Raw genomic sequence first — 57,671 nt, forward strand, 5'->3', positions numbered from 1 at the left:
ATATAATAAGCTTTTTGCAGGATTGACTTTCTGAGCTTCAGTATTAAAGTTGCTGACCAGTCTGGCCTCATATAGACCAGGCTGGTCTTTCCAAATTCGTAACTAAGAATTTCATACTGATGGAAATTAACAGAAAGAAGATCCTGATCTCCTGTGACTCCCCGCGTTCACTACTTGACTTCCGGGGTAAATTAATTGAAGAGTTAATTGTAAATTATGATGTGAGTATTTATACTCCGAAAATAGATCAGTCAAGGATAAGGCATAAATTAGATGAAATGGGTGTTACTGTTTATGAAAATGAACTCAAACCCAGTAATGTGTCTATTTTATCAGATTTAAAATACATTTCGCATCTTCGGAGTTTACTATCGAAACTCCAGCCCGACATATTTTTTCCATATACTTTTAAACCTGTAATCTACGGTGTTATAGTCGCAAAACTTTGTGGTATAAAATGCATTACACCAATGCTGACCGGTTTGGGATATAACTTTTTAGATCTTGATAAAAAGAGGACTGCAGTTCAGAAAATAACAAGGATACTTCTGAAGTTTAGTTTGAAAGCCAGTAGTAATTTGAGGGTGATTTTTCAGAATAAAGACGATTACCATACACTAGTTTCAGCAAAAATCCTTACAACTAAAAATAAGGCCTATGTCGTAAATGGATCTGGAGTTGATCTTTCCCATTATGATTATTCTAAGCCTGATCTGAAGGTGATTAGCTTTTTAATGATTGCCCGTTTGATTAATGCTAAGGGTATTAAAGAGTATTATGAGTCCGCAAAGTTGTTAAAGCAGAAATTTCCAGAAGTTAGGTTTAGATTAATAGGCCCTTACGATGACAATATTGATGCTATCAATGATGAATTGTATTCTAAAATAAAATCAGATGGAACTATAGAGTATTTGGGGTTAGTTCAGGATGTTAGACCTCACATTACGGATTCATCGATTGTAGTATTGCCTTCTTATTATGGCGAGGGCGTGCCAAGGTGCATTTTAGAGGGAATGGCAATGGGCAGGGCGGTAATAACCAGTAATTCAGTTGGCTGCAAAGAGACTATTAACCCGTCGATAAAGGCCATCAACGGCTTTTTGGTTCCAGTTAAAAATGTGAATGAATTAGCCGCCAAAATGGAATATTATGTCAGGCACCTTGACGATATCATCCGATTTGGTGTAAATGGCAGAAAATACGCTGAAGAAAAATTCGATGTGAATAAAGTAAACAGGCAGATGGTCCAGATACTGGAAGGTAACATATAGTATAGCTCAACTTAACGAAAAATATATGTCTTATTGTAGTCACATAGTAAGGAATAAAATAGAGTGGATTCGTTACATCGAAAGAGCGCTTATATACGAAGCCTACCATACCTGGCATTACCATTCTTTAAATACCGAGGGAGAACCACTGCTTTTTGTCTTTGAAATGGCACATGTTTTTATAGCATTGCCGTTGATCAAAAGATGTGTTCCAAATACAAGCTATTTTGATTTAACTTCTGTTTATGGTTATACCGGGCCTGTTTCCAACGTAGATTTTTCACAGCTTGATGCATCAACTATTGCGCATTTTAAGTCAGAATTTATTGACTTTATGAATGAAGAGAAATGTATATGTGTCTTTTCCCGTTTACATCCTTTCCTCAATCAAAATGTCCTTTTAGACTATATCGGAGGTGTACGGGATAACGGAAATACAATTTATATGGATCTCAATCGATCTGTAGGTGAGCAAATCGCAAATTATCACCCTCGATTGGCACGTCAGATCAGACAGTTGAGGAATGCAGGCTATTTGATTAAGGAAGCCTCCAATAAAGAAGAAATAAGAGTATTTACCGACATGTACAATGAGAATATGGATAGGTTAAATGCTTCTTCTAATTATTATTTCACTGAAGAGTATTTCGAAGGGTTGCTTAGTTCTACAGAGTTTTCTGCAAAATTGATTCTTATTTATAAAGGCGATGAGATTACATCCGGTGCAATCATTTTCCTATCACAGCATATCGTAAGGAACCATCTCTCTGCAACTGCAATTGAATATTTGGGAGAATCTCCAAGTAAACTGCTTACTGATGAGATTAGCATTGTCGGCAGGGTAAACAAGTCTGCTTTTTTTCATCTAGGAGGTGGAGTCGGAGGGAAAGAGGACAGTTTATTCAAGTTTAAAAGCTACTTTTCGGATCTGAGAAAAAAAGACAGTATTTGGTGTTATGTAAATAATCCACAGGTGTACAACGAACTTGCTTTTCAAGTTGAAGGCGTCGTTGATTCTACTTCAAGTTTCTTCCCCGCTTATCGAAGAAACAAAGCTAAGGAAGCTGTCAAAGCCGTATAGCTTAGCCCTAAGCAAATTTTAATATTCTTAATAAATTAATTAAGTGATGGAAAATAAATTTGATTACTCTAAATCAGATTTGGTTTTGTTTGACCAAACGATCAATGATTACGGTTGGATAGTTTATGAAAATGCGCTGCCCGTCGATATTATTGACCAAATTAATGATGATTTGGCGCCGGCGTACAGTCTTAGAAGACAGATTCAGGTTGCGAATGGAATCTCAGCAAGCATGGACGGAACACTCCACCATCTTGTAGAATCTGAGAATTTTTCACTTAGATTTCTGGAACAGCAATGTTGCGATGAACAAATGAAGCGTTTCTTAGGAGGAAACTATATTCTCAATTCAATGGGAGCGGTAATTAATGTTAAAAATGCCCAGCCCTACGTTCAGAATGTTCATAGAGACATTAGAAGTTTTACGGGAGATTTAAAATTAATGGTTCAGATGATGGTTCTTCTGGATGATTTCACTTTAGATAACGGTGCTACACATATGCTCTCTAGATCCCACTTAAGAGATGTAAAACCTGACAATACTTATTTTTATGAACATGCGGATCGTCTATTAGCCAAAAAGGGGAGTGTTGTTTTGTTTGATGCCAATCTATGGCATGCTGCGGGTAAAAATAATACAGATTTTCCGAGAAGAACACTTACAATGGCTTTTACCCGGCCATTTTTTAAGCAGCAATTGGATTACCCTCGAATGTTGGGCTATGAGTTCGGAGAGGGCTTAAGTAAAGATTTAAGACAAGTTCTTGGTTACAATTCAAGGGTTCCTGCTGACCTGGAGGAATATTATCAGCCTGTTGAAAGAAGAATGTATCAACCTGGACAAGGATAATAGACATGAAACAAAATTACTCAAGTAAAATGAAGCCACTAGGAGGTTACCTGGAATTGCAATTGGAAAAAGGTCAGGATTATTATCCTTTATTATTAAAGTTAAATACCGGCCGTAACGCATTTGAATATATTTTAAAGGTCAAACGTTATACGTCGATCTACCTGCCTTATTTTACCTGCGAGGTTTTATTAGAACCCTTGAGAAAACTTGGGATTCAATATCAGTTTTATACGATTAACGAAAAAATGGATCCTGTGCTTGATTTTGAAGTTGGGCCAACAGAATGCTTTTTGTATACCAATTATTTTGGGCTCAAACAAGATACTATTTTGCGGCTAAGTAAACAGTTCAAAAATTTGATAGTGGATAACTCTCAGGCCTTTTTTTCGGAGCCTGTTGATGGACTCGACACATTTTACTCATGCAGGAAGTTCTTTGGTGTCCCTGATGGTGCCTATCTCAATACAGATAGTTTGGTAAGGCTAAAGTTGGAAAGAGATTTGTCCTGCGATCGTTTTTCTCATCTTATTAAAAATATAGATGTGGGGATTGAAAATGGTTATCAAGACTATATTGAAAACAATATTGTGCTTTCGAATAATCCTATTAAGAAAATGTCTGCACTTTCCCATCGGATTTTATCTGGGATTGACTACAAAGAGTGTAAGTATCGAAGGAATTCGAATTTTATGTATCTCCATGATTTTTTGGTGAATTATAATGATCACGCATTTGATGCATCATCTGTAAATGGGCCTATGGCTTATCCATTATTAATCTCATCTACTCAGGTTAGAAAGAAATTGTTGGAGAAGAGAATTTATGTAGCTACTTATTGGCCTAATGTATTAGAATGGACGACAAAAAAGATGTACGAAAATTATCTTACTACACATTTGCTTGCACTTCCAATAGATCATCGGTATACGCATGCAGATATGAAACGAATCCTTAATGTCTTAAAGCAATTGTTATGAGTTCAACTGTATTTCTACGGCCACTTGTATTGGAGGATGCAAACGTATCCTGTCATTGGCGTAATAATCCCGAAATCTGGAAATTTACCGGTTTTGTGCCTGATGTGCCGATTACAAAAGATATTGAACAGAAGTGGATTACTGATGTGCTAAAAAAAACGGATCAAAAACGTTTTGCTATTTGTTTAGTCGAAACTGGAAAGTACATTGGTAATGTTCAGCTACTAAAAATTACAAGGAAAAGTGCAGAGTTTCATCTTTTTATAGGTGAATCTGAATATTGGGGTAAGGGAATAGGTAAAGAGGCGACGCGATTGATGATGGATTTTGCCTTTCTCGAATTGGGTTTAGAAAATGTAATTCTTCAGGTAGATAAAGAAAATCTTGCGGCTATAGCCATTTATAGAAAGCATGGATTTGTAGAAGTAAAGATCGAAAATCAGCGCAACGTAATGCGTGTCACAAGGGAAAATTATTTAAATAACCACTCAAATCATTTAGTATGAAACATGTAATTACTTTAACTCAAAAGGACAGATGGATGGGATATGTTAAAAGGTCGGTAAACTTTGATTTTTACCATACCTGGACCTATCATGTCTTACATTCTGCAGAAGGAGATGCATTGTTATTTGTGTACGAGAAAGGATCAGATTTTATTGCTTTCCCATTGTTAAAACGACGAATTCCCTGCTCTGATTTCTTTGATATGAGTTCAGTATATGGATATAGTGGGCCTATATCCAGCCGGGAATTTGCTGCGCTGAGTTTAGAGTTTATCTTAGATTTCAAGAATGCCTTGCTTGAGTTTTTTCAAGAAGAAGGAATTGTATCTGTTTTCTCAAGATTACACCCCTTCTTTAATCAGGAACCACTAATGGAACATTTTGAAGGTGTGGTAGAAAATGGAAAAGTGGTTGCTTTAGATCTTACTATTTCTCTTGATGAACAGAGAAAGCAATATCAGGAAAGGGCGCATAGAAAAATCAAACAATTGAGAAAGCGGGGCTATTATGTCAAAGAGGCAGCGGCTTCAGAAGATATTCAAACTTTTTTATCTATTTATACCTCAAATATGATACGCCTCGGCGCATCAGATTATTATATGTTTAATGAAGAGTATTTTACCCAATTGCTTAAATCTGATGAGTATGATGCGAGGTTGTTATTTGTATATGACGATACTGGGTACCCGATTTGCGGGGCGATTATTGTATTAACTAATCAAATTATACAGGCACATTTGCTGGGCACCCGGAAGGAATATCTTTCAGATTCTCCTGCTAAACTTCTGATTGATGAGATTACCCTTCTAGGACGTGAACTGGGAATGAAATATTACAATCTTGGCGGGGGATTGGGCTTTAAAGAAGATTCTCTATATGATTGGAAAAGGAGTTTTTCTGATTTAACATTTAATTATCAAAGCTGGCGCTTTATTGTTAGTCGGGATAAATACAACGCTATTTTATCCGAAACCGGAATTGATAAGGAATCAAGTATTGATTTCTTTCCTTTATACCGTAGTCAGCCTCAAAAAGTATAAACCCCCTTTTTTTTAATTGCCGATGTTATGAAACAGATTCTTTTTTGTAAAAAAGTCTATTCAAGGTGGCTCATCCTATTAATTGATCAGTTAATAGTGACTTTTGCTCTTGTTATGTCCCTAATGATTATCAATAATGCTAAATATGATTGGTTGTTTAACAGTGATCTGTTGCTATATCTATTTGCATACAATCTGGTTACCGTGGCGGTATTCATTGCAATGCGCATTCATACAGGAATAATCAGGTATTCGAATATCGAGGATGTTTTCAGGGTGTTTAAAGCTGTGCTGCTTGCTGATGCTTTATTCGGTATGGTTACGTTTTTTGGTGCCAGTTCTTATTTGGGACTTGGTTGGCGTTGGTTCGCTGCTATGCTGGTTATTAACTTTTTTATTTCTGCAACTATACTAATTGTTCTGAGGATTGGAGTGAAATTATTGTTTCATCAATTAGAGGAACTTCAAAATAGCAAGAAGGAAGTGTTGTTGATATATGGTGCAGATGCAGCGTCTTTGCTTATAAAGCAGGGATTGGATTCATCTCCCGAGAGAAACTTCAATATTCTAGGCTTTATCGATGATAACCGTGATCGGATTAATAAGCATATCGAACAGAAAAAGGTATACCATTCATCATCAATTCCGTTGCTCAAGTCAAAGTGTGCCGTTGAAAAAATGATTGTAATGGAAGATTGTACAGATATTGAGGGTAGAAAAAAAGCAATAGAGAAATGTTTGGAATGTGGAATCCGTGTAATTTCTGTTCCAGCTTCTAATCATTGGCTAAAAGGTAAATTGAGATTGAGCCAGCTTCCGGATCTTAAAATAGAAGATCTGCTACAGCGAGATCCTATATTGCTTGATTCAGAAAATATTCTCAATGAACTCAGAGGCAAAAGAATATTGGTGACGGGAGCTGCTGGTTCTATAGGTTCTGAGATTGTAAGGCAAGTGCTAAAATGTAACCCTGAGTTAGTCGTTTTATGTGACCAGGCAGAAAGCCCATTACATGAAATGCAATTAGAAGTCGAAGATCATTTTGCTGCTGTTCAATGTAAAGTATTCATGGCTAATATTAGAAATTATGATCGTTTAAAGAGCCTTTTTGAAACCTATAGACCTCAGGTTGTTTTTCATGCTGCGGCGCTCAAGCATGTACCCATGATGGAAAATAATCCTTCTGAGGCAATTTTTACAAATGTGCTTGGGACAAAGCATCTTGCAGATCTTTCTATTGATTTTGGTGTGGAAAAATTTGTGATGATATCAACAGATAAGGCTGTGAGGCCTACCAATGTCATGGGGGCTTCTAAAAGAATTGCAGAAATGTATATTCAGGCACTGCACAATTATCAGACAGATCTTGTAAATCATACAAGGTTCATTACAACTCGATTCGGTAATGTCCTAGGTTCCAATGGTTCGGTTGTACCCAGATTTAAATCTCAAATAGAAAGTGGTGGCCCGGTAACGGTAACACATCCTGAGATCACCCGATACTTTATGACGATACCCGAGTCTGTACAGTTGGTACTGGAAGCGTCTACTATGGGTAAGGGTGGAGAAATATTTATTTTCGATATGGGAGAGCCTGTAAAGATAGTCGATCTTGCCTTAAACATGATCAAGTTGGCTGGTTTTACGCCTCACACGGATATCAAGATTGCATTTACAGGTTTAAGACCAGGAGAAAAACTTTATGAAGAGTTATTAAACCAAACAGAACTTGTGGTACCAACTTATAATGAGAAAATTAAAATATCTAAGGTCATATACTATCCCTATGTATATGTACATCGGTTGATAGAAGAATTGTTGGCCATCAATTGCGTAAGCGACGAAAGGGCCATAGTTAAGAAAATGAAGGAGATTATTCCAGATTATGTAAGCAATAATTCTCATTATAATGAATTAGATGTCGTATGTTGACACTCTGGGTTAATTGGCTTAAGTTTTACATAAATTTTATTGCAATTGTATGTTGTACTTTAATCCGTACTTGATTTTTAATATTTTTAGTTATATTGTTGAAATGTAAATCTCAAATATTGCATGGATAGTATAACTTTTTGAAAATGGCATCCAGATTTAATATGTTTTCAAGTGTACTAGAAACCGATAAGGTTAACTTGCTGTCTTATTGGGATAAGGATTTAATTTGCAGATTTGCAAATAAAGAATTCTTCAAACTAATCGATAAGCCTTCTGAAGAACTAATAGGGAAAACAGACCTAAAAACGCTGTTAGGCATAGCCTATGACCTGCATTATCCATATATAAAAAGTGTTTTAAATGGTCATTCACAAAACTATGAATCAGAAATTTACCTGCAATCTGGCGAGCGTTATAGCATTATTGCCACCTATTATCCAGATATAGAAGATGGTGAAGTAGTTGGTTTTTTTGCCCATATCACAAATTTTAAGCAATTCACATCACAGAATCAGGATACAGAGTTGAGAATTCCATATTTGAATGGTGAATCCAAGAATGTTCAGAATATGATCATTCAGAATAATAAAATTTATGAGGTCGCAGGATATCTGAAATCTCAAATTTTATCGGATTTCCCATCTATTGAACAGTTAGCTGATTTGCACTTCATATCCGTGTCAAAATTGATGCGTGATTTTAAACATACTTTTCATACAAGTCCTTATTTATATTATCGCAAACTACAAATGGAATTTGCTGAGCAATACATCGAGAAAACTGGATGTAGCAAGAAACAGATTTCTATGATGCTTGGATTTTCTAACCCGGCTAATTTTGGTGCTTGCTTTAAACGGTATATTAATGACCGTACTGTCGAGAAATTTGATTCTGATTTTGCAAAGGATATTAATGAAAAGAACAAAATTCTGATTACTCAATTTCCATTGGCTGTCGCAATGCTGGACAAGCAAATGAATTATTTAGTTTTCTCAAAGCAATGGGCTTTCGATTTTAGATTTACAAATGTTGAATTAATTGGACACAGTATTTTTGATTTCTTTCCGGGTACTACGGAAGATTTGGAAAAGGTTAGGGGCAAATATCTCAGTGGAGGTATTGCCCATTGTGGCGGTGAATACTATATTCATGGCGTTGCGGACAATCGGGTGCTTAAGTGTATTATCAAACAATGGTATACTGAGGCGGGAGATTTGGGCGGACTAATTGTTTATTCTATTTAAACTTCTGAGCACGTACAGCAAATTTTTGAGCATCAGTAGGTTTGATTGTTTTCTTTTAATAATTAGTTTTACTAAAGGTTCCGCATCTACCTAATGTGTTAGCTCTTTCCTGATTGTAATTAATATCTAAAAGAACGTCCCTAGCGTTTAACATTTTTTTTATCAATAGTGTATTAATTTTTAGTTGCAAAAACTATGGAAGTAATCAATGCTGGAGAGATAGTTGAACATGCGGTTCGTCGTCAAAACATTAACATCAGCGAATTATCAAGGCGGATGAAGGTAAACAGAAGGACATTGTATAATTGGTTTCAACAAAAAAAATTGCACCTCGATGTAATTTGTGCCATCGGTCAGGTAATTAACTACGATTTTTCAAAAGAATTTGAAGAAGAGTTTTATAATTCAGGAATTAAGCTTGCAGACAACGATTTAAGTGCGCGAGGAGGTCACCAGCACATCTCGCAGGAATCGATATATTATTGGATGGAAAAATACATTACTTTATTGGAAGACTATAAACGTCTTTTGCAGAATACTAAGGGCGAAGATTTTGGTCGTATGAGACCTAACGAACAAGAATGGTAATAAATGATCTCGAAAAAAAAAGAGGCCTGACAGTTAAGCGTCAGGCCTCTTTTTTTTATTTAAAATTGGCTTTCTTAATATCCAAAAATGTTTTCTAAGGTTAATTTCGTAACGGTTCCGAATTTTTGCATGTCTTCAAGCTTTACATTTTTCTCTGAAGCTACTATGCAGTAATTATATGGCTTATTTGCAACATTACTTAAATGAAACGCCTTAATGTCTGAGAAAGTCAGCGGTTTTAATCCATTATATTCCTTAATTCTGGAGTCTTGATCCAACCCTAATTTCTTGTCTGAAAAATAACTCTGGATGATATCATCCTTAGTGATTCGACTGGTTTCGATGGCATTTAATGCATTGTATTTTGATGCGTCAAATGATTTATCTGCTTCAGGCAGGTCGTTTAGCAATTCATTCATTCCTTTGACCGCATCATTCATTTTGTCTGCCTGACTGCCTACATAAGCAATCATCGCATAATCTTTAGTTTTGCTGTCAGGTGAAGAATAAACTGCAAAAGTCGAATAGGCAAGAGCTTTAGATTCACGGATAGTCTGAAAGACAATAGAACCCATTCCTCCGCCAAAATAACTATTAAACAAGGTGATTTTTGATGCGAGATCAGGATTGTAGATGCCACCATTTCTTACCCAGCGTATTTCCGATTGAACCATATCGTAGTCCGCAAAATATACATTATTCGTTGTGGTATTGGTGTAACTGAATTTTTTTGTTGGAGAGGCCATTTTAAACTCTTTTGGCAATGTATGCAATTTGCTTATGCTTGCACTAAGTTCGGTCAGTGTTTTAGGCCCGTAATAAGTAACCGTATGCTTATAGGTGTTAACATGGTGCAGAATATCTAATAATTGCTCCGAGGTAATATTCTTAATCTCCTCATTACTTAAAGTAAAGTTTACGGGGTTATCTGATCCATATTGAGCATAAGCCATCAGCCCGCCAAGGATGGCATTTTTATTTAATTTATTGTTCTCTCTTGATTTAAGAATCCGACTTTTAAGTTCTTCAAGTGCCTTCTCGTTGGGTTTGCAATTGGCGAAAATATGTTCTACTAAGGATACGGCTTTTTCAAAATTTTCCTGCAGCCCACTGATGTTAATTGTAGTAGTCTCATTGCCTACATTGAAGCTATAATTGCAGGCAATATTGTAAAACTCTTTGCTAATTTCTTCAGCAGTATATTTATCTGTGCCTAAAAATGCAAGGTATTGTGCTGCATATGGCTGTAACTTGTAATTCCATGAACCCATATCAAAACGGTAAGACAGGCGGAAGATACTATTTTCTGTGTTTTGTACAGTGATCACATCAGCTATTCCTGATTTGCCAAAATTGAGGTCTCTTTTATAGTCCAGAAATTTAGGAGCAATAGGCTTGCTAGGTGCAGATAGAAGAGCTTTAGTGAAATCGGATGTTAAAGATGCATTTGTATTTATTGGGGTGATAGTCGGTTTTTCGACCTTAATAATGCTCTTGTCTTCCCCCTTGTGTTTATAGGCGATTACATAATTATCAATAAAAAACTCTTTGGCAAAACTCACGATCTGTTGTTTAGTGATTTTTGCCATCTCATCGGGACCACTTAATGATTTATCCCATTTTGCGCCGCGATTCAATATAAATTCGGTTGTAATACTCTCTACGCGATAGCCATTGTTATCGAAAGCTTGCAGTAGTCCTAATTTACTATTGGCAACTGTTGCCTTAATCAGGCTTTCATCAAATTCCCCCTTTTTTAGAATCTCTAACTGATTCAGTAGCAATTCCTGTGCTTCCTGTAATGACTGCCCCTGTTTTGGCTGTGCAGTCACTTCAAAAACCCCATAGTCTTTCATTTGCTGATAGCCTGCGCTGGCACGCAATACCTTTTGCTGCTTGTTTAAATTAATGTCAAATAAACCCGCTTTTCCATTATTTAAGATACTTGATATGAGGTCGAGCAACATGCTTTGCCTGCTGTTTTCTGCATATCCTCTGTAGGCTATATTTACACTCTCTGCACTAGGACCATAAATGTCTACCTTTTGAATTTGCGTCAAAGGTTTTTCAGGAACAGGATTGTACAATTCTACAGGTTTAGGTTGCATATATGAGAATGATGCATCTACCTTTTTAATCATTTCATCAGGATTTAAGTCTCCTGCCATAGCAATGATCATGTTATTGGGAACATAATACTTATTGTAATATTTTCTTATCTCAACCAAAGACGGGTTCTTCAGATGTTCAATAGTTCCTATTGTGGTCTGTTGGCCATAGTTATGTGTTGGAAATAAAAGTGCAGAAGATTTTTCATTGACCTTCCAGGAATCCTCATCTAAGCCACGATTTTTTTCTTCGTAAACTGCTTCCAGCTCTGTATGGAAAATTCGAAATATAGGATTTCTAAAGCGTTCAGCTTGTAAGGCAAGGAATTTATCCGTAGCATTTGATGGGAAATCCTCATTGTAAACTGTTTCTTCATACCATGTATGGGCATTGGTGGATTGTCCTCCAATAGCTTTCATCATTTTATCATATTCATTCGCTATTGAATAATTAGAGGCCAAACCCGATGTCTTGTCTATTTCAGCATATATTTCCTTTCTTTTGGTTGGGTCTGTTGTTTTATTGTATTGTTCATACAGCGCATCTATTTTGTCAAGCAATGGTTTTTCTTTGGCAAAATCCATGGTACCAAATTTGTCAGTCCCTTTAAACAATAGATGTTCAAGATAATGAGCCAATCCGGTAGCTGTTCGAGGATCAGTATTGCTTCCAGCTCTAACGGCTAATCGGAATTCAATAATTGGTTCTTTCACATTTTGCGAAAGAACTACTGTTAAACCATTTTTCAAAGTATAAAACCTTGATTTCGTTGGGTCATTGGTCACATATTTGTAGGAGTAACCAGCTGACGTGGCCGTTTTCCACTGATATGTGTTTTGAGCCATCAAGCCTGATCCTGCAATTAGAAAACAGGCCAGTAGTAAAAGTTTGTTTTTCATTATAAGTTTTTTATGTTTATTAAGCTGTGATATAGATATATGACAGTTTAAACTTCAATAAGTTACTGCCAAATATAGTCGGAAAGGAGAAAATTCTAACTGAATTCTTGTATTTTTACAGATATGAAAACTATTATGGTTTTTTAATTACACAGTACGCATTTTCTTGATTTTTTTGAATAAAAAATGCACGAGGCGTAGCACGTATTGGAGTCATGGTAGTTGCTTCACTAAAGAAATATAAGATGAAAAAACAAGGTTCAAAACCAAATATCCTAGTTGTAAACGATGATGGTATTACAGCCCCCGGAATTAAAAACCTGATTGATGTAATGAAAGAATTGGGCAATGTTGTTGTTGTTGCGCCAGATGGGCCACAATCGGGTATGGGGCACGCCATCACTATTGGAAAGCCTTTGCGTTTTGATCGCGTAGATTTATACCCTGATGTGGAAATGTATAAATGTTCCGGTACTCCGGTCGACTGTGTAAAACTGGCTGTAAATAAAATATTTAAAGGTAAAAAGCCTGATTTATGCGTTTCAGGCATTAATCATGGGTTAAATAACTCCATTAACGTTATTTATTCTGGAACAATGTCCGCGGCTGTAGAAGGGGCCATTGAAGGAATTCCTTCTATTGGGTTTTCACTGGATGATTTCTCTCAACAGGCGGACTTTAGTCATTGTAAAAAATTCATTAAATCTATTGCTTTACAGGTTCTGGAACATGGACTGCCACAGGCAACTTTACTTAATGTTAATTTCCCTAATGGAAGTGGATTAAAAGGAATAAAAATATGTCGGCAGGCCAATGCAAAATGGGCAGAGGAATTTGACGAGCGTAAAGATCCATATGAACGACCTTATTATTGGCTTACCGGTGTTTTTCAAAACTACGATAAGGGTGAGGATACGGACGTATGGGCATTGGAAAATGGCTTCGTATCTGTCGTTCCAGTGCAGTTTGATTTAACGGCACATCATGCAATTCCAGTTTTAAATACCTGGACATTTGATGTTGAGGGAATGGAACAGAAGTCTGAATCCAAAATCAACAGACATATAACTCCCGGTGGTTCTTCCTTGGGATAATAAACAATAAGTTTGCTTTATGAAGAATTCTGTTTGGATTGGTTTGGGAATTGGGATTCTAATTCCAGGAGTGTTATTAGCAGTTGTTTGGTATTTTATGCATAAGTATGCTTTTTTGGCTAAAGCTGACCTGTTATTAATTGGCTGTATCGCGGTAAATGCCTTTTTTATGCATTACTTTTTTAAACAGGATAAAGATCAGCTGGGTCGCGGTATCATCAGTGCCACTTTTCTATGGGCTTTCATTTTCTTTTTTTATAAAATCAACCAATTATGAGGTACTATCTTGTTGCGGGAGAGGCGTCTGGAGATTTACATGGCGCAAATCTGATGAAAGCATTAAAAAAGAAAGATCTTAGTGCTGATTTTCAGTTTTACGGTGGCGATAAAATGCTTGCTGAAGGCGGTGTCCTGAAAAAACATTATGCGGAAATGGCATTTATGGGTTTTACAGAGGTAATACTTAATCTGTCCACTATCTTGAAGAATCTGAAGGCCTGTAAGGCTGACATAGTTGCTTATCGGCCCGACGTATTGATCCTCATCGATTTTCCAGGATTCAATCTTAAGATTGCGGATTTTGCTAAGGAGCATGGTATAAAAGTTTGTTATTATATTTCGCCAAAGGTCTGGGCCTGGAACCAGAAGCGGGTTTTGAAGATTAAAAAAATTGTAGATCGCTTATTTTGCATTTTACCATTTGAGGTCGACTTCTATAAGGAGTGGGGGATGGATGTTGACTACGTTGGAAATCCTTTATTGGATGAGATTGCATTATTTGAACCTGATCCTTTATTCAAAGAGAAATACAATTTGCAGCATAAAGAAGTAGTTGCTTTGCTTCCCGGTAGCCGTAAACAGGAGATTGAACGCTTGTTACCAGATATGCTCAGCATAAGAAATGCATTTCCGGATTATCATTTTGTGGTGGCTGCGGCGCCGAGTTTCGATGAAAGTTACTATCAGCAATTTATAAAATCAAGTGATGTTACTTTGGTTTTCGGCCAAACTTACAATCTGTTAAACATCGCAAAGGTCGCAGTTGTTGCCTCGGGAACTGCAACTCTCGAAACGGCCCTATTTCATATTCCACAGGTTGTTGTATATCGTGGTGGAAAGATTTCAGTAGCAATAGCCAGAATGCTGGTTAAAATCAGGTTTATTTCACTGGTAAATCTGATCATGGATCGTGAGGTAGTGAAAGAACTAATTCAAGAGGACTGCAATACCAAAAATATTACCTTATACTTAAAGGAGATCGGTGATGGTGAGGGCAGAGCTAAAATGCTAGCCGATTACCAGATCTTATCAGAAAAGATGGGTACTGCAGGTGCTTCCGAACGAACAGCCGACTTAATAATATCCTACCTTAAAGGGGATTCTAACTGAACACTACACTACTATAAAGAAAGATTGTCCAATGTTGGTGGAAAAAGGTGATTGTTAAAAATACAGTCACCTTTCTGTTTTATAAGTTATTTTAATTTCATATTATTGGGATACTAAAACGTTTTATAATAAACATAGTCCTTATTTTTAGGTAAATAAGGAAGAACCCACAAACTAATGAAACCGAGATTAATCTTAATTTTGCTGTCTTTTTTGATGAGTACAGCACTTGCGCAGGAAAAAGACCTCGTCGAGTATGTAAATACTTTACAGGGAACTAATTCTAAACATGAACTTACAAGAGGCAATACTTATCCTACCACCGCTTTACCTTTTGGAATGCATACCTGGACACCACAAACTGGTAGAAATGGGGATGGCTGGAAATACCAGTATTTCAAAAAAACAATCAGAGGGTTTCAACAGGCGCATCAATGCAGTTCGTGGACAAATGATTATTGCGTTTTTTCATTGATGCCCGGAACGATAAAATTGACAGTCAACGAAAATGATAGAGAAGTTGGTTTTGACCACAATAATGAGATCGCGAAGCCTCATTATTATAAAGTGAAGCTCGATAATAATGTGATCACAGAAATTTCACCTTCAGAACGAGGAGCACACTTACGTTTTACCTTCCCTAAAGGCCAACGTAGTTTTCTTGTGTTGGATGGATACACGGGCATGAGTGGAGTATCAATAAATCTTAAGGAAAGAAAAGTCACCGGTTATGTACATAACGGAAGAGGACTTACTGATAATTTAAAAAGCTATTTTGAAATCGTATTTGATAAACCATTCATCGCTTACGGTACGTGGGATAATACCAATAATAGTATTTTAAGTAACGAGTTGAATGCTGAGGGCAAAGGTAAAGGAGCATACCTTGAATTCAACAAGGGAGAAATTGTTCAGGTAAAAACAGCATCGTCATACATTAGTCAGGAACAAGCAGCATTGAATCTCAAAATTGAACTTGGTAATCACAAAACTTTGGAGCAATCGAAGTCAGCAGCAGCCAAAATATGGAATGCACATCTGGGTAAAATGCTTGTAGAGGGAGGAACTGAAGCCGATAAAGCAACTTTTTATTCATGTTATTTCCGCGCAAGCTTATTCTCCCGACAATTTTTTGAATACAACAAAGAAGGAAAGCCTTACTATTTCAGTCCTTATGATGGGAAGGTTCATCAGGGCTTTATGTTTACTGATACAGGCTTCTGGGATACCTTTCGTGCGCAGTTCCCTCTGAATACCATTATGCAGCCTACAATGCATGGCCGTTACATGCAAGCTCTATTGGCAGCCTATGAACAATGCGGCTGGCTGCCTTCCTGGTCTTTTCCTGGTGAAGGTGGAAGTATGATTGGTAATCACGCCATTTCCTTGTTCGCAGATGCCTGGGTTAAGGGCATCAGAACCTTTGATCCACAAGAGGCATTAAAAGCATATCTGCATGAAGCAACAAATAAAGGACCATGGGGACCCGCAAATGGAAGGCATGGTTGGAAAGAGTATTATCAGTTGGGATATGTACCTTATCCCGAATATAGGGAGGCGACAGCCAAAACCCTGGAATATGCCTATGATGATTTTTGTGGATATAACCTGGCTAAAATGACCAATAACGGTTTCTATGAAGATGTTTTTGGTAAGCAAATGTACAATTACAAAAATGTGTACGATAGCTCAAGTCGTTTTATGCGGGGGAGGCAGAAAGATGGTAGTTGGGTTCCAAATTTTGACCCTATAGAATGGGGCGGGCCTTTTACAGAGGGAAATGCCTGGCACTATCAATGGTCCGTATTCCAAGATCCCAAGGGTCTGATAGAATTGATGCAGGGAGAGCAAAACTTTACTGCTAAACTGGATTCTGTATTTTCCGTTCCCAACAAAGTGAAAGTTGGTACATATGGAGGACTTATACATGAAATGACAGAAATGGTGGTGGCAAATATGGGACAGTATGCACATGGGAATCAACCCATTCAACATATGATTTACTTATATAATTATGCAGGTCAGCCCTGGAAATCTCAATATCGTGCCAGAGAGGTAATGTATAAACTGTACGATGCTACAGAGAACGGTTATCCAGGCGATGAAGATCAGGGACAAACTTCATCTTGGTACGTGTTGAGCGCATTGGGGTTTTATAGTGTTTGTCCGGGAACTGACCAATATGTGATCGGCAGTCCAATGTTTAACAAGATTACCATTTCGCTGGAAAACAACAAAAAGTTTATCATAGAGGCACCCAACAATAGCAGAGAAAACTACTACATTAGTACAGCAACCTTAAATGGTAAGCTGTATACAAAGAATTTTATCACTCATAGCGATATCGTTAATGGTGGTGTTTTAAAATTTGAAATGAGCAATAAACCTAATTTACAAAGAGGTACTGGTATTGAAGACAGACCTTTTTCTTTAACCAAATAGCATTATGAAGAGACGAATCTTTTTACAAAACACAGGACTTTTAGCTGCAGGATTGATGGCTAATAAACTATCTTTTGCCGCCGCAGCACCCGATTTTCCTGTGGTGAGGGTACCAGCCTCAAAAAGACATTTTCAAAGCAAAGCTGTAGAAAGTGCCATTGCCGAATTCCAGAAAAATGTTAAAAATAAGGAACTTGGATGGTTGTTTGAAAATTGTTTTCCGAACACGCTCGATACCACTGTAACCTATACAGAAAAAAATGGTAAACCCGATACATATGTAATCACAGGTGATATAGACGCAATGTGGCTGCGCGACAGTACAGCACAGGTAACCCCATATCTACCTCTCGTAAAAGGCGATAAGCAGCTACATGATCTGATTGCAGGTGTAATCAATCATCAGGTAAAGTGTATACACAAAGATCCCTATGCTAATGCATTTTATGGTGATGAAACAAAAGAAGGCGAGTGGAAAACAGACATTACAGATATGAAGCCTGGTATACATGAACGTAAATGGGAGATAGATTCATTATGTTATCCTATTCGTTTAAGTTATCAATACTGGAAAATTACTGGTGATAAAACACCTTTCGATGCACAATGGAGAGATGCAATAGCATTAATTGTAAAAACATTTAAAGAACAGCAAAGGAAAAATGGCCCGGGGCCTTATCATTTTCAGCGTAAGACCTCATGGGCGACAGACGGTGTTCCTTTAAGCGGTTACGGGTATCCTGTAAAACCTGTTGGCTTGATCTGTTCTTCCTTCCGTCCAAGTGATGATGCAACAATATATAACTTTCTTGTGCCATCAAACTTTTTTGCAGTAGTCAGTCTGAAACAGGCTGCAGAAATACTTCAGGCTGTTCATAAAGATGCAGCATTAGTAGCAGAATGCCGTGCCTTGGCCGTAGAGGTAGAAAATGCTTTGCAAAAATATGCGATTGTAACCCATCCTCAGTTTGGAAAAGTATATGCATTTGAAGTTAATGGATACGGAAGTTTCAACATTATGGATGATGCCAATGTACCAAGTTTATTGGCTTTACCTTATTTGGGCGCAGTAAAACCAAACGACCCGGTATACATAAATACCCGTAAGCTGATCCTTTCTTTAGAAAATCCTTTCTTCTTTGAAGGCAAAGCAGGAAGAGGAATTGGGAGTCCACATACAGGCATTGACAGAATATGGCCGATTGCTGTGGTGATGCGTGGACTCACCAGCAGTAGTGATGCAGAAATCAAACAATGTTTGCAAACCTTGCAGGGTTGTCATGCCGGTACTGGATTTATGCATGAGTCATTTCATAAAGACAGTCCGAAAGATTTTACCAGATCCTGGTTCGCATGGGCGAATACAATTTTTGGAGAATTTTTATGGAAAGTCTATAAAGAAAGACCGCATTTATTAGTCTGAACCGATTATTTAGATAATACTTGTTTTATATACCTCCTTTGTAACTGAAGTTCAGTTGTAAAGGAGGTATTTTATGAGCTAAAAATTATACTACATTGTGAAATCTATATGAAATAAACGTTACATTCGTATAAGGGAATACTTAAGATGTCAGATTATAATACATTTTCAGACTGGGAACTTACTTCTTTATTGAAGGTGGGGGATAGAATGGCCTATACTGAAATCTACAAAAGGTATACGGGTGTATTGTACAGACATGCTTTTTCGAAGTTGCATGATAGAGAAGAAGCTAAGGATGCAGTTCAGGAACTTTTTGCTGTATTGTGGTCTAAACGGGCCGATATTTTTATCAGCACTACACTTTCAGGTTATTTATATTCTGCAATCCGGAATCGTGTATTGAATGCAATATCTCATAAAAAAGTTGCTTCAGATTATGTTGTATCCCTTCAGGAATTTGCTGGAAAAGAAGAGTCAATTACAGACCACCTTGTTCGCGAACGCGAACTCGCAAATTTGATTGAAAAGGAAATTTCAAATTTACCTGACAAAATGCGTGAGGTTTTTGAATTGAGCCGTAAGGCAAATCTGTCCCACAGAGAAATTGCTCAGAAGCTTGATCTTTCAGAAAAAACGGTCAAAAATCAGGTTAATAATGCTTTAAAAATTTTAAGAGTAAAATTAGGGTCCTTGTTTTTTCTCATTTTTCTGTTCTACAATTAATTATTCTTAATTTTTTTTAAAATATTTTCAATTTCATCTGGGCCCAGGGACTGCTTCACCTGTCTAGTATATAATTAGCGGGATCAAGAAACATGCAATCGGTAGAAGTGAAACATTTATTAAAGAAATACGAATCAGGGGAATGCACTGAGGCAGAAAAAGCTTTGGTAGAAAGCTGGTATTTAAAATACAGGGCTACGACAGTCAAAACGCTTTCTGAGGCTGAAGCTGAAGCGGATATATTGGAAATATGGAGTGCCCTTGAAAAGTCGGCTGGTGGATCTAAAAGAATTATCTTGTGGTCAAAGTTAGCAGTGGCTGCTTTAATTGTATTCACCCTTTCGGCGATGTTATATTTTACTTTTAATAGCGGAAAACATCAGAAGCCTAAAGATAATCTTAATAATATCTCTAAAGCTAAACAGATCATTCCGGGTACAGACAAGGCCATATTGATACTAGCTGATGGAACAAAGATTAGTCTTGATGATAAAGAGAATGGACAGATTGCTAATCAGTCCGGTATCAAAATTGTTAAAGCGGCAGATGGTCATTTACATTACACCGTTATAGAAACTGCTAAAACAAAAAAAACAGGAATATCATACAACACAATAGAAACACCTAAAGGCGGGAAATATCAAATTACATTACCGGACGGCAGTGAGGTTTGGCTTGATGCAGCATCTTCACTAAAGTATCCAACTAAATTTATAGCTAAAGAGCGTAAGGTAGAGCTGTCAGGACAAGCTTATTTTGAAATTGCAAAAGACAAAAGCAAACCATTTAGAGTAATTACCGATAAGCAACAAATCGAGGTCTTTGGAACCCATTTTAATGTAAATGCTTATAGTGATGAAAAAGAGGTGCTGACTACGCTTTTAGAAGGTAGTGTGAAGGTGGGATTGCTAAATAACGACAAGGGCAACTTTATCAAGCCAGGTGAGCAAGCGGTACTAAAAGGAAATAATTTTGAAGTCAAAGCTGTAGATGTTGAGACTGTCGTGGCCTGGAAGAATGGAGACTTTATATTTGAAGACGAAGATGCAGGCATTTTATTGAAAAAACTTGCGAGATGGTATGATGTGGAATTTGTCTGCGATGAAAAACTTCGCGACATTAAATTGGGCGGAAAAATATCCAGATCCAAGAACCTTTATGAAGTATTAAGGGTATTACAACTAACAAGAAAAATAAACTTTGAAGTTCAGGGAAGGAGGATTATAGCTATGCCATAACATTTACTTAGCATAATCTTACTAAAAAAACCGGCAGCGTTTGCTGCGCCACCGGTTCTGAAGTGTGGATTATTGGTTTTAATATATTGCAGTAAACAAAACTATCAACCAAACATGAATATGAAACGGCGTGGAATCTGTTTTCATTTTCATTGACCCAAACTTTTCAAATGTATGAAAATATACGATTTTAATTCGTGTAGGGCCTCCTATATGAAGAAGAAAATTTTACTGACCATGAAACTTTCAGCAGTATTAATTATGTTGACCATCTTACAAGTAAGTGCGTCAACCTCAGCACAAAACAAGGTCACCTTGTCTGAAAAGAATATTTCTCTGGAGAGAGTATTAAAATCAATCACAAGGCAAACAGGTTACGACCTTATATTTAATTCTACCGATATCAAAAAAGCAAAGCCTGTTAACATAAATGTTACAGATGCTACACTGGAACAAACACTAAAATTGTGCTTTGCAAACCAACCTTTTGAGTATTCACTGGATACCAAGACCATCATTGTACAAGAAAAGAGAAAACTTATTCTTAGCAGCTTTAAAACAACGGCTGAGTTTGCCGCAGTTGTCATTACCGGAAAGGTAGTTGATGAGACTGGACAGCCTTTACCCGGGGCATCCGTAAGGGAAGTTGGCGTTTCGGGCAACGTAGTCCAGACACAAGCTAACGGTGATTTTTCAATCACTGTGGCCAGCACAGAATCATCTATACTTATTTCTTATATAGGTTATGATGCACAGACGATTAAAGTTGGCACTCAGAAAAATTTTAGTGTTAAATTGCAGCCTACTCAGAATAACCTGAAAGAAGCTGTGATCATTGGTTACCAAACACAGTCAGTTCGTAAAACTACCAGTGCTGTACAGGTAATCAGCGGAAAGCAAATTGAAAACTTACCAGCGCCAAGTTTTGAGTCTCTATTACAAGGAAGGGTTGCAGGTGTAAATATTCAAAGCTTTACTGGAGAGCCAGGAGCAAGGAATACTTTTACAGTGAGGGGTAATACAACTATTTCTACAGACATTAACAGTGAGATCGATCTGGCCAATACCATGAGTTCTCCACTATATATTATAGACGGTATACCGTTGTCAATTGCGGATCTTGCAGGTTCCAATGCCACAGGAAGTAATGCGATTGCAGGTATCAATGTAAACGATATTGAAAGCATTGTGATTCAAAAAGATGCTGCAGCTACTGCAGTTTGGGGATCACGTGGTGCAAATGGTGTTATCGTTATCAAAACAAAAAAAGGGTTAGATGGCAAACCAGTTGTACGTTTGTCGTATTATACAGGTTTAACTCAGCGCCCTGAATTACAGCGTACAGTTGCCGGAGCAGAAGAGCGTCGTCAAAAAATGGGCTTGCTACAAGAATACGGTACTTTTAACCAATTGGCAAACATTCCTCAAATCCTGACAGACAGTTTAAATCCAAGTTATAATAATGCTACCGATTGGCAGGATCTGTTTTATAAATCCGGACAAGTAAGTAACTATGATGTGAATATCTCAGCGGGTACAGACATTATGAATTACAGACTATCTTTAAACTATTATGATGAAGATGGTATTGTAAGAAATACTGGTTTTAGCCGTTATTCTTTACGTGGTAATTTTGACTTTAAATTATCATCAATTGCTAAAACAAACTTAATTGTTTCTGCCGCCAGGATGAATAGGAAAAGAGGTTTGGGAAGAGGGATTAATCAGATTGTGCCAATCAGTGCAAGCTCTATGCCTGCTTCGTTTATAAAGCTGTCCGATGCGGATTATGATTTTTATTATGGTCAGTATGATAAGTTAAGAGATGATAACCAGACCGATCAGATCAGCTTATATTCACAAACAGATATCGATATCCTTAAAGGGTTTAAATATTCACTTCAGGCATCAGCTAGTGCAATATTAGATAACCGCGACCGTTTCCAACCCAGAGAATTAGATGCTAATGGGGTGTCATTTGCAGAAAGTGATCACAACATTAACAACTCCTATTATCTCGCGAATATATTGACCTATAATAAATCATTTGCTGATGGCAAACATAATTTTGCATTAGTAGGTATCCAATCGTATGACTACAATAACGTAAAACGTACGTATGCCTACGGTACAAATATTCCAACAGATGATATTCATGTAGTTCAAGGTGTTTCTCAACAAGATATCTTCGGATCTTCCGATCTTAGAAAATCAGCGATGCTTTCATTCACAGGCCAGTTTTCTTATGACTATCTTGGACGTTACCTTTTCAATGCCTCCTATCGTACAGATGCATCGTCTAGGTTCGGTAAGGACACTAAGTGGGGATCATTTCCAGCCGTATCATTAGGATGGATTGCTTCAGATGAATCTTTCTTAAAAGATGTGAAATGGCTTTCCAATTTGAAAATCAGGGGAAGTTTCGGTTTATCTGGTACGCAACCAAGCGATTTTTATGCGCCATTTAATGTGTGGGATACTCCTCGGACAACTTACGATGGAGAACCAGTTGCCATGCCGTCCTTTACAAAACCACTTACTTTACCAACCTTAACATGGAACAAATCCAGCCAAACTAATATTGGTGCTGATATTGCTTTATTTGGTAACCGTTTGAATATCACAGCCGATGTTTATCGTAAAGAAACCAAGAATCCGATATTCCAGTTTGATTTTCCATTCTTTACAGGGTACACAAAGTTGTCATATAACGTACCTATGAAGATTTTGAATGAGGGTATGGATCTTTCTATTCAAACAAGAAACTTAGGAAATGAGAGTCCTTTGAAATGGACGACTAACTTGAATATCAGTTACAATAAAAATAGGATTGCTGCCTTGCCTTATGGCAATCGTAGTTTCTCGATGAGTTCAAGGGACTATAACCAGAACCTATTGTTTACAGTAGGCGGACCAATCTACGGTTGGTCGCAGATGCTGTACCAAGGTGTTTATAATAGAGCAGGACAAATACCTGTAAATCCTATTACGGGTAAAGCATTGACTTATTTTAAAGGAAATAATCAGGTTTTTGCTGGTTATCCTAATTGGAAAGATGTGAATGGTGATTTTGATGTGTGGAGTGATGAAGATAAAGGAGCTCAGGATGGTGATTTAGTGCCTACAGGGGATCCAAATCCGCGTTTTACAGGTGGTTTATACAATGAGTTTACCTGGAAAAGATTCTCATTAGGTATTTTAGGTACGTTTACTTTCAAACGTGATATCATTAATACGTTCATGGCTAATCAATATGCAGGCGTATTTAATTTTGGAGGTATTGAAAATTTCGCTAACAGCAGATTGCCTGATTTAAGCCAGGTAAATTACTGGACACCAACAAAAGCTATGGATCCAAACTATAGTGCGGATTTCCCGTCGTTAAGTCCTTATTCAGCTAATTTTTATCAATTTTTACCTTTCAGCACCATGTGGAATGAAAAGGGAGATTACTTCAAGATCAAAACCATTACAATTGGTTACCAGCTTGAGCCAAGATGGGTAAATAAGTTTGGTGTTAAAGGGGTTAGAGTTTACGGAATTATGGACAATATAGCCACATTCCAGTCGTCAAGTGTACCTGATGCGGAGTTGGTTTCTCCTCAGGGTGAGTATTCCGGCGGATCATATCCATTGCCTAAGAAAGTAACATTAGGATTAGAAGTAACGTTTTAGGTTGAATCTTTTAATTAGAGAAAGTGATGAAAAAAATTATAAAACAAACATGGATACTTGGGTTAGTAGCTTTTGTACTAACCAGTATTTTACCCTCATGTAAAAAACAAATAAACATGGCACCCGAAAATGCCACCTATGATGAGGTATTCTGGGTCGACGGAAGGAACGTAAATAAAGCACTTACTGGAGCCTATTCTATGTTGCGTGATGCATTTAGAGTAGACAGAAGTTACTTTATATTTGGTGATCTTGCGGCTAATAATTTCCAACCAGGCAGTGACTACTGGAACTATATGGATATGTTACAGGCTAGGAATTTCAACTTTAATTATGTACCCTATCTAGAGGGTTCATTAAAAAACTGGAGTCGATTTTATGCCATTGTTAATCAATGCCATCTTATCATTGAAAATGCGCCAAACATTCCAGATTCAAAATATACTGGAGGAGCTGCTCAGAAGAAACGTCTGTTAGGTGAAGCTAAATTCCTGAGAGCTTATGTGTATTTTTACATGCAAAGGGTATGGGGAGATGTAATTTTAACGAAAGAGACTGTTAAAGATCCGACAAATGTTGCTCCTCTACCAAGAAGTCCGGAAAGTGAAACTATGAACTACTGTCTGGCTGATTTACAGTCTGCTTCAGCACTGCTAGACAATGATGCAAATAAAACTCATGCAAATAAAGTTTCAGCTTTAGCACTTCTTGCACAGGTTTATGCTTGGAAAAAAGACTATGTTAATTCTGAAAAGTATTGTGATAGCGTTATTAATAATAGCCCGGTTTCTTTAGAAGATCTTGCAGATTACAGAAATATATGGGAAGGAAATTCTAAGGAAAGTATACTCGAACTCAGTATGAAATTTGATGCTGTGAGCAATGAGGCTACCAGTGGTTTTTTCAATGCTTTTCTTAATAATGATTATATTACTAATAGGAATTTTCCAGCTTCCGGTTGGGCTTTAAGTCAAACTTCACTCGGAATTTTTGGATTACTAGGTACAAATATCCCTCCTGATGCAAGAAGAGATATGGTGATCGAACCAGCAGGGAACGGTCTTTATATGCTTTCTAAGTATACAGGTGTAGATTATTATGATCCTAATAATAAAAATACATATGTTGTTAGTAATAATTTAGTGTTGATACGCTTAGCTGATACTTATTTGCTTAGAGCTGAGGCGCGTGTTAAAAACGGTAATCAAACTGGAGCATTGCAGGATCTCAATGTTATCACGGCTCGCGCAGGATCAACTGAAGTTAAAGGATTGATTAGCCTTAATGCAATTGCAGATGAAAGACTCCGTGAATTTATAGGTGAAGGTAGTAATCAGTTTGATTTCATCAGGATGGAACAGCTTCCGAGATATTTTCCAATATATACACCTGAACGAATCGCTAAGAAAGGTTACTTCTGGCCGTTAGATATGAGAACCTTGCTTAAACAAGATGAGTTGCTTACTCAGAATGAGTGGTGGAATAATAATTAATTGGTTGAGAACATTAAATTGAATACAATGAAAAAAATATATAACATGTTATTTGTTCTTGTCATCGCAGGACTGTTTTTCTCAGCCTGTAAAAAGAACGATTACTTTGTAGGAGGAACAATTCACAATACAAAAGTGAACATGTCAACCTACGATTTTCTTAAGAGTAACAATAGGGGGCTTTTTGATACCCTAATATTACTGGTAGATAAAGCTGGGATTAAAGATCAAATCAACAAACAAAGCATGACATTCTTTGCGCCAACTGATTATTCTATCAGAGCATATTGCGACTATAGGAGCTTATTAGTTCAAAGAGTGGATCCGAATAAAAGATGGACAGTAGATTCAATCATTAAGTATGAACTGCCACGTTTTGCAGATTCACTTAACGTATATATGTTGCCATCTGTTGTTAGCTTTGATCAATCGACTGAAAATGGGAAAATTTACAGTACTCAAAAAACCAATGCGAAAGCAGTGGTATCTTATGAACCAACTGATGATCCTAAATTAGGTTATAATTCAAACAGTTCAATTTTTCCTCGTATCATGTATTATACCTATCTGTATAAACCTTTAGCTGAACCATTCGTGGCTTCAGAAATTCCTGCGACGGATGGTGCACGTACTTTGGTGCAAACGTCGGGAGTGGAATCGACGACTGGAATAGTTCATGTACTGAGCAATAACCATAGGTTGTTTTTTGCAAGATAACGGAGTATTTAATATTTGTTTACGTATAAAAAGTATTAGAAATGAAAAAATTAATTATAAAAGCATTTGCTCTGGTGATTCTTGTATCTGCAATTACCATAGCATGTAAAAAGGTGCCAGATGGCTTTTTGAGTCCAAATATCCGTTATGAGGAAATTCCAATTCTGGTTCCTCAAGGAATTGTAAAAGTCAGCACTGCACTAACTCTAGATGGATCGGCTATGCCTATAAAAGTAAAGCTACTTCACGTATATGACCGCGCTACCGGCAAAGTTGTTGATGATATCTTTAGTAAGAAGTATACCATTAAGGTTTGGACGGGATTATACGATCCAAAGGTTGATAACACATTAGAAAAAATCAATGCCAAACGCAAAGATTCGTTAGTACTGCCAATTTCTATCAACGAATTCAGTGGTCAGCTGGAAGCTAACTTCGCTACTTTAAATATTCCTTTGGGAGAATATGAATTTGATCTGGAAGTATCTAATTCAGCAGGGAGTAAAGTTTATCCAAAAATTGGTAGATTTAATTTAAATCCGGCAGCGCCGTTTGAAATACCAGGTACTGGAAGACAACAAGCTTTTAAAGTTGGTGCTGAAACCACTATTAAAGAGTTGGTTCCTACGGTAATTAGTGTAAAAAAACTCAGTGATACTCCGGATAAAATTGTTGTTCGAGTTCTTGATAAAAATGGTGTTGCGTTTAATGCAGCTAATGGAGAATTAGCACGCAGGCCAAATGCAGGTAATGCTCCGGGTTTCTTACAAACTCTGGATATTTACAGTTTAAGCGCAGCTAATTTTGCAGACAGAATGGAATTCGTTTATGGTACTGTTCCTTTCCCATTGGCTTCATTGGGTAATGGTTTCAATTACTACTACCGTATCCCAACACAGTTTGTTCACTTTGATGACCCTACTTTACCGGATGGGCAGTACACTTGTAATATCAGGTTCCCGTTCAGGATTTTTGTACCAGGAACTTATGAAGTTACAGTAACTGTTCCAGGAGTAACACGTCGCTAATACAACACAACAAATAAATCAATAAAGAGAGAAGGCTACCGATTGGTAGCCTTTTTTTATTTTCTCATTAGCTCTTTAAGTCTTGTTAACCTATATTCATTTTTGTTGAGGGAGTCGCCAATGTCACCTAAAAGATCTCTCAGTTGCATTTCATTTGAAATTTCTACCAGCGATTTAAAGATGTCCAGTATTTTCCCCTTTTCATTTTTGAACAAATTAAGCACACCTTTCGTAAATGCAAGTCGGTTATTGTTCTTAAGTGTGTTGTGTAATACTGTGTCAAATTTTAACGAGATGTTTCCAGATGTGATGATGTAAACAATATCTGAAATACCTATTGGCATTGAGCTTAAAACATAAGCTTCGTAAGTCACTTTATTCCTGGAAGAGTTGGCAAAAAAATCTTCTAAGTCACTATATTCCTTTAACACTGCTGTCGCCCTTGTCAATTCACCAAGAAGTGAATTGTAATACTCTTCATAATCCATAATTTATTTTTGCTGTAAGCTGTTAAAGATAGTCTATTTATTGTTCTAAATTTTTGATACTTTTTCTACTTCTCAGATTAACATTAACTGGATGAAGATTATTAGATAAAAAGTATATTTCAACGAAAGTGGGGAAGAACCACTTTCGTTGAAATATACACGCACAATGCTGTCAACGGATTTCGATCTATAATATTATCTTTAAAAGTTTGTTTTATTTAACTGAAATTTTTGATGTCCCTTTTAAAAGAAATTTTAAGTGTTTTAGTTTTATTGGGCTCGGTTCAGGGATTTATAGTATCCGGTTTGTTGTTTTTTTCTAAAACGAATAAATTGCCCAATAAAATCTTGTCTGTATTGATCTTTCTAATCGCACTGGCAGGATTTAACCTCTACGGATGGCAACACGATTGGTTTGGATCAGCCACTTTGAGGCTACTTTCAAATCTAATTCCATTTAACATAGTGATGCCAATCGGTCCACTTATTTTTTTATATGTAAAGTCTACGCTTAATGATGATTTTAGGTGGCAAAAAAAAGACAAGATTCCTTTTACTTTTGCAATTATAGACCTGGTGTCTCCAATCACAGCCATCATATTTGTATTAGGAGTATTATTTAATGTTATACAAAATAATCCTGGTCCGTGGGGGAGGGTTATAGATGCCTTTAATTTTTATGCAGATATCCCAAGGTGGATATCGATTAGCGTTTATACCCTTTTCTCTTTCAATTTTATTTCTGCTCAAAGAAAGAAAATAAACAATCCGTTGTATACAATACGCATAAAATGGCTTTGGCAGGTTGTGGTTGCTTTTTTAATTTTTCAAATCATTTGGTTAATCTACCTCATTCCCTATTATATACCCGGATTAGCTGATCAAATGCTCGCGTATTTTGGTTGGTATCCCATTTACATTCCACTCGCTGTAATGATTTATTGGCTGGGTCTAAAGGGCTATCTCACATCATTCCAATATCGAATGGTAAAAAAAGAAAAGCAAATTGGGCCAGTAACGGATCTTGATCCTGCCATTGAACAGATTGTATTGCTGTTACGGGAAGCGATGGAGAAAGATAAGATCTTTCTTAATCCCGACCTGGACCTAAAAATGCTATCAACTCATACCAATGTCCCACAGAAGATTATTTCAGAAATCCTTAACCAGTACCTGAATATAAGTTTTTCCGTATTTATCAACCAGTACAGGATCAACGAATTCAAGAGAAAGATACTTCAGCCAGATGCAAAGCGTTTAACATTGGCCGGCGTGGCCTTTGAATGCGGATTTAGTTCTCAAGCTACTTTCCAGCGTTTGTTTAAACAATACACAGGTGAATCCCCTTCTGCTTTTAAAGATAAAGCGCTTGATTCTTCCCTATAGATGGCAGTTAAATAGGGTTATCAAATCCGGATCTGATAACTATTAGAATACTTCTTTCATTCATTTTGATCGAAATTTGGCACCAGTTTATTAAAGTCAAAATTTATGCAGATCAGATCAACCACTATCTTTATTCTTTTGCTATTCATATTTATTGAAGCATTTGGTCAGGAACAATTCCAATCCCTTGAAAAATCCTTGGACAATCTTTTATCAGAGAACTTTAAGCCAGGAGAACCGGGTATTGCTGTCCTGATAGCAAAAAACAAAAAGATTATTTATGAACATACCTATGGCAGTGCAGATATGGAGCTGGATGTGCCTTTACAATCAGATATGGTGTTTAAGATCGGGTCGATCACCAAGCAATTTACTGCGGTTGGAATTTTAAAACTGGCAGAACAGGGTAAAATTTCTTTACAGGATAGTTTGCAGAAATATGTGAAGGAATTTCCTTCAAAAGGACATACAATTACCATTGAACATTTATTGACTCATACCTCCGGTATTAGAGAGTTCACGGCTATCGAGCATCCAACCCCCTATATTGAGAGATCTGAATTTAGTCCACAGATGCTGATTGATCATTTTAAGGGCCAGCCGCTGGAGTTTCAACCGGGTGCAAAATATGCGTACTCAAATTCAGGATATGTGCTGCTGGCCTTTATTATCGAAAAAGTTAGCGGACAGTCTTTCCATCAGTATATTCAAGAACATTTACTCGTCCCGGCAGGATTGCACCATACATATTTTGCAAATGAAAAACTGATTCTCCCAAAACGGGTAAAAGGTTATACAAGAGATAATGGTTTTTATCAAAATTGTGAATATCAGAGTATTTCCATGGCTTATGGATGCGGAGATCTGCTGTCAACAGTTTCTGACCTTTGTAACTGGAACAATGCATTGCTTGATGGAAAGATCATCAATAAGCAAAGTCTTAATATGGCATTTAAGCCCTATCAGCTAAAAAACGGAACACGGAGCAATTATGGATACGGCTGGTTTGTTGATCAAATGCTCGGAAAAAACTGCATTCATCATGAGGGACAGGTGAGTGGTTTTATCGGGCTTGAAAAATACTTTCCAGATGACGATTTATATGTTGCTATATTGACAAATGTTAAATCCGGAGAGGATAAAACAGATTTCAGCGATAACAGGTTTCGCTTGTTTCGCCAGATAGTTGCCATTGCACTTAGTGAACCCCTTAAAAAACAGGTTCAGTTAAGTCAAGAAACACTTGAAAGTTACATAGGTACCTATAAAGTTGACCGTATTTTTAAGAATGATAGCTTAACCTCAGCGGTAAAAGAAAAGGCTATAATCACTATCCGGTTGGGAGATGGGAAATTATATGCAGACCTTTCAAATGGGACAGGTAAAAATATGCTGCTAGTGCCCATTTCGCAGAGCAAATTTTTGTTGCCAGATGTAGAGAGAATAAGGACAACTATCGAATTTAGTACTACAGCTGACCTACATAAAGTACTTTATTGGATACAGGAAAAGAAAAGCATGTGGAAGAAGGTAGAGTAATCTTATTTGGTGATCCGGGTTATTAAAGCTGTTCATTGAATAACTAAATAAGCTTGATACGCACTATTTACACATTTAATTTGCAGGGCTTATAAAATTAGTTACTTTTGCCATCCTATAGCCAAAACGGGGGATTAGCTCAGCTGGCTAGAGCGCTTGCCTGGCAGGCAAGAGGTCAGCGGTTCGACTCCGCTATTCTCCACACTTAAAAGCCTTTCAGTTAATTCTGAAAGGCTTTTTTGTTGAATATGTTTTAATTTAAATCTACAAAAATTAAGTTAATCACCGGCTCTTTCCAGTTTTTCGTACTTATAAACTTGCATTTTGCCACTGGCTTTATAGATACTGTCTTGTTGTTTATCTTTACGATACTCAGTTAAAATAACAAAGTCGGAGCTTACAAAGATCCCGCTCAGGTTTGCTGCAATCTTCCCATCTCTCGAGTAAAACAGTGCAGGTTCATCCTTTTGCACTGGCGCCCTATACAAATCTCTTTTCCACTTATAAAAGTTAGTGTCGTCATCGCTAAATTTATTTTTTTTACAGCCCAGTGCTATAGTTAATAGTAATGCGATCAAAATGTTCTTTGTCATATGAGTTCGTTTCTTGAAATAAATAAATTAAAATGACGCCACCAAATTTGCTATTGTCATTTAACATTTATTAACTGATTAAATTGTTCTGCTTTTGGCTGATGCATATTTTGATGACTAGTGATGTCATGGAAATTGTCACTGAGATAAAAAATCCGTACATAAAGGTAATTTATGTTTACCTCTACTTTTTGCAAATAACGATATTTATGTCTTTCAAATACATCTAAACAAAAGCTAAGATATGAATAGGTTTCCTGCGCATCTTGAAATAAGAAAAAGCCCGATACTAATATTTACTTTTTTATCGCTCGTTCTTTTGATCTGTACATTTTCAGTCTTTGCTCAGTACACCCAGACCAAAAAGCCAAATATCCTTTTTTGCATTGCAGATGATGCTTCTCTTGAACACATCAGTGCATACGGGTTTAATCATACGGCTTGGGTAAAAACACCGACTTTTGATAAAATTGCCCAGCAGGGATTACTGTTTATGAATGCCTACACACCCAATGCTAAATGCTCTCCTTCCAGAGCCTGCATACTTACCGGACGAAATCCCTGGCAACTGGAAGCTGCGGCAAATCACAATTCTTATTTTCCTGCTAAGTTTACCACTTTTATGGAAGCCCTTGGTAAAAATGGATACGATGTCGGGTTTACCGGAAAAGGCTGGACTCCCGGTAATCCTGGTGCCGTTCAGGGTCAGCGCAGACAGTTGACAGGTAAGGAATACAAGGATGTTAAACTAACTCCACCAACTAAGCAAATGGGGGTTACCAACTATCCCGGCAACTTTGAGGCTTTTCTCAAAGAAAGAAATAATGAAAAACCATTTGCTTTTTGGTTTGGCTCATGGGAGCCGCACAGAGATTATGAATATGGCTCAGGAACAGAAAAAGGCAGGAAGAAAATCTCAGATATCAATAAGGTGCCGCCTTTCTGGATTGACAACGACAGCACAAGGAATGATATGCTGGACTATGCTTTTGAGCTGGAATATTTCGACCGCAACCTCCAGAAAATGTTGGATGTTTTAGAGAAAAATGGCGAACTGGAAAACACAATAATCGTTGTTACCTCAGATAACGGTATGCCATTTCCAAGAGTAAAAGGCCACGTGTACGCATATGACAATCATCTGCCGCTGGCGATCATGTGGAAAGGTCATATCGCCAATCCGGGGCGTAAAGTAAACGATTTAGTAAGCTTCATTGATTTCACTCCAACTTTTTTAGAAATAGCTGGATTGACAAATGCTTCTGCTAAGATGGAGCCCGTTCAAGGAAAATCCCTGCTACAACTTATCAAGGCTAAATCATCTGATAAAGCCTCCAGATCAAACGATCATGTGCTGCTGGGGAGAGAACGAACGGATGTCGGACGTCCTCATGACGAAGGCTATCCTGTCAGGGCAATTGTTAAGGGTAATTTCTTTTATGCCCGCAATTATGAGCCCGACCGCTGGCCTTGCGGCGATCCAGAAACGGGATATATGGACACCGATGGGAGCCCTACAAAAACGTCTATTCTAAATGCAAACCGTGCCGGGTTATTTCCAAATATATGGGGTTTGTCTTTTGGTAAGCATCCAGCCGAACTTTTATATGACCTTACAAATGATCCTTATTGCATAAATAACCTGGCTCAACTACCTAAATATCTTAAAATTAAAAATGCTTTGCGCACGCAGATGGAACGAGAGTTGAAACAGCAGCAGGATCCAAGAATGCTGGGAAATGGAAGTATTTTCGATAAATATCCCTACGCTCAACAGCCGGTTTTAAATTATTACGACCGGTTCATGAATGGCGAAAACATTCCCGCAGGCTGGATATTACCCACAGATTTCGAAAAGAAGGGTTTTGTACCTCCGAAATTCTAAGCCGAGCTTTGGTCATCAATCATAATAGGCACCGCTACTGTCTCTGATTATAGGTGATTATTTAATGCCAGCTGTACCGTTGCCTTATTTGGTTTGGAGACTGATATCTTATCTCCATTATTCAATAGCAGCATACCGCCGTCTTCTTTGATCCAGCTTTTAATAAAGAGCCTGTTCACCAGGTGGCTTTGGTGCGTTCTTAAAAAGCCAATAGGGGTTAGGATCTCTGAATATTCTTTCAGAGATCTGGAAACCAATATTTTTTCAGCATTGGAAAGATAGAAAAGCGTGTAGGAGTTGTCGGCTTCGCAACGGATGATATCGGCAACTGATACATACCTGATTTCATGCAGTTGAGGCAAAGCAATTTTAGTAGGTTCTGCTCCTGCGCTTTTTAAATGGTTCAATAAGAAATTCAACTGCTGTGCAGTTTGTTTTGTTGCGATTTTATCTTCGGCTTTGTTGATGGCCAAAACGAGTTCTGATATATCAACAGGCTTCAGTAAATAGTCGACGGCAGCAAACTTAATGGCATCTATTCCATATTCATCATATGCTGTAATGAAGATGACTTCAAAGTCTTTATTGGGGAGCAAACGCAGGAGGTCGAAACCTGTTTGTGCGCCCATCTGTATATCCAAAAGGAGTAAGTCGGGCTGATGTAATTCGATCTGTTGTATAGCCATTTCTACGTTGTTCGCAGAACCGACCAAAGCTAACCGGGGACAATACTTTTTTACAAGAGTACTGAGGTTGTCTATATTCGATTGTTCATCATCAATTATCAATGTCTTCATAGCTACAACCAGTTGTTCAATTTTATAATTACAGTCGTGCCATCAGGCCTGGAGCTTAAGTCCATCGTGATGGGGCATTCGTTGTAAACCTGGTTCAGTAAATCTATTCTTTTTTTGCAAAGTGATAGTCCTAAACCTTCATGAACCTTTTGCGTGTCAAATCCTTTACCGTTATCTTTAATGGATAAGATCAGGTCTTTATCCACAGACTTGAATTCAACCAGCAATGTTCCTTTCTCGCCCAATATCGCCATACTATGTTTAACAGCATTTTCTAAAAAAGGCTGTAATAGCATCGTAGGGATCATCACTTCCAGTGTGTCGGGTTCAAGGTTGGTCCTGATCTCATAGTTGAAATTAAAACGCAATCGTTCCATAGCCAGGTAATCCTCTAATAGCTTATGTTCGTCTTTCAGCGCAATAAGCTGTTTCCCGTCCAGGATGTTCCTGGTCAGCCGCGCAAACTTACTCAGGTAACCATTGGCTTTTTCTACTTCATTTTGATTCATGAGATTTTGTATTCCTGCAAGGGCATTGAATACAAAGTGCGGGTTTAGTTGTGACCGTACACTGCTTAATTCTGATTTGGCAAGTTCAGCCTGACGATTGGCAATCAGGAGTTTTTTCTTGTTGTTTTTCCGGATGATATAAAAAACCAGAGATAGGATAAGAACTAAGATCATAAAACCTGTCGCTACTTGTGCAGTGCTGAAAGTTACCGGCGGGGGTAAAACAGTAAATGTATATTTTACCGGATCTACATCAATAGCGGTCATGCCGTCAGCTCTACCAAGCATAGGGGCGACAATCAATTCATAATCTCCCGGTACATTGAAATGGCTTGCAGGAATAGAATTACGAAGATCACCTCCGGGACCATTATAGCTCCACTCGTTGGAAAAATAGACAATGTTTTCTTTGCCTTTTGATTTGTTTTTTAAGATAACATGGTAAACAAAATCCAAATCTGTTTTTTTCTTGATGAGGTTAATCGCTCGGGTCTTTGAATTTACTACGAACTTGACACCATTTTTTATGTCTATAGTACCATACTCATTTATGTATAACGGGTCGTATCCGTGCGATCGAAGCCGCTTATTGACACGCAGTACATACCATAGGCTTACGTTTGTAAACTTGACTGGTTTGATCTCCTTATTGTAAATGATCAGTGTAGTTACCTTATTTTCTTCAGGCAAGCGGTAGATTTTTATAGTGATTTTCTTATTTTGAATATTGGAAATTCCAAAGTTCATGGTCAGATATCCAGGGTAGTCGCTGCGGTCCGGCCATACAAAATCGACTTTGCTGAGTTTCGCATTAGACTGAACGACCGTCGTATCGTTTTCAAAAATAGAATAGCGATAGTAGCTTAGACTATCTTTTTTTACCTGAGTTGTTACATTAACTGTTGTAGCTTTCTCCAGATAAACCATGGTTCCCAATGAATCATGGGGTATTGGATTAAAGGGAATTATTGATTTAGTATACTTGTCAGTCTTAAGAGAAACGTTTATTTTCGACTGTAGAGAACTAACATAATAGCTCAAAGGCGATCCATACTGATCGACCATAGCATTTTTCTGCTGGGCTTTACTGAAATTTACTAGCAAAGAGAGTAATAAGAGCGTGAGTGTTATTTTCATGAGTTAAGGTTTAAATATAAGGCTAAACCTCCTAATATTTTCTCCCTTTAAAAATCTGCAATTTGCAGCCTAGCATTTTGAGCTAGCAAAGTGATCACTTGAACTTGAATCTGAAATAAAAAGCCCTTCATTTCTGAAGGGCTTTTTAATTTATTTATCTAAAAATCCCTTTAATCCTCTAAAGTAGAAAGATCTACTACAGGTTTAGGGAGATTCATTTTACTAATCGCCGCTTTACACTCATTCACCATTTCCTGTGTCATGGTATAAGTATAATTTCCGTAGTCATCATATTTAAATTCGCCTACATAAAAGAAACCATAGTTTTCAAAGAATGAAGTAAGGTCAACCTTTCCGATTTCACATACGGTTTTTACAAAATTAAGCTGGTGTACCGCCGGGTTTTGTGCATTCAAGCCGAAGTCACCACGACGAGGACCTCCTCTTCTTGCACCTCCTCTGTTTGCATTGGCGGCAGCAGCCTGCTTACGGAATGCTTCAAAAAGATCAGGATAGAATCCAGGATTATTGCCTTTGCCTGTGAAATACAGTTGCAATTGCCAGAATGGAACCAACCTGCTGAATACATCAGGGTCCTGTAAATAGCTCTTGCCTTTGCCATAAATGCTTTCACGCGCCTTTGCATAACCCTTTTGCTCTGAAAGTCTGCTTCGGTTGCCAAAAGATGTAGTTACATATAAAGAGAAGATGTTATTACTTACTTCACCTAAGCCGCCCCAGCTCAGGTAGGGTCTTGTTTGATGAACGTGGCCTACCTCATGACTAAAGCCCCAGCATGGATCTCCTTTAATTACACTTGCAGGATTCACAACCATTCCCATGGCATATCCTTCTTTAGCGCCCATATAAGCTACGCCATCGCCATCTCTAAACATGTAATAGTTATAATTTACCCTGGCCAGTATCCGGTTTTTAGGTACTTTATTGTATTTGATCAGACCTAAAATACGGTGCTGACGATATACTAGAGAATCGTAGTTGCTAATCAATTCTACGCCCTTACCATATGCATACTTTTTGATGGCCTCCACCGGATAAGCGATCTGAATGTGTTTTCCGATGGCATCCACAATAGGATAGACCGCATGATCAACCAGGTTATTCCAGTCTTTGTCGTTGTTTTTAGCAATGTCAAAATATCCATTTACAGCCGCTCCTATAAAATGTACATCTATAGGTTTTTCTTCCTCTGGCTTTTCAGAATAATATCCTATGTAAGCCAATCCGCCAAACTCTTTTACATCAATAATATTTACTCCATTCCGAAGCGCAAAATCCTGCTTTATAATCCCCCATCCCTTAGGATCTTTTGTCGGATCTGTTCCTTCAGGCGCTCTTCTATCCCAATTGGGGACCATCAGCTTTATGTCTTTTCCAGGTTGTATGCCATCTACCAGAACAATATGTTTTCCTATAGGGAGGTAAATGCCGGTAATGTTTTCATACTTGCTGTACCCATCACCTATAGATAGTTGTTCGCCTAAAGTAGTAGGGGATAAAACAGCGTTATAAGTGGCTAGTCTGTAATTTTTATCATATTGACCGGCATAGATTTGTTCTGCAACAGTCCTGATTTTCTCGTCATTTATCTTTTTAAGATCAGCCTTCTTTAAGCCTTTTTTCAATTGAGTGGCCAGAGGGTCTTCAAATACATTCAGCTCTTGATATGCTTGTTTTAATTCGCTGGCAGTCTGTGCTGTTGCATGTCCTAACCATGCGGTAAATAAGAGTAGTAAGTAAAAGTTTTTTTTCATAATTTCTTTTTGTGTTATCAGCCTAAAAATAGTGTAATAAAACGTGATCTAAATGGCCTCTGTGTAATATTCTGGAGACTAAATGATTTACAGAATAGTACCAGTCTACCATACGCCAGGTAATAGGCAGATGGTAGACTGGTGGCAGATTGTTACTTCCAACCCCCGCCTAAATCACGGTATACATGCGTTACCGCAGTCAGCTGGTCTTTTTTGGTTTCTATCAGTTCCAGCTTGGCTTCAAGTGCATCGCGCTGGGTCATCAAAACCTCAAAGTAGTCTGCTCTTGCCGACCTGAAAAGATCATTTGATGCCTCGATCGATTTATTGAGTGCATCCACCTGTTTGGTTTTCAGGTCATAGTTTTTTTCCAGATTGCTGATACTGGAAAGACCTGTTGACACCTCAAGATAAGCGTTGAGAATCGTGCGTTCATAATTGTACATGGCTTGCAGCTGCCTTGCATTCGCACTTTTAAACTCCGCTTTGATCGCATTTCTGTTGATCAGCGGTGCCGCAAGATCTCCTGCAATTGAATACAATAGTGATTCGGGGGTTCTGAACAAATAAGAGGGCTTGAAAGCCTGGAAACCCAGTCCTGCAGAAATGTCAAACGAAGGATAGAATTCTGCACGGGCAACTTTTACATCCAGTTTTGCCGCGGCAAGATCGAGTTCCGCTTGTTTAACGTCCGGACGGTTAGCGAGCAATTGTGAGGGTATACCAGTGTGGACAATCACAGGGCTCAGGCTTAGGAAACCGGTTTTGTCCCTGATTATTTCCTGAGGATAACGTCCCAGAAGCAGGTTGATCCTGTTTTCAGTTTCCCTTATCTTCTGCATGAGCTCAAATTCCAGACTTTGTGATTTGAAGACTTCTGCCTGAAATTTCTGTACAGCGAGTTCTGTAGTTCTGGCAGCTTCCTTCTGAACCTTGACAATATCCATCGCGCTTTTTTGCAGACCTATGTTTTCTTTGACGATGGCCAGCTGGTTGTCGAGTGCCTGTAATTCGTAGTAAGAGTTGGCGACTTCTGCAATCAGGTTGGTGAGCAGGAAGTTTTTACCCTCAACGGTCGAAAGGTACCTCGTCAACGCTGCTTTCTTCGCAGTCCGCAATTTTTTCCAGATGTCGACTTCCCAGTTGGCGTAGGCACCTATGGTAAAATCACCCAGAGGGTCGGGGGTTTCTTTGCCTGGTGCTATTTCTGTAGAAGCATCACCAGCGCCCTGACTGGTATAGCGTCCCACTTTTTCCAATCCTGCGCCGGCTCTTATTCCAACCGTAGGCAATAATGCTCCCTTTTTGATTTGAACCTCGTTTTTTGCGATTTCGAGTTCCTGTAATGTGATTTGCAGTTCCTGGTTGTTCTTTAAGGCTGTGTCGATCAAATTGACCAGGTTTTTGTCTGTAAAGAAGCTGTGCCATTCAACTGCTGAACTGTTTAGGGTGGCTGTACCGAAACCGTAAGATCCGGGTACTGCTTTATTTTGAGCCACAGGAATGATCTGAGGAATCTTGCAGCCTGTTACCGCCAGGCAAAGACCCAGCGGGATGACATATCGATTTATCTTGAATTTATACATTGTGATCGATTTCTTCTGTTAATGGATTTTCTTCTTCATTTTTAACGAGGATTTTTTTCTCTGCTATTTTGCCGAATATGTAGTAGAGTCCCGGGATGATCACTACACCGAATACGGTACCGATGAGCATACCCCCGGCTGCTGCGGACCCGATAGTACGGTTACCAGTTGCGCCTGGCCCTGATGCAAATACTAAGGGTATTAACCCTGCGATAAAGGCAAAGGAAGTCATCAGGATTGGTCTGAAACGTACTGCAGAACCTTCTATGGCCGCTTGAAGTACGGAGTCTCCTGCACGGTGCCGCTGAACAGCAAACTCTACGATCAGTACGGCATTTTTGCCCAGCAATCCGATGAGCATCACCATAGCCACCTGTGCGTAGATATTGTTCTCAAGTCCGCAAAGCTTCAGCAGCAAGAACGCGCCGAAGATACCCGCAGGCAGGGATAAGATCACAGGAAAAGGAAGGAGGAAGCTCTCATACTGAGCAGCCAGGATCAGGTAAACAAACCCCAAACAGATCAGGAAGATGTAAATGGCCTGATTGCCACGAGCCACTTCATCTGCTGAAATACCCGCCCAGTCTATGCCAAATCCGCGTGGCAGTGTGTTCTTGGCTACTTCTGCAACAGCCTGTATCGCTGATCCACTGCTATGTCCCGGTGCTGCGGCACCGCTGATTTCGGCTGCATTGTACATATTATGCCTGGTGATCTCTGAAAGCCCATATACTTTTTCTATTCTCATGAATGCAGAAAACGGCACCATTTCATCTCGATTGTTTTTTACGTATAATTTCAGGATGTCTTCAGGTAGTGCCCGGTATTGCGGGGATGCCTGTACCATCACTTTGTACTGGCGGTCGAACTTAATAAAACTGGTTTCATAATTACTGCCGACCAGGGTAGACAGGGTGTTCATGGCGTTTTCTATAGTGACCCCTTTTTGCTGCGCAATGTCGTTGTCAATTCTCAGCATGTATTGGGGAAAGCTGGCACTGTAAAAAGTAAATACAGACGACAGTTCGGGGCGCTTGCTCAGTTCTTTTACAAAGTCCTTGCTTACTGTCTCCATTTTTTTATAATCACCCGAACCAGCTTTGTCCAGTAATCGCAACTCGAAACCTCCTGCAGCTCCATATCCCGGCACAGCCGGTGGCTGGAAAAACTCGATGGTGGCACCTGTGATGTCTTTTGATTTTTCTTCGAGTTCAGTAATCACTTCCTGTACGGAGTGTTTCCGGTCTTCCCAACTTTTCAGGTTGATGAGACAGGTTCCGGTATTGGCTCCTGTTCCTTCGGTAAGTACTTCGTAACCTGCCAGTGAGGACACGGATTGTACGCCTTCGACGCCTTCAGCGATCTTTTGCAGTTTTTCGGCTACCTGATTTGTCCGTTCGAGCGATGAGCCCGGAGGAGTTTGGATGACTGCGTAAAACATACCCTGATCTTCATTTGGTATAAATCCTGAAGGCAGCGTACTGTTCAGTAATCCGATACCTGCACAAAATGCGAGGAGCATAATGAAGGTAATTGATCTTCTGTTGACAATAAGTTTTAGCAGACTCTGGTATCTGCCTGTCAGGTTGTTGAACCAGTTGTTAAACCCGTCGAGCAACCTGTTTAGCCAGGTTTTCTTTTTGGCTTTTCCATGGTTGTTTTTGAGCATCATGGCGCAAAGTGCGGGAGTGAGTGTCAGCGCTACAATACCTGAAAGCACAATTGAAGTGGCCATGGTAATGGAGAACTGCCTGTAGAAAATGCCTACGGGCCCGGACATGAAAGCTACAGGGATAAATACGGCAGCCATTACAAAGGTAATGGCGATGATGGCACCGCTGATCTCGTGCATCGCTTCTTCTGTTGCTTCAAGCGGAGCCAGGTTCTTTTCTTCCATTTTGGCATGCACGGCCTCAATGACTACAATGGCATTATCTACCACAATACCGATGGCAAGAACGAGTGCAAAGAGCGTGATGAGGTTGAGTGTAATGCCAAAATATTGCATGAACATAAATGTTCCAATCAGGGACACGGGTACGGCAATGGCGGGGATCAGTGTAGAACGCCAGTCACCCAAAAAGAGGAATACAACCAGTCCCACAAGAATAAAGGCTTCTACCAGCGTATGGATTACTTTTTCGATGGAGGCATCCAGGAATTTGGAAACGTCATAGCTGATCTCATAATCCATTCCTTTTGGAAACGAACTTTTTTTGATCTCTTCCATTTTGGTTTTGATGTCCTTAATTACCTGGCTGGCGTTACTTCCGTAGGACTGCTTCACAGTGATTGCTGCAGATGGTTTGCCGTTCAGATTAGAGTACAGGTCGTACATGGAGCTGCCAAATTCTACATCAGCAACGTCTTTCAGGCGAAGAATTTCACCGTTTGGACTTGATTTTACGACAATGTTTTCATAGCCTTCCTTGGTGGTATACCGACCTGGATATTTGAGTACGTATTCAAATGCCTGAGAGCGCTTTCCGGAGCTTTCGCCTGTTTTGCCGGGTGAGGCCTCAAGACTTTGCTGATTGAGCGATTCCAGAACTTCATCTGCGGAAATTTTGTAAGCCAGCATCCGGTCGGGCTTTAACCAGATGCGCATGGCATATTCCCGGTTACCCAGAATATCTGCAACACCAACTCCATCTACACGTTTCAACTCAGACAACACATTAATGTCTGCGAAATTGAAGAGGAATTTCTGATCCATCTTAGGGTCTTTACTGAAGAGGTTGATGTACATCAGCATATTGGATTCTTCCCTGGTGATCTTGACACCTTCACGTACCACAAGAGGCGGTAGTTTATTAACGACTGAGGCCACACGGTTTTGGATGTTGACCGATGCCTGATTCGGGTCCGTACCTAAGTTAAAGATGACTTGTATGGTAGCTTCCCCGTCATTACCGGCATCGGAAGCCATGTATTTCATTCCTGGTACTCCATTGATTGCCCTTTCCAGTGGAATGAGGACGGATTTGGTCATCAACTCGCCATTTGCTCCGGGATATTCCGCGGTGATGTTCACTTTTGGAGGAGAAATGGACGGAAATTGGGTGACTGGCAGCTGCATGATGGCCAGCAATCCCAGAAAAGTGATAATCAGGGAGATTACAATCGACAGGACGGGCCTGTGTATAAATTTATTAAACATTGTTTTTCTGCTTTAAGGATGGTAACACTTATTCTGCTTTTAGCTGCAGTTGGGAAATCACCTCTTTTGGTGCTACAAATTTGTATTCAATCTTGTCATCATCTTTTACTTTTTGAACGCCTTCGAGCAGGATTTTATCATGTTCGGAAATACCGCTCGAAACGATATATAGGTCCGGGATTTTGCTGCCTATCGTGATCTCTCTGGAGTGGACAACGTTGTCCTTCCCGATCACAAATGCATATATTTTATCCTGGATTTCATAGGTTGCTTTTTGAGGGATAATCATTGCATTTTTTAGTGGTACAGACATCCGCACTTTACCGGTTTCTCCATTTTTAAGTAGTTGATCAGGATTTGGAAACTTTGCCCGGAAGGCTATATTGCCGGTTTCACTGTCAAACTCACTTTCTATGGTTTCTACGTCACCTTTGGATTGAAACAACTGGTTGTTGGCCAGCAGGAGGTTTACCTTGTTGCTCCCACGACCGCTCACGTTGGTTTTATAGTCCAGGTATTCTGGTTCTGATACATTGAAATAGGCGAACATCTGGCCATTGTCTGACAGGCTGGTCAGTAGTTCTCCCTCGTCGATCAGACTGCCTAGCTTTTTGGGGATCCGGTCTATAGTTCCGTCAAATGGGGCTCTGATCTCTGTAGCCGACAAGTGAAATTTTGCCAGTGACAACTCTGCTTTAGCTTGATCGAGTTTTGCATTTGCCATAGCCAGCTCGTTTTTTGAGACTACGTTTTTGTCTGCAAGTAATCTGGTATTTTGCAATTCTATCTCTGAAGCTCTGACTTCAGCTGCTGATTTTTGCATTTCTGCTTCGTACATTTTTGGTACAATACGGAAAAGAAGCTGTCCGGCCTTTACGGTCTGGCCTTCGTCTACATAGATGTTTTGAAGAAAGCCTTTTTCCAGTGCCCGGATCTCTATATTTCGCACTGATTTGATCTGGGATACGTAATCTTTGGTGATGGAGGTGTCCAATACCATTGGGCTGGTCACCGTGAAGCTTCCTGCCTCTTCTTTTTCTTCTTTTTTCGATGTACAACTGCTGTGGCACAATACGGCGCACAAACCAGCGAGCATTACAATTCTCTTCATGATATTAAAAAATGTTATTAAATGGTATGAAATGGAATCAAAGATTCCCTTGAGTAAGAAATTCCTTTGAATAGTAATTAAAGGATATATCTTAAAGCGGTCGTCATCTCGAATAAAGAGAGAGATTTCTCATTGTTCGAAATGACGCTAATGATTAGCGTCTGATCACAGTCTAAGAACCCGTTGCAGGATATACTTGTACGAAGAGGTATAGGATAAATGCTTGCAGAATGGCAAGCGATTTTTAAATTGCTGATAGAAATAAACTAAAACAGATGCGTAGGCAAGTGTAATGAAGAACTTGGCTGCCAGCACATATTTTCTGCTAAAAACAAGGTCGTCATTTTCATCTTCCAGGGTTACAAATTCTTCCTTTTGTTCACTAAGATTAGTGTTCTTAACTACTGGAAAACCTGGATTCTCACTGCCCAGCCTCGCAGGCTGCTGTTTCTTAATTTGTTGTGCCGGCGAATATTTATTGCTGTTTTGATGAACTCCAGCACAGGCCGTGTCATTTCCTTTTAGGAGCTGGAAAGAAAGAAATAAAACAAATACAATGACGCCTCGCATATTCGGGCACAAAATTAGTATTAGACACGAAACTTACTAGGCCTTAACATATTTTAACAGTCAGAGTTTTGTCAATAATTTGGGCGTTCCGTCCCACCTGATCTCAAGAGCGCTGAAGGGATTCAGTAGTCATCCATTTTGAAAAGTCTTTCAATTGTTGTTCATGTTCCTTTATCCATTTTCCATTCTCCTCTTTATTCGCAGAAAATGAAATGATGCGTGCGACCAATGGCATAAATTCAGTTTGGGACAATTTATAGAAGTAATCGACATAGAATTACCAAAAAAAGTCTTTATCCTTTTTCTTCTCAGATATTTTCCCTGATTTCGGAAAAGATCATTTTACATGTTAATGAACTGCATTTGTGATGTTTTCGTTATCTGGTCGTAACACTACAATATAAACGAAACAGAAACACAACCCCTACGCAACTATTGAAACGGTTGTGGCCCTACCAACGCTTGAGTGACCCCTGTGTAAGGGTTGCGCAGGGGTTTTATAGAGACGAACGCAGACCGAAGGCAAGCCGTTAGCAGAACAGTCTACTGAGATTTATTAAATCAGGTGTTGGGAAAGCTTAACGATGCCATAACTAAAAGTTTATTTAGCCATGCTTACTTTGCGCCTAATTGTCGAATGCCTTTCCACTTGAGGTTCAGATCGGGGGATAACGAAATGGAACTCCAAAAGGCATAAGATTTTGCATTAAAATATGTAATTTGCAATACAATTCTAAACATGTCAGTTTATAAATCACATTCAGATCAGCAGCTTTTGGATTTGCTCCAGTTGAGCGATCGGACTGCGTTTGATGAAATTTATGACAGACATTGGCCTAAACTTTACCAAAGTACATTTAATGTTTGCAGGGATAGGGAAACTAGCATGGACGTATGTCAGGAGGTTTTCATTTGGTTTTGGGAACATCGTAGCTCTGTTAATATTGTCAGTTCTGTAAAGGGCTATTTGTTTGCCGCTGCCAAATATAAGCTCATCGGCTATATCCGTAAAGGAAAGGTCAAAGAAAATTTCTTCGCAAAAATAGAGACTCTGCCAGAGACTTATACCATTGAAGAAAATCTGGAAGTAAAGGAACTTCAGCACATAATCGAACGCATTACAGGTCAATTGCCGGAAAAATGCAAAGAGATTTTTAAACTGAGCAGAAATGAACACCTCAGTAACAGAGAGATTGCGGAAAAACTGGGGCTTTCTGAAAAGACCGTTGAAAATCAGATTACAATTGCTTTAAAACGCATCAGGAGCTCGCTCAGTCATATGAGCTGCTGGATATCCTTGCTTTAAAAAATATTTACATTTCTTTTGGGGGATAGCCCTTTGTTAAGCGCCTTACTTATAAATAGGGATACTGTTATATGACTAAGGAATCATTTCTTGAACTGTTAGAGAAAGTTGAATCAGGTACTGCTACTTTGGAAGAGGTATCGGCCTACAACCAATTTTACAAACATTTTCAAACGGATAACAATTGGAATTGCGACGAAATGGGGGAGCAGCAGGAGATCGGAAGACTTATGCATGAGCACATATCAAAAGCTATTGCTGCACCCGTGAAGAAGATCAATGTATTTTACTTCGCAAAATATGCAGCTGCGGCAGTTGCTGTAATTACCGTTGCCATAGCCATTTACTTTTTTAATTTAAGAAAGCAGACATTACCTGTTGAATCCAGTACCTCTTTAAGTGCTGTAAAAGATGTTCCGGCGGGAGGAAATAAAGCGATACTGACTTTAGCTAATGGTAAAAAGATATCTCTTACTGATGCTGCTAATGGAAATCTGCTGACCCAATCGGGTATCGCAGTCACAAAGACGGCCGATGGACAGCTCGTATATAAAGCGAGTGGAAAATCGGGTGTGGGCACTGAATCCGAATACAACGTTATTGCGACGCCGAGAGGTGGGCAATATCAAATCTTGTTGTCAGATGGTTCAAAGGTTTGGCTCAATGCCGCATCATCTCTAAGATTTCCTGCTGAATTTACGGGGACTGAGCGTAATGTGGAACTTACAGGGGAGGGCTATTTTGAGATTAGTAAGAATAAGAAAATGCCTTTCAATGTTATTGCTAATGGGACTAAAGTCGCAGTATTGGGAACGCATTTTAATGTAATGGCATATACTGATGCTGGTGGCGTAAAAACAACACTACTTGAAGGTTCTGTGAAGCTAAGCAGTGGTCAGTCTACCGCTTTGCTTGAGCCCGGTCAGCAGGGAGTGGCTAACTCCAGGGGGGCTTTTGATGTGAGTGATGCAGATATTGAATCGGCGGTGGCCTGGAAGAACGGATATTTTATGTTCAACAACTCTGATCTTCAAAATGTGATGAGTCAGCTGTCCAGATGGTACGATGTAGATGTAGTTTTTGAAAATAAGGGAAAGGAACATGAATTTGTTGGGGAAATCAACAGGAATTACAGCCTGGTTAAGGTGTTGAAAATACTGGAACTCAGTGACATCAAGTTTGAATTAAAAGGCAGGACATTAATTGTGAAATAATCAAATATATAACCTCAAAAGAACTGAAATTATGGAAAAATAACTACTTAAAACTCCGCAGGTTATTCCCCTTGTTTGCCGGCAGGCAAACCCATATGATAAAAACAGACCCCGATGGGCGTCGGGGTCTGAATAAATGTCAGGGCTAACCTAAAAATCTTGTTGACAGAAATTTAACCTTTTAACCTTAACTGTACAAAAGTATGAAAATAAACCAATGTGGTAAAATTCCCGCTGTGGGACATTTGCCATGGAAACAAACTATCAGGGTTATGAAACTGACCATTTTCTTATTAACCATAGGCTGTTTACATTTATCTGCTAAAGTTTTTTCGCAGCGGATAAATCTAAATGAAACGAATGCTTCGTTATCATCAGTAATTAAATCAATTGAAAAACAAAGTGGTTACAACTTTTTTTATGACAACCGTTTGGTAAAGCCAGCGGGAAGGGTAACCATTTCCGTGAAAGGTGTAACTCTGGAGCAAGCACTTTTACAGGTGCTTAAAGGTAAGTCACTTACATTCTCCATCGTAGACCAAACCGTAGTATTACAACAACGTCAGGAATCACTGATTAACTCAGTATTTGTCACCTATGACAGAGTAACAGGAAGGGTAACCGATGAAAAAGGGCTGCCGGTAGCTGGTGTTAGTGTAAAGATCAAAAACAAAACCGGAGGTGCAATAACCGATGGTGAAGGGAAATATCAGGTCACAGCCATAAAAGGAGATGTGTTGATATTTACTTATATCGGCTATGCGACTAAAGAGGTAAGTTACACAGGAGAAACTACTATAAATGTTTCTCTAAGTGAAGGTGATATCGCTATGGACGAAGTAGTGGTAACGGCTTACGGTAAAGTTCGAAAAGCAAGTCTGACGGATGCTGTGGAAACGATTAGTGGGGAGAAGTTGGCAGACAGACCTATCCGTACTGTAACAGATGGATTGATCGGACTTGCACCAGGACTGAACATCAGGATGTCAAGTGGTGCTCCTGAGACTAATCCATCAATCAACATTCGTGGGTTTACAGCAATCAACAGCAGCGCCGCGCCATTAATATTGGTGGACGGTGTGGAAAGACCTCTTCAGGATGTTAATCCCAATGATGTAGAAAGCGTTTCCTTGTTAAAAGATGGTGCTGCATCTGTGATCTATGGTTCAAGAGCACCTTATGGTGTATTGCTCATTACTACTAAAAGCGGTAAAGAGGGCAAAGCATCAGTAAACTATTCTTTAAACACAAAAATTGGTCAACTGGTACTTGCGCCTACACAGCCAAATTCGCCAGACTGGGCACGCTATATTAATATCGCTTCAAAAAATGGGCAACCAAATGGAGCGGGTACTGATGGGGTAGATGCGATCACAATAGCAAGAATGGAGGCATGGCTGAAAAAAGACTGGAGTAATCCTGCATTTGATGAGCTGAGAACTCAATTCGGAGATTTGGCGCAGTTGTACATTGAAAACGGACAGTTTCCGAGTGGTAATGCAGGTTTTAAGGGTTGGACCCGTGAGCAGTCATTTGCCACGACTAAGCTTTATGATGAGTATTTTAATAATTATGATATCAGTCAGCAACATAACCTGAACTTTAGCGGGGGCACTGAAAAAATGCGTTATTTCTCCAGCTTCGGATACAACAATACGAAAGGCATGTTAAAAGGAGATCTGAATTATAACAAACGATATAATTTTCAGACCAAATTAGACTACAAGGCTACTGATTGGTTAGATCTGAGGACTGATGTCAATTACGTAAGATTTGGAAATCAAGGGCCAAACTTTTCAGGTGCCGGAGGTACTGTAGCCAATTACGCAAACATCTTCGGTAATATGATGCAGTATTTTGCTACTCCGTTAAAGGTGCCTTCTGGCAACGCATATTCGTGGATATTGGGTGCTGCAGGTATTTTAGGAGAAGGCGGATTGATCCGGAACTCAAGGAATGAAATCGTACTTAATGGTGGGGCGACGATCAGACCTTTTAAATATTTACAAATCAATGCCGACTACTCCAGAAGACAAAGCTATACCGAAAATGCTACCACTACTAAAATCGCTTATACGGAGCTGCCAGATGGCACCAAGATTCAGAATAACCGATCGGCCAATGTGAGCAGTATATCGAAAACCAATGGTGTGCAGGAATTTCAGATGGCAAAACTGAGCGCACAATATAACCGGACATTTGGAGAAGGTCATAATTTCCTTGCTCAATTCGGAGCGCAATCAGAAGAAAACGCTTTTAGGAGTTTAACAGGCAGTCGTACTGATTTGTTCGCTCCTGATGTTATCGAAGCATTGAATGGTGCTTCAGGTAACCCGGCAGCTAATGATGCACTATACGAATGGGCTACGCTAGGATTCTATGGGGTAATCACTTATGATTATATGGAAAAATATATGGTCAAGTTTGCCGGAAGAAGAGATGCAAGTTCACGCTTTGCACCAGACGCACGCTGGGGCCTATTTCCCTCAGTATCGGCAGCCTGGAATGCTGCAAAAGAAAATTTCTGGCCATTGAAGGATCTGATTTCTGATTTTAAGCCTCGTGTATCCTGGTCAACATCGGGAGATTTAACTTCCGTAGGATCAAGTCAATACTATGCTTACTTACCTGTTTTAGGTTTGTCGCTTAATAAAAATACACTTTTAAACGGAGCTTACACAAATGTGGCTACGCCTCCCGGTCTGGTTAGCGCAACACAAACCTGGGCAAAACCAACTGTATTAAACCTGGGATTGGACATCTCTGCACTGAAAAGAAGATTAAACATCAGCTACGAATGGTACCAGCGTACAGTAAAGGATCAGGTAGGGCCTCCTAACCCGCTTCCTCAGGTACTGGGTACAGGTGCGCCAAACTTAAACAACTCAGTTTCGGAAACGCGCGGATATGAGTTTTCTATCGGATGGAATGATCAGGTACGAGTTGCTCAAAAACCATTGGCATATTCATTGAAATTTAACCTTAGCGACTACATTGGTTACGTTACCGAGTATTTTGCAAATAAGACAGGTGAGGTAAGCGGTGTATGGACAAAAGGCGAGCAATTTGGTCAAAACTTTGTGTATGGTTCAGCAGGAATTGCCCAAAATACGGCTGACCTTGCTAAAGGAACTTTATCAGGAACCTATAACTATCCTGGATATCTCCAGTATAAAGATATTAATGGTGATGGTTATATCAATTCAGGAAATGGTGGCTATTGGTATAGCCGTGGTGACCTGATTAAAGATGGTTTTAATTACCCAAGGAGAAGCTTTTCAATACTTCCTACAGTATCCTGGAATAATTTTTCATTCTCAGCTGTTCTGGAAGGTGTGATGCACTGGCGTGTCTACAACAGTACCGAGTGGGTATGGGGTACACGTGCAGGTTCTGATCTGGCTTATTTCTATACCCCAGCATTTGAAGAAAGTACTAAGCTGGGCTATTGGAGTCCAGATAACAAGGATGCTTTCTTCCCTGCTTTCAATACAGGAAGAACGACAGCAACTGATCAGTACTCGCTAAATCTGGCAAACTTAAGGGTTAGAAATGTAACCATAGGGTATGACTTGCCTCAGAATCTGTTGAGCAAGGTTAAGATCAAAAGAGCCAATATCTACCTGAGCGGAGAAAATCTTGGATTTATTTACAATAAATCTTTTATAAAATATGATCCGGAACTGCTGAGTAGTGGTGTAAATGGTTATCCGCCTTTGCGTTACTATTCTCTTGGGGTAAACATTAACTTATAATAATCTATCACTTTATACATAAATATAAACGAGATGAAAGCTTACATTAGTAAACCATGCAGGATCATATTCGCCCTCTTTTTGGTGATGAATCTTGCGGCTTGCAAAAAGAATTTTTTAGACAGAACTCCTCTGGATTCGGTAGCCGCTACGGATTTCTTTAACACTGCATCCGACCTTCAGACGTATGTCAACGGATTCTATAGCCGTCTGGCTCCTCAATATAATACGCAGGGTGGTACGGGTACTACATCCGGAGGAAACAGTAACCTGGCCCTGGATGCGAATACAGATATGATGATCGTACAGACTACTGTTACGGGCAGTTTGTACAGGTGGGATGTTGCCTCGGTAGCGGGCGAAACAAACGGTACCTGGTCCGGCGGTTACAGCAACATCAGATCGGATAACTATTTCCTTCACTACGCCAATCTAAATGCAGAAAAAACAGATGCAGCCAATCACTATATTGGTGAAGGGTACTTCTTCCGTGCATGGGATTATTTCAACTTACTGAAAAACTTCGGTGGTGTACCGATCATTACGGAACTTCTTACCGATGTTGATCTTCAAAAATTATATGCACCCAGAGATTCAAGGTATGATGTGACCAAACAAATCCTCGCCGATCTGGACCTGGCAATTGCAAAGCTGAGCTGGAAAGGTGAAGGTCCTGGAGGAATGGCAGGCAGGTTGAATAAGGAAGCTGCCCTGACGTTAAAAGCAAGAGTAGCACTTTATGAAGGTACCTGGGAATACTATCACAGCAAAAAAGGTAGTCCATATGCAATGACCGGAAAAAATGGCGTGGAATTTTTGGAAATGGTAGAACCCACAGTACAGCAGATCATCACCAGACAAGGGACGAAAATCTTTACTGCGGGTGGGGATAAAACCATTGCATACAACCAGCTATTTGCGCAAAAGGTTGCAAATAGTGTCGACGGTGTGTTTCTTTTCAAGGCATATGATGCTGCACTACTGGCACTCAGTCATAACTTCTTTTTTAAAATTCTGGATTCAGGTCCCTCTATTACCGATCACCTAACAGATATCTATTTAAATAAAGATGGTTCGCAGCAAACAGTCTCTGCTACCAATTACACGACTACGCTAAATCAACTCAGTACTAACCTGGATCCGCGTTTCAGACAAACGGTATGGACACCAGACAGAGGTCCGTTAAATCAACTCGCAGGACGTGGTGGTGATGGTGATCCCTTCAGGTATCCAGTCATTGCTTCGCAGGCCCCATATACCAGTATCGGGTTTACGTCAACAGGATATAGAAACTTTAAAGGTGCCGTATTGGCACAGGAGGCAACAAAAGGGGAGACTGATGATATCCTGATGAGATATGAAGAGAGTCTGCTTTCTTTAGCAGAAGCTAAGGCAATATTGGGTACAATTTCACAATCAGATATTGATAAAACTGTAAATGTGATCAGAAGCCGCGTAGGAATGGTACCATTAAATATGGGCAGTTTACCTGCAGGTACTTATAGAGAGGATCTTGGATTCGATCCGACGGCTTCTGCTGTTCTAAATGAAATCAGGAGAGAGAGAACAGTAGAATTTGCATTGGAAGGATTTCGTCTGGATGACCTTAAAAGATGGGCGGTATACGAAAAAGTAATCAACGGTTACCAGCCAAAAGGTGCTGTATTGCAAGAATTCCTTAATTATTTCAATCGCACTCCTGCACAGGTTGCCCTGGATAATGGTTCTGATGCGACCTTGTACAGCCAGATTAGAAAGGATGGTTATACCAAAAATGAATTCAACCTTGTTAACGGTACTACTGTTGCAGCCTTTCCTAGTGGCAGAATGAATCCATGGTTTAGACAAAATGATTTCAAACCAGGTGGACGTGGACTTTATATCAATCCAGACAGAGATTATTTAAGTGCGATTCCATTGGGACAAATCAAGCTTTATCAGGTATATGGAACAACCTTAAGTCAAAATCCAGGATGGAATTAATTACATGTATTCTTTAAACTTTAAAATTATGAAACATAAAAAGATATTATATAGCCTGTCATTAATCTTCCTGTTGGCATTCTCTTCTTGTCTGAAACCAAGAGTAGAATTGGATGATACTTTGTGGGGCGATAATGCAACAGTCATCGCTGCGGTATTATTTAAATACGATGAAATCAAACAGCAACTTGGATATAATGAAGTGGTAACTGGATATGAAACCAAAGGGGTAACCGCAACTACTACCATAGACAAAGCTAACTCGACGATAACGATGATAGTTGCGAAGACAACGCCAGCAACAGATCTCACGAAGATCGGTATCAGGATTTCTCACTATGCAAAGAAAATTGAGCCTGTAAACGGTGCTCCGGCAGCAGGTATAATTGCTGATTTTTCAAAAGGCCCATTTGTATACAGGCTTTTCTCAGCTGATGGAACTACGCGCGACTGGACGATCAATATTTCGGTAGCACCTTAATTTATTGTTTTACTAAGAGGCTGTCTGAAAAGATACGGTCGTCATCCGACCCTTTTCAGACAGCCTCTTGATTATTTACATACAAGCATGGATACGATAAACAGAAGAAAATTTTTAACAGGAGTACTTGCTACAGGCGTTGTTTTACAAATGCCTAACGCTGTGAAAGCTATGTTCCCGTTGAATGCAAAGGAGGTCAAAGCTGGACTAATTACTGACTTGCATCAGGATGTAATACATAATGGTTCTGAAAGGTTACAAGCATTTCTAAGCCACATGAAAAAAGCCAGTCCAGATTTTATTATGCAAATGGGGGATTTCGCTTACCCTAATGATAAAAATAAAGCACTGATAGACCAATTCAATAATGCACATCCGGTCGCGTTGCATGTCATAGGAAATCATGATACCGATTCCGGGCACACCAAGCAACAGTGCCTTGATTATTGGAAAATGCCGGCAAGATATTATACCAAAGAGATAAATGGGGTATGCTTTATCGTTCTGGATGGTAATGACAAAGGTTCCCCTACGCGTAAGGGAGGGTATGCATCGTATATCAATGACGAGCAAAAGGCCTGGTTGCAAAAGCAGTTGAACGAAATCAATAGGCCAATTGTTATTGTGAGCCATCAGCCATTAGCTGGAGCGCTTGCTGTGGATAATGCTGCGGAAATTCAGGGAATGTTGAGCGCTGCTTCTGATAAAATATTATTGGCTATAAACGGACATACACATATAGATTGTCAGCTTTTTATTAAAGGCATCAATTACGTTCACATCAATTCAGCTTCTTATTTTTGGATGGGTGATAAATATAAACACGATAGCTATTCTGAAGAGATACATAAAGCCTATCCCTGGATAGCATACACCTGCCCTTATCAGGATGCGTTATTTACGACCTTAACCATCAACCCCTCATCCGGTATTATAACTATCGAAGGACGAAAAAGCAATTGGGCAGGCCCATCACCACAACAATTAAACTACGTAGATGCAACCGGCTTAACCGTCGGTAAGGAAATTGTTCCGGTAATCAGCAAGCGCAGGATAGTCAAGGCTTCTAAAATAAAGTAGAATAAATTAGTGATGACATAGCATCACTAATTTATATACAGGTTCAATCCCCTTCTTCCAGCTCGAATATCTGATCAACAGAAATCCCGAATACCCTTGCCATTTTTAAAGCAAGTACCGTAGATGGAACATATTTACTGGATTCAATGGTATTAATGGTCTGCCTCGATACACCGATGAGCTCTGCCAGCTCTGCCTGAGTAATATTTTTTATAGCACGCTGGATTCTAATTGTATTTTTCATGTCCGTGAGGTTTTAATTAGTTTCAGTTTGCTTATTTAGTCTGTACATGCTGTAGTGGAACTTGATAATAAAAATAATTAATATCGTGTAGGAGTTGTAAAATACGATCATGTAATATGCCATACCATAGAAAGCAAAATTAATGATGATGAATAATATATAGCTGATCAGTACCGACCATTGCCATGCCTTTAACCTAAGTTGTGCGATGTACTCATCCTCATTTTTGTGGCGCGCAAGACAGACCATCAGCAGACCAACCACTGTCCCAAGGATGGCAAGCTCATTGGTGAAATTGTTGTTTAATGGCCCTCCTGAAAATAGCTGTCCGAACTCACTATCAGTTTGAATCGAAGCATGGATCGCAAAACCCGGGATCTGGAATTCATTGTACAGCGTAAAGTAGCCAAGTGTGGCAAAAACAAGGAAGGTAATCCAGCCTATTATCTTATAACGGCTTGGAAGAAGAAGGTTATTTTTCATGTTGTCAATTTTGTTTGATCAAATGTAAAGTATTTACGACATTGATGTCAAGTAAAATCTACTAAATGTAATGTTTATTTTACATTTTAATCTTTCGCTGTAGAAATTGAAGTCAAAAATGCGCCATTGATATATTTTGATATGATTGGCGTTTCCTGTAAGTTTGAACCAATTTAAACAACCAATCTATTTAAAAAATCAATTAACGCTTATGAAGAACTTACTAGGTTTTCTTTTCGCATTTGTTTTGTGCTGCTCAGCGGATGCGCAAACGCATAAATTAGCCTTTAATCTTGTAAAAGGAAAGGACTATTTGCAGACTACCAGTGCCGTGATGTCTATCAACCAGACTGTAAATGGACAGGCAATGAATATCAATATGACAGTTAATGGCAAAGTAAAGTACAATGTGTTATCCATTGAAAATGATGTTTACAATATGGATGTAAGTTATACCAGTCTTTCCATGAAAATGGAGATGCCAGGAGGGGGAATGAATTTTGATTCAGAAAAGAAAGATACAACAGATATCATGTCAACCATACTTTCCAAAATGAGGAACAAACCCTTCCAGGTGAAAATGACGAAGACAGGAAAGATCCTTGAAGTGAAAAACGTTGAAATATTGTTTGATAATATATTAAACGGGTTTCCCAACATCAGTCAGGAACAAAAAGAACAGATCAAATCGCAGATAAATCAGTCTTATGGAGATAAAGCATTTAAAGGTAACATGGAAATGTTATCTGCTATTTTCCCTGACAAGGCGGTAGCAAAAGGAGAGACTTGGAATATCAAAACCAATATGGAAACAGGCGGGATGTCCTTGGCTTTGAATTCTACATATAAATTGGATGACGTAACTGCTTCCCAATATCTGATCAGTGGAAATGCAGATATGACTCCTACAGGAAATGGAAAGGAGATTATTCAGAACTCAATACCGATGCGAATAGAAATGAGCGGAAAATATATTTCGACTATCAAAGTTGATAAGAATACTGGATGGGTTTCAGAAGCATTATTTAAACAGGATATGAAAGGAAATACCCACGTTAAAGAAACTGAGAATTTACCGGGTGGAATGACTATTCCGATGGAGATTAAATCCACCACTACAGTAACCGGTAATTAAAAAAGGCTGTCCGAAAAGAATAAATTGAACCTTTGGGGTTCACTTCACTTTTCGGACAGCCTCTTTGTTTTTTTAAGAGCTAGAATTTAGCTCCGAATTTATTTCCGTAAAGGTCAATCAGCTTTTTATCCATCCAAAGTCCCCTCATGTTGCGGGTAATGATTTCACCATCAGGGCCAACCAATACGCAGGTAGGGATTCCATTGAAGTTATAAATTTTAGAAAAATCACCTTTAAAGGCCTTCAGGTCTGATACCTGGAGCCAGGTCATGTTTTCTTCATTGATCGCCTTAAGCCATTTATCCTTATCATCATCCATAGAGATGCTGATCACTTCAAATCCTGCGGGGTGATAAAGTTCATAGGCCTCTTTTAAGTGTGGGATGTCTGCCCTGCAAGGACCACACCAGGAAGCCCAGAATTCAAGTAATGTATACTTCCCTTTACCAACATGATCGGAAAGTTTAACTGGCTTGCCATCTTTATCATTGAAAGCAAAATCTACGAACTTAGATCCTACAGCAGTTTTTTTAATTATAGCTGCTTTCTCCACCAGGCTCTGACCCCCAACTGAGGATTTTAACGATGGAGAAAGAGAAGCCAACGCCTCATCGATCTCCTTTGCACTAAACGAACCGATATTCTTTTTTGCCACATAAAGTGCAACCGGACTTGTGTTGTTGTTCTTAATAAAGCTTTTCACATAAGTCAGCAGGTTTGCTTTGGCGATATCGATGTTTTCTACCAGTTTAATGCCTTCAGATATCGGTCCTTTTTGTTTATCTTTTCCCGGATTCAGGTAAGCGATGTAGGCATCAAATGCTTTACTATTGATCGCTTTTAAAGGCTCATAACCCGCAGAGTATTTCATGAACAGGTCATGAGCAGGGGAGCCGGTTACTTTGATTTTTTCATACGGAAAGCCACCTGTATACAAAGCTTCAAGCTCTGTCGCATTGCTGTCGAGACCAGATGACACACTGATTTTTTTGTTCTCCACAAATACCGGAATTGTAGATGCAAATCTTTGCTTTTCCAGCTTGTTAAATACCAATGTAAAAAACTGTGGATAGGGTACAGAACCTGAGAAGCTGAAAGCACCGTTTTTGACTGTTGTGCTGTCCAGAGGTTTTCCCGGAGCTTCTTCCGACTTCAGGTATACCTTTCTGCCATCTGCGGACTTCGGAACTGTAACATTAAGTGTATAATTTCCCTTCGTCTGGCTCTGAGCCTGGTAGGTGATCATGATGATCAATGAATAAAATAATGCAATCTTTTTCATGTCTTTATTATTATATAATGATGTCTTTATTTTCTAAGTCTTATCCCGTCCAGGCAGAAATAAGGTGCGATCAGCATGTTTCCCGCACCATCTTTATAAGATGATGAAAGACTAAATACTACCTTGTTTACTACACCTAATGCTGTAAGGTCTACTTTAGACCAGTTTACCGCTACATAATTGAACGTAGGGTTTGCAGGGTCTACATTCGGACGGATGGCCAGCCAGTAATCTACACTTCCTGTTGCAGCAGTTCCATTGTAACCTTTTACAGTAAGCTTAACAAACCCTTTTGCCAATGTCGCATTGCCTGACGATCTTCTGGCCAAAACCTCATCTCCGGCTAAGCTGATTACATTTTGTCCGCCTGGACCTGGCAACGTAAATCTTCCATACATCAGTGTAGATGGATTGGCAATGTTGATGTTCTTTACTTTGGTTCCT

General features: G+C 39.0%; 46 protein-coding genes and 1 tRNA gene (2 of these 47 cut by a window edge). 32 read left to right on the forward strand and 15 right to left on the reverse strand.

From position 1 onward, the window contains the following. From R2Q78_RS11070 to R2Q78_RS11115, 10 genes are all read left to right on the forward strand, one after another. Positions 1-6, forward strand: the final stretch of a protein-coding gene (locus tag R2Q78_RS11070; RefSeq protein ID WP_316791796.1) for a pectate lyase. Its footprint begins 1,398 nt before the window's first position; the window shows 6 of its 1,404 coding nt (coding positions 1,399-1,404); its start codon lies off the left edge, out of view; it ends in the stop codon at positions 4-6. 113 nt (positions 7-119) lie between these two features. After that, positions 120-1,271, forward strand: a complete 1,152-nt coding sequence (locus R2Q78_RS11075) for a glycosyltransferase family 4 protein (protein WP_316791800.1) — start codon at positions 120-122, stop codon at positions 1,269-1,271. Positions 1,272-1,296: 25 nt separating this feature from the next. Continuing rightward, positions 1,297-2,352 carry a GNAT family N-acetyltransferase gene (locus R2Q78_RS11080; RefSeq protein WP_316791802.1) on the forward strand — a complete coding sequence of 352 codons (1,056 nt, stop codon included), beginning with the start codon at positions 1,297-1,299 and terminating at the stop codon, positions 2,350-2,352. Between the two features lie 46 nt (positions 2,353-2,398). Beyond that, positions 2,399-3,202: a phytanoyl-CoA dioxygenase family protein gene (locus R2Q78_RS11085; protein ID WP_316791804.1), complete on the forward strand. Its 804-nt coding sequence runs from the start codon at positions 2,399-2,401 to the stop codon at positions 3,200-3,202. Positions 3,203-3,231: 29 nt separating this feature from the next. Further along, entirely contained in the window at positions 3,232-4,182 is a 951-nt protein-coding gene (locus R2Q78_RS11090) for a hypothetical protein (RefSeq protein ID WP_316791806.1), read from the forward strand. Then, positions 4,179-4,688 (forward strand): GNAT family N-acetyltransferase, encoded by a 510-nt coding sequence (locus R2Q78_RS11095; protein ID WP_316791808.1) that lies wholly within the window; start codon positions 4,179-4,181, stop codon positions 4,686-4,688. Before R2Q78_RS11090 ends, R2Q78_RS11095 begins: the two co-directional genes overlap by 4 nt. Next, positions 4,685-5,728 carry a GNAT family N-acetyltransferase gene (locus R2Q78_RS11100; RefSeq protein WP_316791810.1) on the forward strand — a complete coding sequence of 348 codons (1,044 nt, stop codon included), beginning with the start codon at positions 4,685-4,687 and terminating at the stop codon, positions 5,726-5,728. The genes R2Q78_RS11095 and R2Q78_RS11100 overlap by 4 nt, the downstream gene beginning before the upstream one ends. Before the next feature lie 27 nt (positions 5,729-5,755). After that, entirely contained in the window at positions 5,756-7,660 is a 1,905-nt protein-coding gene (locus R2Q78_RS11105) for a nucleoside-diphosphate sugar epimerase/dehydratase (protein WP_316791812.1), read from the forward strand. A gap of 146 nt (positions 7,661-7,806) precedes the next feature. Further along, positions 7,807-8,907, forward strand: a complete 1,101-nt coding sequence (locus tag R2Q78_RS11110; protein ID WP_316791813.1) for a PAS domain-containing protein — start codon at positions 7,807-7,809, stop codon at positions 8,905-8,907. A 195-nt stretch (positions 8,908-9,102) separates the two neighbouring features. Then, positions 9,103-9,495 (forward strand): hypothetical protein, encoded by a 393-nt coding sequence (locus R2Q78_RS11115; protein ID WP_316791815.1) that lies wholly within the window; start codon positions 9,103-9,105, stop codon positions 9,493-9,495. A 74-nt stretch (positions 9,496-9,569) separates the two neighbouring features. Here the strand turns inward: R2Q78_RS11115 and R2Q78_RS11120 are convergent, their stop codons facing one another. Next, positions 9,570-12,503, reverse strand: a complete 2,934-nt coding sequence (locus R2Q78_RS11120; protein WP_316791818.1) for a M16 family metallopeptidase — start codon at positions 12,501-12,503, stop codon at positions 9,570-9,572. 245 nt (positions 12,504-12,748) lie between these two features. Here R2Q78_RS11120 and surE point away from each other — a divergent pair, with 245 nt between their 5' ends. The 11 genes from surE to R2Q78_RS11175 all read left to right on the forward strand — a co-directional run bounded on the left by surE (position 12,749) and on the right by R2Q78_RS11175 (position 27,728). Further along, positions 12,749-13,597, forward strand: coding sequence for a 5'/3'-nucleotidase SurE (surE, locus tag R2Q78_RS11125; RefSeq protein ID WP_316791820.1), 849 nt, complete (start codon positions 12,749-12,751; stop codon positions 13,595-13,597). 19 nt (positions 13,598-13,616) lie between these two features. Then, complete coding sequence (locus tag R2Q78_RS11130; RefSeq protein ID WP_316791822.1) at positions 13,617-13,874, forward strand: stationary phase survival protein SurE; 258 nt, start codon at positions 13,617-13,619, stop codon at positions 13,872-13,874. After that, a complete protein-coding gene (lpxB, locus tag R2Q78_RS11135; protein ID WP_316791824.1) occupies positions 13,871-14,986 on the forward strand; it encodes a lipid-A-disaccharide synthase in 1,116 nt (371 codons plus the stop codon). Before R2Q78_RS11130 ends, lpxB begins: the two co-directional genes overlap by 4 nt. A 177-nt stretch (positions 14,987-15,163) precedes the next feature. Continuing rightward, the gene (locus R2Q78_RS11140; protein WP_316791825.1) at positions 15,164-17,428 is read left to right on the forward strand and encodes a GH92 family glycosyl hydrolase; all 2,265 of its coding nucleotides are present in this window, start codon (positions 15,164-15,166) and stop codon (positions 17,426-17,428) included. 4 nt (positions 17,429-17,432) lie between these two features. Next, a complete protein-coding gene (locus R2Q78_RS11145; protein WP_316791826.1) occupies positions 17,433-18,851 on the forward strand; it encodes a glycoside hydrolase family 125 protein in 1,419 nt (472 codons plus the stop codon). Positions 18,852-18,998: 147 nt separating this feature from the next. After that, the gene (locus R2Q78_RS11150; RefSeq protein WP_316791830.1) at positions 18,999-19,577 is read left to right on the forward strand and encodes an RNA polymerase sigma-70 factor; all 579 of its coding nucleotides are present in this window, start codon (positions 18,999-19,001) and stop codon (positions 19,575-19,577) included. Between the two features lie 107 nt (positions 19,578-19,684). Beyond that, entirely contained in the window at positions 19,685-20,815 is a 1,131-nt protein-coding gene (locus R2Q78_RS11155; RefSeq protein WP_316791831.1) for a FecR family protein, read from the forward strand. Positions 20,816-21,028: 213 nt separating this feature from the next. After that, positions 21,029-24,490: a SusC/RagA family TonB-linked outer membrane protein gene (locus tag R2Q78_RS11160; protein ID WP_316791833.1), complete on the forward strand. Its 3,462-nt coding sequence runs from the start codon at positions 21,029-21,031 to the stop codon at positions 24,488-24,490. Between the two features lie 26 nt (positions 24,491-24,516). Beyond that, entirely contained in the window at positions 24,517-25,983 is a 1,467-nt protein-coding gene (locus R2Q78_RS11165; protein WP_316791835.1) for a RagB/SusD family nutrient uptake outer membrane protein, read from the forward strand. Between the two features lie 27 nt (positions 25,984-26,010). Then, on the forward strand, positions 26,011-26,700 hold the full coding sequence (locus tag R2Q78_RS11170; protein WP_316791839.1) for a fasciclin domain-containing protein: 690 nt from the start codon (positions 26,011-26,013) through the stop codon (positions 26,698-26,700). Positions 26,701-26,741: 41 nt separating this feature from the next. Next, positions 26,742-27,728 carry a DUF5007 domain-containing protein gene (locus tag R2Q78_RS11175; RefSeq protein WP_316791841.1) on the forward strand — a complete coding sequence of 329 codons (987 nt, stop codon included), beginning with the start codon at positions 26,742-26,744 and terminating at the stop codon, positions 27,726-27,728. A gap of 56 nt (positions 27,729-27,784) precedes the next feature. On the opposite strand, the gene R2Q78_RS11180 is transcribed toward R2Q78_RS11175, so the two are convergent. Further along, positions 27,785-28,216 (reverse strand): hypothetical protein, encoded by a 432-nt coding sequence (locus tag R2Q78_RS11180; protein ID WP_316791843.1) that lies wholly within the window; start codon positions 28,214-28,216, stop codon positions 27,785-27,787. A 333-nt stretch (positions 28,217-28,549) separates the two neighbouring features. Between R2Q78_RS11180 and R2Q78_RS11185 the strand changes: the two genes are divergently transcribed. The 3 genes from R2Q78_RS11185 to R2Q78_RS11195 all read left to right on the forward strand — a co-directional run bounded on the left by R2Q78_RS11185 (position 28,550) and on the right by R2Q78_RS11195 (position 31,343). Continuing rightward, positions 28,550-29,602 (forward strand): helix-turn-helix domain-containing protein, encoded by a 1,053-nt coding sequence (locus R2Q78_RS11185; RefSeq protein WP_316791844.1) that lies wholly within the window; start codon positions 28,550-28,552, stop codon positions 29,600-29,602. Positions 29,603-29,707: 105 nt separating this feature from the next. Then, complete coding sequence (locus R2Q78_RS11190; RefSeq protein ID WP_316791850.1) at positions 29,708-31,141, forward strand: serine hydrolase domain-containing protein; 1,434 nt, start codon at positions 29,708-29,710, stop codon at positions 31,139-31,141. Between the two features lie 128 nt (positions 31,142-31,269). Next, positions 31,270-31,343 (forward strand) — tRNA-Ala (locus R2Q78_RS11195). Between the two features lie 76 nt (positions 31,344-31,419). Here R2Q78_RS11195 and R2Q78_RS11200 read toward each other — a convergent pair. Next, a complete protein-coding gene (locus R2Q78_RS11200; RefSeq protein ID WP_316791853.1) occupies positions 31,420-31,734 on the reverse strand; it encodes a hypothetical protein in 315 nt (104 codons plus the stop codon). 244 nt (positions 31,735-31,978) lie between these two features. Here R2Q78_RS11200 and R2Q78_RS11205 point away from each other — a divergent pair, with 244 nt between their 5' ends. Then, the gene (locus R2Q78_RS11205; protein ID WP_316791855.1) at positions 31,979-33,619 is read left to right on the forward strand and encodes a sulfatase; all 1,641 of its coding nucleotides are present in this window, start codon (positions 31,979-31,981) and stop codon (positions 33,617-33,619) included. Positions 33,620-33,666: 47 nt separating this feature from the next. Here R2Q78_RS11205 and R2Q78_RS11210 read toward each other — a convergent pair whose 3' ends face one another. From R2Q78_RS11210 to R2Q78_RS11245, 8 genes are all read right to left on the reverse strand, one after another. After that, a complete protein-coding gene (locus R2Q78_RS11210; protein ID WP_316791857.1) occupies positions 33,667-34,416 on the reverse strand; it encodes a LytTR family DNA-binding domain-containing protein in 750 nt (249 codons plus the stop codon). 2 nt (positions 34,417-34,418) lie between these two features. Next, positions 34,419-36,062 (reverse strand): sensor histidine kinase, encoded by a 1,644-nt coding sequence (locus R2Q78_RS11215; RefSeq protein ID WP_316791859.1) that lies wholly within the window; start codon positions 36,060-36,062, stop codon positions 34,419-34,421. 170 nt (positions 36,063-36,232) lie between these two features. After that, a complete protein-coding gene (locus R2Q78_RS11220; RefSeq protein ID WP_316791863.1) occupies positions 36,233-37,837 on the reverse strand; it encodes a M60 family metallopeptidase in 1,605 nt (534 codons plus the stop codon). A gap of 152 nt (positions 37,838-37,989) precedes the next feature. Further along, positions 37,990-39,423 (reverse strand): TolC family protein, encoded by a 1,434-nt coding sequence (locus R2Q78_RS11225; protein WP_316791864.1) that lies wholly within the window; start codon positions 39,421-39,423, stop codon positions 37,990-37,992. Continuing rightward, positions 39,416-42,583, reverse strand: a complete 3,168-nt coding sequence (locus R2Q78_RS11230) for an efflux RND transporter permease subunit (RefSeq protein ID WP_316791866.1) — start codon at positions 42,581-42,583, stop codon at positions 39,416-39,418. Before R2Q78_RS11230 ends, R2Q78_RS11225 begins: the two co-directional genes overlap by 8 nt. Before the next feature lie 28 nt (positions 42,584-42,611). After that, complete coding sequence (locus R2Q78_RS11235) at positions 42,612-43,694, reverse strand: efflux RND transporter periplasmic adaptor subunit (RefSeq protein WP_316791868.1); 1,083 nt, start codon at positions 43,692-43,694, stop codon at positions 42,612-42,614. Positions 43,695-43,859: 165 nt separating this feature from the next. Continuing rightward, complete coding sequence (locus R2Q78_RS11240; RefSeq protein WP_316791870.1) at positions 43,860-44,264, reverse strand: hypothetical protein; 405 nt, start codon at positions 44,262-44,264, stop codon at positions 43,860-43,862. A 103-nt stretch (positions 44,265-44,367) separates the two neighbouring features. After that, a complete protein-coding gene (locus R2Q78_RS11245) occupies positions 44,368-44,499 on the reverse strand; it encodes a hypothetical protein (protein ID WP_316791872.1) in 132 nt (43 codons plus the stop codon). A 504-nt stretch (positions 44,500-45,003) separates the two neighbouring features. On the opposite strand from R2Q78_RS11245, the gene R2Q78_RS11250 reads away from it, so the two are divergent. From R2Q78_RS11250 to R2Q78_RS11275, 6 genes are all read left to right on the forward strand, one after another. Further along, positions 45,004-45,570 (forward strand): RNA polymerase sigma-70 factor, encoded by a 567-nt coding sequence (locus R2Q78_RS11250; protein WP_316791874.1) that lies wholly within the window; start codon positions 45,004-45,006, stop codon positions 45,568-45,570. A gap of 71 nt (positions 45,571-45,641) precedes the next feature. Continuing rightward, entirely contained in the window at positions 45,642-46,784 is a 1,143-nt protein-coding gene (locus R2Q78_RS11255; RefSeq protein ID WP_316791877.1) for a FecR family protein, read from the forward strand. Between the two features lie 203 nt (positions 46,785-46,987). Then, positions 46,988-50,539: a SusC/RagA family TonB-linked outer membrane protein gene (locus R2Q78_RS11260; RefSeq protein ID WP_316791879.1), complete on the forward strand. Its 3,552-nt coding sequence runs from the start codon at positions 46,988-46,990 to the stop codon at positions 50,537-50,539. Positions 50,540-50,572: 33 nt separating this feature from the next. Continuing rightward, the gene (locus tag R2Q78_RS11265; RefSeq protein WP_316791881.1) at positions 50,573-52,522 is read left to right on the forward strand and encodes a RagB/SusD family nutrient uptake outer membrane protein; all 1,950 of its coding nucleotides are present in this window, start codon (positions 50,573-50,575) and stop codon (positions 52,520-52,522) included. A gap of 28 nt (positions 52,523-52,550) precedes the next feature. Further along, a complete protein-coding gene (locus R2Q78_RS11270; RefSeq protein ID WP_316791883.1) occupies positions 52,551-53,003 on the forward strand; it encodes a DUF5018-related domain-containing protein in 453 nt (150 codons plus the stop codon). Positions 53,004-53,090: 87 nt separating this feature from the next. After that, positions 53,091-54,083, forward strand: coding sequence for a metallophosphoesterase family protein (locus R2Q78_RS11275; RefSeq protein WP_316791885.1), 993 nt, complete (start codon positions 53,091-53,093; stop codon positions 54,081-54,083). Between the two features lie 43 nt (positions 54,084-54,126). Here the strand turns inward: R2Q78_RS11275 and R2Q78_RS11280 are convergent, their stop codons facing one another. Continuing rightward, entirely contained in the window at positions 54,127-54,327 is a 201-nt protein-coding gene (locus R2Q78_RS11280; protein ID WP_136837689.1) for a helix-turn-helix transcriptional regulator, read from the reverse strand. Between the two features lie 12 nt (positions 54,328-54,339). Further along, entirely contained in the window at positions 54,340-54,810 is a 471-nt protein-coding gene (locus tag R2Q78_RS11285) for a hypothetical protein (RefSeq protein WP_316791889.1), read from the reverse strand. Positions 54,811-55,021: 211 nt separating this feature from the next. On the opposite strand from R2Q78_RS11285, the gene R2Q78_RS11290 reads away from it, so the two are divergent. Continuing rightward, positions 55,022-55,945, forward strand: coding sequence for a DUF6263 family protein (locus R2Q78_RS11290; protein ID WP_316791891.1), 924 nt, complete (start codon positions 55,022-55,024; stop codon positions 55,943-55,945). 79 nt (positions 55,946-56,024) lie between these two features. On the opposite strand, the gene R2Q78_RS11295 is transcribed toward R2Q78_RS11290, so the two are convergent. Further along, positions 56,025-57,227 carry a TlpA disulfide reductase family protein gene (locus R2Q78_RS11295; protein WP_316791893.1) on the reverse strand — a complete coding sequence of 401 codons (1,203 nt, stop codon included), beginning with the start codon at positions 57,225-57,227 and terminating at the stop codon, positions 56,025-56,027. Positions 57,228-57,253: 26 nt separating this feature from the next. After that, a protein-coding gene (locus tag R2Q78_RS11300; RefSeq protein WP_316791895.1) for a DUF4465 domain-containing protein crosses the window boundary here: on the reverse strand, positions 57,254-57,671 show its 3' portion. It continues 551 nt past the right edge of the window; the window shows 418 of its 969 coding nt (coding positions 552-969); the start codon falls outside the window, past its right edge; the stop codon is at positions 57,254-57,256.

The sequence above is a fragment of the Pedobacter frigoris genome, assembly GCF_032678645.1.
GTDB lineage: Bacteria > Bacteroidota > Bacteroidia > Sphingobacteriales > Sphingobacteriaceae > Pedobacter > Pedobacter frigoris_A.

Excerpts from the sequence above, each read along its gene's own strand:
- R2Q78_RS11075 (WP_316791800.1), top strand. The coding sequence starts at position 120 with ATGGAAATTAACAGAAAGAAGATCCTGATCTCCTGTGACTCCCCGCGT.
- R2Q78_RS11080 (WP_316791802.1), top strand. The coding sequence starts at position 1,297 with ATGTCTTATTGTAGTCACATAGTAAGGAATAAAATAGAGTGGATTCGT.
- R2Q78_RS11085 (WP_316791804.1), top strand. The coding sequence starts at position 2,399 with ATGGAAAATAAATTTGATTACTCTAAATCAGATTTGGTTTTGTTTGAC.
- R2Q78_RS11090 (WP_316791806.1), top strand. The coding sequence starts at position 3,232 with ATGAAGCCACTAGGAGGTTACCTGGAATTGCAATTGGAAAAAGGTCAG.
- R2Q78_RS11095 (WP_316791808.1), top strand. The coding sequence starts at position 4,179 with ATGAGTTCAACTGTATTTCTACGGCCACTTGTATTGGAGGATGCAAAC.
- R2Q78_RS11100 (WP_316791810.1), top strand. The coding sequence starts at position 4,685 with ATGAAACATGTAATTACTTTAACTCAAAAGGACAGATGGATGGGATAT.
- R2Q78_RS11105 (WP_316791812.1), top strand. The coding sequence starts at position 5,756 with ATGAAACAGATTCTTTTTTGTAAAAAAGTCTATTCAAGGTGGCTCATC.
- R2Q78_RS11110 (WP_316791813.1), top strand. The coding sequence starts at position 7,807 with ATGGCATCCAGATTTAATATGTTTTCAAGTGTACTAGAAACCGATAAG.
- R2Q78_RS11115 (WP_316791815.1), top strand. The coding sequence starts at position 9,103 with ATGGAAGTAATCAATGCTGGAGAGATAGTTGAACATGCGGTTCGTCGT.
- R2Q78_RS11120 (WP_316791818.1), bottom strand. The coding sequence starts at position 12,503 with ATGAAAAACAAACTTTTACTACTGGCCTGTTTTCTAATTGCAGGATCA.
- surE (WP_316791820.1), top strand. The coding sequence starts at position 12,749 with ATGAAAAAACAAGGTTCAAAACCAAATATCCTAGTTGTAAACGATGAT.
- R2Q78_RS11130 (WP_316791822.1), top strand. The coding sequence starts at position 13,617 with ATGAAGAATTCTGTTTGGATTGGTTTGGGAATTGGGATTCTAATTCCA.
- lpxB (WP_316791824.1), top strand. The coding sequence starts at position 13,871 with ATGAGGTACTATCTTGTTGCGGGAGAGGCGTCTGGAGATTTACATGGC.
- R2Q78_RS11140 (WP_316791825.1), top strand. The coding sequence starts at position 15,164 with ATGAAACCGAGATTAATCTTAATTTTGCTGTCTTTTTTGATGAGTACA.
- R2Q78_RS11145 (WP_316791826.1), top strand. The coding sequence starts at position 17,433 with ATGAAGAGACGAATCTTTTTACAAAACACAGGACTTTTAGCTGCAGGA.
- R2Q78_RS11150 (WP_316791830.1), top strand. The coding sequence starts at position 18,999 with ATGTCAGATTATAATACATTTTCAGACTGGGAACTTACTTCTTTATTG.
- R2Q78_RS11160 (WP_316791833.1), top strand. The coding sequence starts at position 21,029 with ATGAAGAAGAAAATTTTACTGACCATGAAACTTTCAGCAGTATTAATT.
- R2Q78_RS11165 (WP_316791835.1), top strand. The coding sequence starts at position 24,517 with ATGAAAAAAATTATAAAACAAACATGGATACTTGGGTTAGTAGCTTTT.
- R2Q78_RS11170 (WP_316791839.1), top strand. The coding sequence starts at position 26,011 with ATGAAAAAAATATATAACATGTTATTTGTTCTTGTCATCGCAGGACTG.
- R2Q78_RS11175 (WP_316791841.1), top strand. The coding sequence starts at position 26,742 with ATGAAAAAATTAATTATAAAAGCATTTGCTCTGGTGATTCTTGTATCT.
- R2Q78_RS11180 (WP_316791843.1), bottom strand. The coding sequence starts at position 28,216 with ATGGATTATGAAGAGTATTACAATTCACTTCTTGGTGAATTGACAAGG.
- R2Q78_RS11190 (WP_316791850.1), top strand. The coding sequence starts at position 29,708 with ATGCAGATCAGATCAACCACTATCTTTATTCTTTTGCTATTCATATTT.
- R2Q78_RS11200 (WP_316791853.1), bottom strand. The coding sequence starts at position 31,734 with ATGACAAAGAACATTTTGATCGCATTACTATTAACTATAGCACTGGGC.
- R2Q78_RS11205 (WP_316791855.1), top strand. The coding sequence starts at position 31,979 with ATGAATAGGTTTCCTGCGCATCTTGAAATAAGAAAAAGCCCGATACTA.
- R2Q78_RS11210 (WP_316791857.1), bottom strand. The coding sequence starts at position 34,416 with ATGAAGACATTGATAATTGATGATGAACAATCGAATATAGACAACCTC.
- R2Q78_RS11215 (WP_316791859.1), bottom strand. The coding sequence starts at position 36,062 with ATGAAAATAACACTCACGCTCTTATTACTCTCTTTGCTAGTAAATTTC.
- R2Q78_RS11220 (WP_316791863.1), bottom strand. The coding sequence starts at position 37,837 with ATGAAAAAAAACTTTTACTTACTACTCTTATTTACCGCATGGTTAGGA.
- R2Q78_RS11225 (WP_316791864.1), bottom strand. The coding sequence starts at position 39,423 with ATGTATAAATTCAAGATAAATCGATATGTCATCCCGCTGGGTCTTTGC.
- R2Q78_RS11230 (WP_316791866.1), bottom strand. The coding sequence starts at position 42,583 with ATGTTTAATAAATTTATACACAGGCCCGTCCTGTCGATTGTAATCTCC.
- R2Q78_RS11235 (WP_316791868.1), bottom strand. The coding sequence starts at position 43,694 with ATGAAGAGAATTGTAATGCTCGCTGGTTTGTGCGCCGTATTGTGCCAC.
- R2Q78_RS11240 (WP_316791870.1), bottom strand. The coding sequence starts at position 44,264 with ATGCGAGGCGTCATTGTATTTGTTTTATTTCTTTCTTTCCAGCTCCTA.
- R2Q78_RS11245 (WP_316791872.1), bottom strand. The coding sequence starts at position 44,499 with ATGCCATTGGTCGCACGCATCATTTCATTTTCTGCGAATAAAGAGGAG.
- R2Q78_RS11250 (WP_316791874.1), top strand. The coding sequence starts at position 45,004 with ATGTCAGTTTATAAATCACATTCAGATCAGCAGCTTTTGGATTTGCTC.
- R2Q78_RS11255 (WP_316791877.1), top strand. The coding sequence starts at position 45,642 with ATGACTAAGGAATCATTTCTTGAACTGTTAGAGAAAGTTGAATCAGGT.
- R2Q78_RS11260 (WP_316791879.1), top strand. The coding sequence starts at position 46,988 with ATGAAAATAAACCAATGTGGTAAAATTCCCGCTGTGGGACATTTGCCA.
- R2Q78_RS11265 (WP_316791881.1), top strand. The coding sequence starts at position 50,573 with ATGAAAGCTTACATTAGTAAACCATGCAGGATCATATTCGCCCTCTTT.
- R2Q78_RS11270 (WP_316791883.1), top strand. The coding sequence starts at position 52,551 with ATGAAACATAAAAAGATATTATATAGCCTGTCATTAATCTTCCTGTTG.
- R2Q78_RS11275 (WP_316791885.1), top strand. The coding sequence starts at position 53,091 with ATGGATACGATAAACAGAAGAAAATTTTTAACAGGAGTACTTGCTACA.
- R2Q78_RS11280 (WP_136837689.1), bottom strand. The coding sequence starts at position 54,327 with ATGAAAAATACAATTAGAATCCAGCGTGCTATAAAAAATATTACTCAG.
- R2Q78_RS11285 (WP_316791889.1), bottom strand. The coding sequence starts at position 54,810 with ATGAAAAATAACCTTCTTCTTCCAAGCCGTTATAAGATAATAGGCTGG.
- R2Q78_RS11290 (WP_316791891.1), top strand. The coding sequence starts at position 55,022 with ATGAAGAACTTACTAGGTTTTCTTTTCGCATTTGTTTTGTGCTGCTCA.
- R2Q78_RS11295 (WP_316791893.1), bottom strand. The coding sequence starts at position 57,227 with ATGAAAAAGATTGCATTATTTTATTCATTGATCATCATGATCACCTAC.